Annotated in this window: 48 protein-coding genes (2 of these 48 running past the window's edge); 17 read left to right on the forward strand and 31 right to left on the reverse strand. The window is 42.9% G+C overall.

Annotated elements, in window-relative coordinates; all coding sequences use genetic code 11:
* The 7 genes from PRU_RS01670 to PRU_RS01700 form a co-directional block, all read right to left on the reverse strand.
* Nucleotides 1-600, reverse strand: the 5' portion of a protein-coding gene (locus PRU_RS01670; protein WP_041385524.1) for a hypothetical protein. 21 nt of this gene lie to the left of the window's left edge; only the first 600 of its 621 coding nucleotides appear in the window; the start codon lies at nt 598-600; its stop codon lies off the left edge, out of view.
* Between the two features lie 78 nt (nt 601-678).
* The gene (locus PRU_RS01675; protein ID WP_041385525.1) at nt 679-1,230 is read right to left on the reverse strand and encodes a hypothetical protein; all 552 of its coding nucleotides are present in this window, start codon (nt 1,228-1,230) and stop codon (nt 679-681) included.
* A 147-nt stretch (nt 1,231-1,377) separates the two neighbouring features.
* Complete coding sequence (locus tag PRU_RS15145; RefSeq protein WP_049769054.1) at nt 1,378-4,737, reverse strand: DUF2225 domain-containing protein; 3,360 nt, start codon at nt 4,735-4,737, stop codon at nt 1,378-1,380.
* Nucleotides 4,738-4,742: 5 nt separating this feature from the next.
* Nucleotides 4,743-7,241: a tetratricopeptide repeat protein gene (locus PRU_RS01685; RefSeq protein ID WP_041385526.1), complete on the reverse strand. Its 2,499-nt coding sequence runs from the start codon at nt 7,239-7,241 to the stop codon at nt 4,743-4,745.
* 21 nt (nt 7,242-7,262) lie between these two features.
* Nucleotides 7,263-8,588, reverse strand: a complete 1,326-nt coding sequence (locus PRU_RS01690; protein ID WP_013064646.1) for a hypothetical protein — start codon at nt 8,586-8,588, stop codon at nt 7,263-7,265.
* Nucleotides 8,589-8,599: 11 nt separating this feature from the next.
* Nucleotides 8,600-9,448, reverse strand: coding sequence for a hypothetical protein (locus PRU_RS01695; protein WP_041385527.1), 849 nt, complete (start codon nt 9,446-9,448; stop codon nt 8,600-8,602).
* Nucleotides 9,445-9,750, reverse strand: a complete 306-nt coding sequence (locus tag PRU_RS01700; protein WP_041385528.1) for a RyR domain-containing protein — start codon at nt 9,748-9,750, stop codon at nt 9,445-9,447. Before PRU_RS01700 ends, PRU_RS01695 begins: the two co-directional genes overlap by 4 nt.
* A gap of 234 nt (nt 9,751-9,984) precedes the next feature.
* Between PRU_RS01700 and PRU_RS01705 the strand changes: the two genes are divergently transcribed.
* Entirely contained in the window at nt 9,985-10,404 is a 420-nt protein-coding gene (locus PRU_RS01705; protein ID WP_013065575.1) for an NUDIX domain-containing protein, read from the forward strand.
* Here PRU_RS01705 and PRU_RS01710 read toward each other — a convergent pair whose 3' ends face one another.
* Nucleotides 10,405-10,875 carry an HAD family hydrolase gene (locus tag PRU_RS01710; protein ID WP_013065177.1) on the reverse strand — a complete coding sequence of 157 codons (471 nt, stop codon included), beginning with the start codon at nt 10,873-10,875 and terminating at the stop codon, nt 10,405-10,407. It lies immediately after the preceding gene.
* Complete coding sequence (locus tag PRU_RS01715; RefSeq protein ID WP_013063600.1) at nt 10,876-13,509, reverse strand: serine/threonine protein kinase; 2,634 nt, start codon at nt 13,507-13,509, stop codon at nt 10,876-10,878.
* A 167-nt stretch (nt 13,510-13,676) separates the two neighbouring features.
* On the opposite strand from PRU_RS01715, the gene PRU_RS01720 reads away from it, so the two are divergent.
* The 7 genes from PRU_RS01720 (at nt 13,677) to PRU_RS01750 (ending at nt 20,549) form a co-directional block, all read left to right on the forward strand.
* Nucleotides 13,677-14,225: a 2'-5' RNA ligase family protein gene (locus tag PRU_RS01720; RefSeq protein WP_080517157.1), complete on the forward strand. Its 549-nt coding sequence runs from the start codon at nt 13,677-13,679 to the stop codon at nt 14,223-14,225.
* Between the two features lie 89 nt (nt 14,226-14,314).
* Nucleotides 14,315-15,121, forward strand: coding sequence for a TIGR02452 family protein (locus PRU_RS01725; protein WP_049769055.1), 807 nt, complete (start codon nt 14,315-14,317; stop codon nt 15,119-15,121).
* Nucleotides 15,122-15,135: 14 nt separating this feature from the next.
* Complete coding sequence (locus PRU_RS01730; RefSeq protein WP_013065416.1) at nt 15,136-15,636, forward strand: NADAR family protein; 501 nt, start codon at nt 15,136-15,138, stop codon at nt 15,634-15,636.
* A gap of 7 nt (nt 15,637-15,643) precedes the next feature.
* Nucleotides 15,644-16,360 carry a sigma-70 family RNA polymerase sigma factor gene (locus PRU_RS15150; protein WP_013063081.1) on the forward strand — a complete coding sequence of 239 codons (717 nt, stop codon included), beginning with the start codon at nt 15,644-15,646 and terminating at the stop codon, nt 16,358-16,360.
* A 38-nt stretch (nt 16,361-16,398) separates the two neighbouring features.
* Nucleotides 16,399-17,628, forward strand: coding sequence for a hypothetical protein (locus PRU_RS01740; RefSeq protein ID WP_013063737.1), 1,230 nt, complete (start codon nt 16,399-16,401; stop codon nt 17,626-17,628).
* 248 nt (nt 17,629-17,876) lie between these two features.
* On the forward strand, nt 17,877-19,637 hold the full coding sequence (locus tag PRU_RS01745) for a GmrSD restriction endonuclease domain-containing protein (protein WP_013064688.1): 1,761 nt from the start codon (nt 17,877-17,879) through the stop codon (nt 19,635-19,637).
* A 171-nt stretch (nt 19,638-19,808) separates the two neighbouring features.
* A complete protein-coding gene (locus PRU_RS01750) occupies nt 19,809-20,549 on the forward strand; it encodes a hypothetical protein (protein WP_013063686.1) in 741 nt (246 codons plus the stop codon).
* Between the two features lie 66 nt (nt 20,550-20,615).
* Here the strand turns inward: PRU_RS01750 and PRU_RS15155 are convergent, their stop codons facing one another.
* Nucleotides 20,616-21,746, reverse strand: coding sequence for a TIR domain-containing protein (locus tag PRU_RS15155; RefSeq protein WP_049769056.1), 1,131 nt, complete (start codon nt 21,744-21,746; stop codon nt 20,616-20,618).
* A 103-nt stretch (nt 21,747-21,849) separates the two neighbouring features.
* On the opposite strand from PRU_RS15155, the gene PRU_RS01760 reads away from it, so the two are divergent.
* A complete protein-coding gene (locus tag PRU_RS01760; protein WP_013063448.1) occupies nt 21,850-22,806 on the forward strand; it encodes a hypothetical protein in 957 nt (318 codons plus the stop codon).
* A 78-nt stretch (nt 22,807-22,884) separates the two neighbouring features.
* On the opposite strand, the gene PRU_RS01765 is transcribed toward PRU_RS01760, so the two are convergent.
* Complete coding sequence (locus PRU_RS01765; protein WP_041385533.1) at nt 22,885-23,229, reverse strand: hypothetical protein; 345 nt, start codon at nt 23,227-23,229, stop codon at nt 22,885-22,887.
* Nucleotides 23,230-23,454: 225 nt separating this feature from the next.
* Between PRU_RS01765 and PRU_RS01770 the strand changes: the two genes are divergently transcribed.
* The 4 genes from PRU_RS01770 to PRU_RS01785 all read left to right on the forward strand — a co-directional run bounded on the left by PRU_RS01770 (nt 23,455) and on the right by PRU_RS01785 (nt 27,504).
* Nucleotides 23,455-23,727, forward strand: a complete 273-nt coding sequence (locus tag PRU_RS01770; RefSeq protein WP_049769057.1) for a DUF6794 domain-containing protein — start codon at nt 23,455-23,457, stop codon at nt 23,725-23,727.
* A gap of 90 nt (nt 23,728-23,817) precedes the next feature.
* Complete coding sequence (locus PRU_RS01775; RefSeq protein ID WP_013065050.1) at nt 23,818-25,830, forward strand: hypothetical protein; 2,013 nt, start codon at nt 23,818-23,820, stop codon at nt 25,828-25,830.
* Nucleotides 25,820-26,686 (forward strand): hypothetical protein, encoded by an 867-nt coding sequence (locus PRU_RS01780; RefSeq protein ID WP_041385534.1) that lies wholly within the window; start codon nt 25,820-25,822, stop codon nt 26,684-26,686. The genes PRU_RS01775 and PRU_RS01780 overlap by 11 nt, the downstream gene beginning before the upstream one ends.
* A gap of 11 nt (nt 26,687-26,697) precedes the next feature.
* Nucleotides 26,698-27,504, forward strand: a complete 807-nt coding sequence (locus PRU_RS01785) for a DUF6339 family protein (protein WP_041385535.1) — start codon at nt 26,698-26,700, stop codon at nt 27,502-27,504.
* A 217-nt stretch (nt 27,505-27,721) separates the two neighbouring features.
* On the opposite strand, the gene istB is transcribed toward PRU_RS01785, so the two are convergent.
* From istB to PRU_RS01850, 13 genes are all read right to left on the reverse strand, one after another.
* Nucleotides 27,722-28,453, reverse strand: coding sequence for an IS21-like element helper ATPase IstB (gene istB / locus PRU_RS01790; RefSeq protein ID WP_013065176.1), 732 nt, complete (start codon nt 28,451-28,453; stop codon nt 27,722-27,724).
* A gap of 16 nt (nt 28,454-28,469) precedes the next feature.
* On the reverse strand, nt 28,470-30,002 hold the full coding sequence (gene istA / locus PRU_RS01795) for an IS21 family transposase (RefSeq protein ID WP_177168189.1): 1,533 nt from the start codon (nt 30,000-30,002) through the stop codon (nt 28,470-28,472).
* Nucleotides 30,003-30,230: 228 nt separating this feature from the next.
* Nucleotides 30,231-30,767: a very short patch repair endonuclease gene (locus PRU_RS01800; protein ID WP_013063124.1), complete on the reverse strand. Its 537-nt coding sequence runs from the start codon at nt 30,765-30,767 to the stop codon at nt 30,231-30,233.
* Nucleotides 30,768-30,774: 7 nt separating this feature from the next.
* Nucleotides 30,775-33,093: an LlaJI family restriction endonuclease gene (locus PRU_RS01805; RefSeq protein WP_013065055.1), complete on the reverse strand. Its 2,319-nt coding sequence runs from the start codon at nt 33,091-33,093 to the stop codon at nt 30,775-30,777.
* Nucleotides 33,090-35,525 carry a restriction endonuclease gene (locus PRU_RS15950; protein ID WP_013064313.1) on the reverse strand — a complete coding sequence of 812 codons (2,436 nt, stop codon included), beginning with the start codon at nt 35,523-35,525 and terminating at the stop codon, nt 33,090-33,092. Before PRU_RS15950 ends, PRU_RS01805 begins: the two co-directional genes overlap by 4 nt.
* Before the next feature lie 6 nt (nt 35,526-35,531).
* Nucleotides 35,532-36,560, reverse strand: coding sequence for a DNA cytosine methyltransferase (locus tag PRU_RS01815; RefSeq protein ID WP_013064911.1), 1,029 nt, complete (start codon nt 36,558-36,560; stop codon nt 35,532-35,534).
* Nucleotides 36,560-37,744: a DNA cytosine methyltransferase gene (locus PRU_RS01820; protein ID WP_143040142.1), complete on the reverse strand. Its 1,185-nt coding sequence runs from the start codon at nt 37,742-37,744 to the stop codon at nt 36,560-36,562. The genes PRU_RS01815 and PRU_RS01820 overlap by 1 nt, the downstream gene beginning before the upstream one ends.
* A 95-nt stretch (nt 37,745-37,839) precedes the next feature.
* Complete coding sequence (locus tag PRU_RS01825; protein ID WP_041385536.1) at nt 37,840-38,118, reverse strand: hypothetical protein; 279 nt, start codon at nt 38,116-38,118, stop codon at nt 37,840-37,842.
* A gap of 215 nt (nt 38,119-38,333) precedes the next feature.
* A complete protein-coding gene (locus PRU_RS01830; RefSeq protein WP_013063715.1) occupies nt 38,334-38,729 on the reverse strand; it encodes a hypothetical protein in 396 nt (131 codons plus the stop codon).
* Nucleotides 38,730-38,864: 135 nt separating this feature from the next.
* Nucleotides 38,865-39,272 (reverse strand): hypothetical protein, encoded by a 408-nt coding sequence (locus PRU_RS01835; protein WP_041386526.1) that lies wholly within the window; start codon nt 39,270-39,272, stop codon nt 38,865-38,867.
* Between the two features lie 50 nt (nt 39,273-39,322).
* Complete coding sequence (locus PRU_RS01840; protein ID WP_074683996.1) at nt 39,323-41,770, reverse strand: BT4734/BF3469 family protein; 2,448 nt, start codon at nt 41,768-41,770, stop codon at nt 39,323-39,325.
* Complete coding sequence (locus tag PRU_RS01845) at nt 41,725-42,228, reverse strand: hypothetical protein (protein ID WP_041385537.1); 504 nt, start codon at nt 42,226-42,228, stop codon at nt 41,725-41,727. Before PRU_RS01845 ends, PRU_RS01840 begins: the two co-directional genes overlap by 46 nt.
* 232 nt (nt 42,229-42,460) lie before the next feature.
* The gene (locus PRU_RS01850) at nt 42,461-43,516 is read right to left on the reverse strand and encodes a hypothetical protein (protein WP_143040141.1); all 1,056 of its coding nucleotides are present in this window, start codon (nt 43,514-43,516) and stop codon (nt 42,461-42,463) included.
* A gap of 546 nt (nt 43,517-44,062) precedes the next feature.
* Here PRU_RS01850 and PRU_RS01855 point away from each other — a divergent pair.
* Together PRU_RS01855 and PRU_RS15955 are read left to right on the forward strand one after the other, a co-directional pair.
* Nucleotides 44,063-44,614 carry an HU family DNA-binding protein gene (locus PRU_RS01855; protein ID WP_013063071.1) on the forward strand — a complete coding sequence of 184 codons (552 nt, stop codon included), beginning with the start codon at nt 44,063-44,065 and terminating at the stop codon, nt 44,612-44,614.
* Between the two features lie 61 nt (nt 44,615-44,675).
* Nucleotides 44,676-44,777, forward strand: coding sequence for a smalltalk protein (locus tag PRU_RS15955; RefSeq protein WP_170857849.1), 102 nt, complete (start codon nt 44,676-44,678; stop codon nt 44,775-44,777).
* 72 nt (nt 44,778-44,849) lie between these two features.
* Here the strand turns inward: PRU_RS15955 and PRU_RS01860 are convergent, their stop codons facing one another.
* From PRU_RS01860 to PRU_RS01890, 7 genes are all read right to left on the reverse strand, one after another.
* Nucleotides 44,850-45,956 (reverse strand): VWA-like domain-containing protein, encoded by a 1,107-nt coding sequence (locus PRU_RS01860; RefSeq protein WP_013063821.1) that lies wholly within the window; start codon nt 45,954-45,956, stop codon nt 44,850-44,852.
* Complete coding sequence (locus PRU_RS01865; RefSeq protein ID WP_013063650.1) at nt 45,953-47,032, reverse strand: AAA family ATPase; 1,080 nt, start codon at nt 47,030-47,032, stop codon at nt 45,953-45,955. Before PRU_RS01865 ends, PRU_RS01860 begins: the two co-directional genes overlap by 4 nt.
* Nucleotides 47,033-47,076: 44 nt before the next feature.
* Nucleotides 47,077-47,805 (reverse strand): hypothetical protein, encoded by a 729-nt coding sequence (locus tag PRU_RS01870; protein ID WP_041385539.1) that lies wholly within the window; start codon nt 47,803-47,805, stop codon nt 47,077-47,079.
* A 7-nt stretch (nt 47,806-47,812) separates the two neighbouring features.
* Nucleotides 47,813-49,606 (reverse strand): ATP-binding protein, encoded by a 1,794-nt coding sequence (locus PRU_RS01875; RefSeq protein ID WP_080517158.1) that lies wholly within the window; start codon nt 49,604-49,606, stop codon nt 47,813-47,815.
* Between the two features lie 116 nt (nt 49,607-49,722).
* Nucleotides 49,723-50,319 carry an HAD family hydrolase gene (locus PRU_RS01880; protein ID WP_013065114.1) on the reverse strand — a complete coding sequence of 199 codons (597 nt, stop codon included), beginning with the start codon at nt 50,317-50,319 and terminating at the stop codon, nt 49,723-49,725.
* Nucleotides 50,320-50,454: 135 nt separating this feature from the next.
* Nucleotides 50,455-53,754 carry a UvrD-helicase domain-containing protein gene (locus PRU_RS01885; RefSeq protein WP_013063315.1) on the reverse strand — a complete coding sequence of 1,100 codons (3,300 nt, stop codon included), beginning with the start codon at nt 53,752-53,754 and terminating at the stop codon, nt 50,455-50,457.
* A complete protein-coding gene (locus PRU_RS01890; RefSeq protein WP_041385540.1) occupies nt 53,751-56,444 on the reverse strand; it encodes a PD-(D/E)XK nuclease family protein in 2,694 nt (897 codons plus the stop codon). Before PRU_RS01890 ends, PRU_RS01885 begins: the two co-directional genes overlap by 4 nt.
* Nucleotides 56,445-56,658: 214 nt before the next feature.
* Here PRU_RS01890 and PRU_RS01895 point away from each other — a divergent pair, with 214 nt between their 5' ends.
* A complete protein-coding gene (locus tag PRU_RS01895) occupies nt 56,659-57,390 on the forward strand; it encodes a DUF6577 family protein (protein WP_081353074.1) in 732 nt (243 codons plus the stop codon).
* A protein-coding gene (locus PRU_RS01900; protein WP_041385542.1) for a nucleotidyl transferase AbiEii/AbiGii toxin family protein crosses the window boundary here: on the forward strand, nt 57,368-57,671 show its 5' end (the start). 770 nt of this gene lie beyond the right edge of the window; only the first 304 of its 1,074 coding nucleotides appear in the window; it begins with the start codon at nt 57,368-57,370; its stop codon lies off the right edge, out of view. Before PRU_RS01895 ends, PRU_RS01900 begins: the two co-directional genes overlap by 23 nt.

A 57,671-nucleotide genomic window follows, 5' to 3' on the forward strand; every position in this document is an offset into this window, starting at 1 on the left:
TCCGATTTTGAAAAAGAGTTTGGTGAATGCCTCATTAGCCCTCTTCCTGTCTTGTGATATATTTGTGGAGTCAATGCTTAAATAAGGCATTTCATCTCCCCAGAATTTTCTTCTCATAATTTCTGCATATTTCTCATTGTCCATCATGTCAACAACCATTCTGATTCTTTCGTTGATATCATTTTTTATCAAATTTTGTTCAGGATTCAGTTCGGGTTTGTTGTCTGAAACTAGCGAGGGCACTTCTTTTTGAACTCCCCTTGCTATTATTTCATCATGACGTTTATTCTTTTTTCTTTCAGCACTCCTTTGTTCCTGATAATGGGCTATGGCCTTTCTTGCTAACCAGATTATGATGCTACCACCCTCAGTTTCGTATTCGCGCAGTTTACTTTTGTCTTTAAATAGAAAGTAGAGGTTATTAAAGACTTCTGCTTTTACACTATATGCTTCTCTGTTACGAAAGATACTTTCTTGGATGATTGTAACTACTTCGTCAAATTGACCTCCATAGAAAAGCTGGTTGATGACGTTTATGTCATCATTAAGCAGCCCTTCATAAATCTCACTATCAGATAAATATTCTTTTTTCTCCTCCATGGGGGCAAAGATACGAATTATATCTGGAATAAACAAGATTTTGGTAGAATTATTGTGTAACGTTGACATAAGTGTTGCTCAGTTGATGCTTTTTAGCTGGGAGTCGATGATGACTTCCAGCCCGTTGTATACAGCAGGTATGACGGTGCGGCCGCAATACTGGCGAGGGTTGCCGATGGTAAGTTCCTCGCAGCCTATCATTCTGGCAACGACCTTGCGTACAAATGCCACAGCCATACTCATCATGTGGTCGAAGTCCTTGGCTGTGTATGCTATCATGCGGTCAGGATTAGCCATGAATATAGCGCGATAGAGACGAGCGAGCTCAGGGAAATCCTTCTCTGGCTTGTTCAGACTGCGACGCTGATACCCCATGGGGTGGAGTAGGGTGTAGATATATATCAGTTTCGAGTAACGGTCCTCGAACTTGATGACCTCCTCCGTGTTGTCATCCTTCAGTACGATGACGTCGTAGATGTTAGTACCTGAGATGTCCTTGATGTCGCGATGGCGCACCTCAATAGCGACGGGTTGGGGTGCCCACTCCTTATCTGCTGCCATGTACTCTGCCAGACGCTGCTGCATTTCTTCTACACTCATTTGCTGGATTGCATCTTGAATTTTGCTCATAATCTTACTGTTTTTAAGTTCAACTTCTATATACTTAGTACAGCAAGAGTGAATTTTCTAACAAGTGATGGAGTGTTTTTTTGCAAGAAGTTAGAATCTGTGCGCAATTATGCCATCACTATCGTGGCATTATCAAGATTCAGGACCTTAACCATTCTTCATCAATTCTTTCAGTGTTGCAATCTTTTCTTCTGTTTGATGAATGCTGTCATCTGATTCGTTTTGCTCATGTTTGAGTTTCAAGCACAACTCAAACTCTTCAAGAGCCTCGTCATAACGACCAAGGTCTTGATAGACAGATGCTAAAGTGTCTATAATATAAGGCGTTTCAGGGAATGCCGCAACAGCTTTCTCTGCCCAAGGCAGGGCTTCTTCGTATCGTCCTGACAAATGGAGAGTCCATGCAATTCCATTATATGCTTTTTTATAGCCATTCTCAGCTGATTTCTTATACCATTCAATGGCCTTTTCATAATTTTGTTCTGTACCACACCCATTCGCATACATCCAGCCGAGATTATTTTGAGCGACAGAGTAACCTCCTTCTGCGGCTTTATAAATTAAATCAAAGGCTTTCTCGCCATTTTGTTCCACACCTTGCCCTAATCTGTATTTTACTCCTAATTGATTCTGAGCTAATACATGGCTTTGTTCAGCAGCCATACGATATAATTCAATCGCTTTATCAAGATTAGGTTCTATTCCTTTACCATATTCATAGATTAATCCCAAATTATATTGTGCTCTGGCGTCTCCTTGTTCAGCAGCTTTACTATACCATTCTGCTGCAACTACGTAATTTTTCTCAACTCCTTTACCTATTTCATACATATGACCAATATAAAACTGTGCATTTGTATCTCCAAGAGTAGCTGCTTTCTCAAGCCATTGGCTTGCCAAATTGTTATCGCCAATATTTAGATAGAGGTGTCCTAGCTTTCTATATGTTCTAACTGTGTCTGGATGTTCTGCCCCCAGTACTTTTTCTCTTATTTCTAATGCTATCATGTAATACTCCAGTGCATGGTCGTAATTGCCGATATCTTTGTATAAGACACCGATGTTGTAATATGAGCTTGCCGTGTCAGGATGATCCTTGCCATGGACTTTCTTTCGGATTTCCAAGGCCTGCTTGTAATACTCCAGTGCCTTGTCGTAATTTCCGAGATTATTGTATACGTTGCCAATGTTGTTATATGCCATAGCTGTATTAGGATGTTCCTTGCCAAGGACTTTCTCGCAGATGTCTAAAGCATGCTTATGACATTCCAGCGCTTTGTCATAATTTCCGAGATCATTATATGTGTTACCGATATTGTTATATGAACTTGCCGTGTCAGGATGTTCCTTGTCCCAGACTTTCTCTCGGATATCCAAAGCCTTCTTGTGAAACTCCAGTGCATGGTCGTAATTGCCGATATCTTTGTATACGTTGCCGATGTTGTTATATGATCCAGCTGTATCAGAATGCTCCTTGCCCAGAATTTTCTCTCGAATATATAATGCCTTCTTATGAAACTCCAATGCCTTGTCGTAATTGCCGATCTCAGAGTATACGTTGCCGATGTTGCTATATAAGCGTGCTGTACCAAGGTGTTCTTTGCCCAGAACTTTCTCAAGAATATTCAAAGCCTGCTTTTGATACTCCAATGCCTTGTTGTAATCGCCGAGTTCTAAGTATACGAGTCCAATGTTGGTATATGCCATAGCTGTATTAGGATGCTCCTTGCCAAGGACTTTCTCGCAGATTTCTAAAGCATGCTTATGATATTCCAGAGCCTTGTCATAATTGCCTAGATGGTAGTATCCGATGCCGATGTTGTTATACGAACCGGTTGTGTCAAGGTGGTCCTTGCCCAAGACTTTCTCTCGGATATCCAAAGCCTTCTTATGAAACTCCAGTGCCTTGTCATAATTTCCGAAATCAAAGTAAACAAGACCGATGTTGTTGTATGAGTCGGCTGTGTCAAGATGTTCCTTGCCTAGAACTTTCTCTCGGATATCCAAAGCATGCTTGTGATATTCCAAAGCCTTGTCGTAATTGCCGAAATCATAATATACGATACCAATATTGCTATATGTGCGTACCGTGTCAGGATGTTCCTTACCCAGGATTTTTTCTCGGATATTCAAAGCTTGTTCGAAATACTTCAGTGCTTTGTCGTAATTACCCAAACAATCGTTTACGATACCGATGTTGTTATATGAGCGGGCTGTGTCAGGATGCACCTTGCCATGGAAATCTTCACACATCTTTATTTGTCTGTTGTGTATTTCTATTGCATTGTCGAAAATGGCATGGTCACGAAGGAAACCTGAATATTCCCAAAAGAAATCGATATATTTATCTTGATCATAGTTTATCTCCTGTGCAATTGCATCGGCAAGTTTGTAGATTTCTTCTGCCTGTTTGATGCGTTCATCAATAAGAATACTAGCATCTGCCATAATAGAAGTTGCCTTGAGTGACAACTCTTTGATAGATATAATAAGATTCTGTCGTTTCTGTTCTGTTATCTCCTTGCTTTGTTTATACTCGTTCAATAGGCATTTAGCATCTTCTTCTGCTTCATTGAGAATTGTGTTGGCTTCACGTACTAGCCCTTCGTTAAGAGCATCCATTGCTCGACGTATACGATCATTAATCTCTTCTCCTTGTAATTTTGCAACACGTTTCGCTGTATTAAACAATAGTTCTTGATGTTGGGCAAAATCTTCCTTCAACTTATTGTATTTGTTAAGCTTGGGTTGGAGGTTATCAATCAGCTTTTCTACATCCTTTTTTATATAATTATAATCCTCCTGACAGTCTTCGTCATCAGGGGTTTCTTCTAACTTTGCCTTTTTGGTATCTAGTCTTCTTTGTTTCTTTTCAAGTTCAATTTGCATCTCCTCAATTTCTTTGCGAAGTTCATGAATGTCAGTCTGCATTCTGAGAAAATCTTCGTTAGCTGCAGCAAATTTGAGATTCTCCATTTTGGCAAATGGAAGGCCATTGATGGTTACAACGCCATCTTCTACCTTCACATTATCCATCTGGCTGCTTTCAACCAACTGCAACTGCATTACAAACTGGAACTGAAGGCTTTCGCGATTGTCATAGCGACACCAGTAGTGCCCCATCTCGTCAAAGAGTCTTTTTTTGAATTCCTTCAGTTCGGGTGTTTCTTCTTCTCCTGGTTTCAAATCTTTGCAATATGTATATACCTTTGGAGATGATTTTTCTTTGAATTCATCTGAAGCTATATTGAACTCCTCTACAGTAAACTCTCCTGCTTTCTTGTGGAATAAGGCTAAGAAGATATCACTCTGTCGTACATAATCGTTGTATTCGTCCTGTTTACGTTTATCATTATAGGCAGAATCATAGTCTTCCCATTCAAACAGTTTTATTCGAATGCCACGTTTCTCATACATATTATCCAAACGACGAACCAGATTACCGAACGCCATTCGATCGTAATCCATTTCCTCTGATGATGCCAGGAATATCTTGATAGTCTTCATTTCCTTTAGTGCAATTTGGTTTGTATTTCTTTCAGTCTATTTTGACTATCAACTGCTTCTGGATGATCTTCTGGTAGCAAATCGATAGCCTCTTTGAATTTATTGCGGGCCATTTCCAAATTTCCCATCAAAGCATAGACGCGTCCTAACCTATTGAGATAGCTGGCTTTTGCAGTCGTGTCTTCTATCTTTACTGCAATTTCGTAAGCTTTACTTATATACTCAATGGCTTTCTCGTATAACGTCAAGTCCCTATATTGTGCTCCAACATTGTTATATGCAATAGCGGTTTTAATTGAATTGTTACCCGAATTGCGAAGATGATAATCTATTTCTTTTTGGCGATATATTAAGGCATTATGATAATCTTCAATTTCACGATAAATGGTTCCTATAAGATTATAAGATTTGAGAACATCAGGATGATCCTTTCCTAAAACCTTCTCTTGTATATCCAGGGCCTTCTTATAATGCTCAAGTGCTTTATGATAATCACCTTGACTGTCATAAATGCCACCGATACAGTAATTTGTCTTGGCAGTTTCAAGGTGTTCCTTTCCCAATGTCCTTTCTTGGATTTCAAGAGCCTTAAGGTAATAATGTAAAGCTTTCTGATGGTCACCCATTAAGTCATATGGTACCCCAATATTGTGATAGGATTGAGCTGTATGGGGATGATCTTTTCCCAATACCTTTTCCCTGATTTTTAAAGCCAAAAGATGATTGTCAAGCCCCTTTTGGTATTCACCAATATCATCATATAGGCACCCAATGTTATTATAAACTTTTGCCGTTTCTGGATGATTGATTCCTAAGGCCTCTTTATCAACGTTTATCGCTTTGTTATAGTAATCTAGTGCCTTCTGATAATCACCCATGTCATGATATACAATACCGATATTGTTATACAACTTTGCCGTCTCAGGATGATTAATGCCTAAGATCTTTTCATCAACAACCAATGCCTTTAGATGGTATTCCAATGCTTTTGAGTACTCACCCATATCCTCTAAAAGACACCCAATATTATTGTATGCTGTTGAAGTATAATCATTTTCGGCACCAAGTATTCTTTCATAAATATCAAGCGCTTTCCTGAAATACTCCATAGCTTTGGGGTAGTCAACCATTTGGTTGTATATTAAACCAATATTGTTGTAGGATGTTGCTGTTTGAAGATCAGCCTTCCCCAGTACTTCTTCACGTATTTCTTGAGCCCTGAAATGATATTTTAATGCATCTGTGTATTTACCCATGTCATCATAAAGACAGCCAACATTATTGTAAGCTATTGCTGTGTCGGAGTGAATCTCTCCATATATTTCTTCTGACAACACAATCAGTCGTTTATAGATATCTTCGGCTTGTGAATATCGGGCATATTTCTTTAGAAAATCTCCATAATCGAGAAGGATCTGGGCGAATTTGTTTTTGTCGTACTCAGCAACTTTTGACATTTCATCAGCTTGAGCATATAGGTTCTCTGTGCTTTCGATACGTTCCTCAATAGGTATGCTTGCATCTGCCATTATGGTGGAGGTCTTCAATAATAACTCTTCGATGGAGTTGATAACTGCTTGGCGTTTCAAATCAGTAATCTCTTTACTCTGTTTATAATCCTCTAGATTCCTGCGAGCATCTGCTTCTGCTTCATCTAAAATGATATTTGCCTCTCGAACTTTTCCATCGTTGAAAGCATCCATAGCTCTTCGCATGCGCTCGGTTATACGTTCGCCCTGTAATTGGGCAATACGTTTGGCCGTATCGAATAGGATTTGTTGGTACTCATTAAAATCTTTTTTCAACTGGTTGTAACGGTTGAGTTTCGTTTGTAAGTCATCCTGAAGATCTTCATCATCAGGGAATTTCTCGAGACGCAGACGGGCTTTTTCTATTTTTGGGGGCAAAGATGCCAGTTCCTCATTCATCTTTATGAATTCCTCATTGCGTGATGCAAATTTTAGTTTACCCATTGATGCAATTGGAAGACCATTGATGGTTACATTCCCGTCTTCAACTTTCATATCCGTCATTTGGTTGCTTTCAACCAATTGCAGTTGCATGACGAACTGGAACTGGAGACTCTCGCGATTATCATAGCGGCACCAAAAGTGCCCCATCTCATCAAAGAGCTGTTTCTTAAAATCTTTTAGTTCTGGTGTTTCTTCTTCGCCTGTTTTCAAATCTTTGCAATAGGTATATACCTTTGGAGATGCTTTTTCTTTGAATTCTTCTGAAGCTATATTGAACTCCTCTACAGTAAACTCTCCTGCTTTCTTGTGGAATAAGGCTAAGAAGATATCACTCTGTCGTACATAATCGTTGTATTCGTCCTGTTTACGTTTATCATTATAGGCAGAATCATAGTCTTCCCATTCAAACAGTTTTATTCGAATACCACGTTTCTCATACATATTATCCAAACGACGAACCAGATTACCAAATGCCATTCGATCGTAATCCATTTCCTCTGATGATGCCAGAAATATCTTGATAGTCTTCATAAATGCGAATGTTTTAACGATTTATATTCCGAATTTGCCGTAGCGGCCACCTACATCTTTGTGGTGGTACCAGCTTTTGCGATTGAGCCAGGTGAATCCATTGTTCTTTGTGATTACGGCCAGGTCTATGGGGCCACCAACACTTTCTTGTGAGAAGGTCATGTGGCGCTCAAAGCTGGTCATGGCGATAAGATTCTCTGCCAAGTTTGCCATGTCCTGAACACTATAGTTGTTGAGTGCCTTCAGCCATTGACGACGTTCTTCTACTAGAATCCGTTTTCCATATTGCTTGAACTTGCGAGTCAGATCGTTTAATTTCACCTTGTTGAGTATAGCGTCAATCTCTTCGGATTCTTCCACCGACATACAATCAATGGATAGCTGTTTTTTTATCTCGTTAAACATATTCTCAGAAATACTACAAACATTTCTGAAGAAATGTGGTTCAACTCCTGTAAGCAGAGCATCCATAATATCTGTCTGAGCATACGGACAGATTGCAACGGGATTGGCATCGGATATGGCATGTATGTCTTCTGGATCAATATAGTAGCAGATGCGATTGTCAAATCCATGGCTGACCATTACCCTAATCATTACTGGATATTCCTCGTCACTGCCGTATCCAGAAAATATAAGGTTGGTTTTGCCATACTCATATCCATATGTCATATATGAGAAAAAGCCTTCTATAAATAATTCTTTGATTTCAGACAATATGTCTTTTGGATATTCGTTTGAAAACGTGTCGTCTTCCTCAAACAAAGGTGAGTCTAAAACGGCAGTCTTCCTTGCAAAAAGATTATCAACCATAGAGTCGAGATACTCTTTAAATTGGTTGATGGTGTAATCTTTATACATGGGTAGTGGCGTAAACTCATGGAAGAATTTGATTCCGGATTCAATGCGCTTGTGAAACGCATCAACAATCTGTTTTTTGTTTGTAACTACTCTCTCCTCGTTTATGTTTATATCTGGTACTTGACACACTGCATCATCCCAGAATGAATGAAGCATGTTTCTTAGATAATTCCGTTGTATTTCCTCTGGAAAGAATATCTTCTCTGTTAACATATACGAGAAGAAATCATCGATACAGGCTTGGACGGTCGGGAATTGTATGTTGCCACGTTTCTGCCGATAACGGCGTATAATAACATCCCATGGAGTACAAAGAAAGGATGCCGAGCCAACTATCATGACGCTAACGGGGCAGGCGTCAGACATTCTCAACATTTTGTTGGCTGAATTCTCAACCTTTTCGTTACCGTCTCGTGTCATCGTGACGGCACTATCTGCCGCAATTGCAATACCGCGCTTATTTAAAATGCCTACTACTGCTGTCATAATTGTCAAAATTATAATCCAAATAAACAATGCTTGATATAAACCACTCCCTCTGTACGGGTAATTACTGCCAGTTCTCTGGCGTGCGGAAGTTCCCCCTTGCCGCCGGCTTTTAGGTGGTCTAACTGCACTTTTGCATCAACAAAATCCTCAACAACTTTTACCAGGTCCTCAATATTAAATGAGTCTATCGCCGTGTTGATTCGGTCTAATTGTTTATATGTCTGCTTAAAAGTGTGTTTTTTAAATTCTTCTTCAGTATCGTATTCGCATAGCCTGTTCCGAACACTCTCTTCAAACTTGGTCTCTTTTACAGCTTCCAAAATTCTATTCTTAAAGACTTCGATAAGCTCAACTTGCTTATCTATTAGTTTAAGGTGTGCTGCATGAGAGATTCCGTACATGATTGGCTGAGTTTTCTCAAAATGACTTAGTGTGAAGAAATCAGTCTCATTATCATGATCTATACCTCGCTCTATGTTGAAGTCGCATACCAGTTTGTCTGTTTCCTCGTCAATGTGCACCATAATATCTACGGCCGAAGGGAATACGTCATCAGTGCCAAAACCTAAGAATATAATATTTCTGTCATCTTCTGTCATTTTCTTCCAGGCAGGATCGACCTCTACAGAACAAAGATAATTGCAGAAATCACGGGCATAATCGCCGAATACTTCATGCTTGGCTATTTCGCCCTTTTTTAGATAGGTGTTGATGATGGCATCCCAGGGGATGGGTGAATACGAATTCACGGCAAGAGCTACTGGTTCCTGCCGTGAAAGTGTATATAAGGTCATGTCGGTGTCCGAGGCACAGGCAATTCCTTCTTTGTTTAGAAATGCTACGAATGATGTGTTCATGTTAACTTTGATTTCTTGATTTCAAATCCTTGGGATACAATAAACTTCAGGGTGGCGAAGGCCGTATTTCGATCGTAGGCTTTCTCCTCCTCTGATAGTTCTTCATAGGGAACCAGACATGGAGTCTGTCGTTTCTCGTCGTCACGTACGGGGCCGTATGTCCAGCCTTCGTTCATGCGGTTCAGGGCCCATACCTCATGTACATTCTTTGAGATGGCCTCTGCAAGTACTGTTAGTTCTTCTGGCAGTTTCACGTTAGTAGTGTCAACTGGAGCAGGCTTGTAATCATAGTTTTTAGTCATAATACAATATCATTTGGCAAAATTAAACATTTGTGCTGAAATATACAAGCAAAATTGCATTTATTTGTTTTTCTTATATCTATAAGTTCGATAAAAAGCAATGGTTCCTTCCTGTACATGTGAATAATTGAATAGTTGAATATTTTTTATCAAATCCTTGGAAGTTTGATGAGAAACACCTATCTTTGCGGCACAAATGATAAATAGCATTTCAATAACTATAATGTAAAGCAAATGAGCTACACCTATAAATATCCACGTCCGGCAGTTACTGCCGACATGATTGTTCTGGCAGATAAGTCGGAACCTAAAATACTATTGATTCAACGTAGAGATGAACCCTTCAAAGGCTGTTGGGCATTTCCTGGCGGTTTTATGGATATGGATGAGACTACTGAACAATGCGCTATTCGCGAACTCAAGGAGGAAACAGGCCTTGAGGTAGGGGAGGTAAAACAAGTAGGCGCCTATTCATCAGTCGACCGCGATCCACGTGGTCGCACCATCACTGTGGCTTACGTTGCTCACATACCTCAGGCACTTCCTGTTATGGGGCTCGACGATGCTGCCGAAGCCAAGTGGTGGCCTATTGATGCACTTCCACCACTGGCCTTCGATCATGCACAGATACTGCAAGATGCTTTAAAGGGATAATCATTTTTTTATCTTTATGTGCTCTTTGCTGATAACGCCATCGCGTACCAGTTCGATGATGTCATTTTCGGTCAGGCATCCATGGCAGAACAAGTGGAGGGCAGCTACCCCCCAGTCTATAAATGGAGATGCATCGCTGTCATCTGTTTTTAGAGGTGCGCCGAGCGCTGCGTCATCAATGTATATGTTACCATATACTTTTGGTGATGAAGTCCAATCCTTCTGGCTGGGATTCTCATTCACACCATATAGTGGAATGTCACGTTCCTTAAACCAATCGAGTGCGGGCTGGAGTGTGTCTACGCCTTCAGAATCATGACTTCTCATGGTGCTCAACAGTAGTTTATGCCCATTGTTTACCAATTTCCTTAATACTGGTACTGATCCTATATCTTCTCCGACGGCAGGGTAGCGATGCTTCACTACCGTACCGTCGAAGTCGAGTACTATGTAATAACTGTATTGAATCATTTAGTCAAGTTTAATGTTCTCACATCCGGGGAAGAGGTTGAGGAAAGCCTGAGCATTAACAGGCCTTTCGTTTACGAATTGATAAAGGCCTTCAGCTATCGCCTCCTTCATTAGATCAGTACACTCAAGCATATCAAACATTATGTATTTATCAGCATCCACGGTAATAGGTTTTGGAAGTTTTCCAGATAACATAGTGAATAATGTCGCAGCCACACTGTAGATGTCTGACTGGGGGCAGAAGTGCTTCATCGTACCTCTGGTGTTTTCTGGAGCCGAGAATCTGTCGTAGGAGTGTATATCTCCTCTTATTTCTGTGATATCCCCATTATCGTCATATTGCTGTGATACTCCAAAGTCGATGAGCACAGCCTCGCCATTCTCGTCTATAACAATATTGTCTGGTTTGATGTCTAGATGTAGAATCCTGTGACTGTGCATAGCATGGAGAGCTTTACACAATGGGATGACGATCTTGTCTATAATCAGTTTCTCAGATGATGGAACTTGATCGTTGATTATCATGTCTTTGAGCGACTCTCCTGCATAGAATTTCATTACGTAATATGTAGTGCCAGTAGCTTCATATTCAAATAATGACTTAACTTCTGTTACATGATTGTCAGCTATGTCGGCCATGCTAAGAAGGAATACAGGTTCACTACGGAACATTTTTCGCAGCGATTCAAACTCTGCCTCAAGTGTTTCATCGTACATTACTCTGCATGTCTTCTCGTTTTCTCGATAACATGTGAGATCCCCAATTCCTCTTGGATAGAACTCCTTAATAGCAACGATTTCCTTCGAACCATTACTGCAATTAAGCATCTCTGCGCGATAGGTATAGCCAAATGCACCGCAAGAGATATAGTTTAAGATGGTGTATCTCTTGTTGTCATCTGTTAATTCGAATCCAGGAGGCAGGGCATCAGCTCCTTCTTCTTGTATTTGTGCAGGTGCTTCAGCATTCTCTACGTCTGGCAGATCAAAATCTTCTACCTCTATATATAATATAAGGTTTAGGTAATCTTCTTCTGTCAATGGTTCTGGCACCATTTCATTTTGGCCATAGGGATGAAGTTGACGCCTTACATACGATTGGCTTAACTCGTCTGCAAGCCATTGTGGGTTTTCAAATCCATTAAGTGCAAATGCATAACCATCTTCAAAGAATGCTGATCCTATATCCGCATTGAAAAGTCTGGGCTCAGCAGGTCCTGAAGCATTAACTATTAAGCAGTCTTCGTCTAGGTAATAAGCCGGATTGAATAAGTTCTTGATAGGTCTTCTTTCAATATTCTCATCCCATCGATTACCATAATAGGTCTCGTTCCGGTTTATATAGGCCAGAATATGCTCATCTTCATCTATATTGTCAAGGTTATAAACCGCACGTGGTATCTTTGAGACAATATCACCTAACCTAACTTTTCCAAATCCTTTGCGATCAGGCAGTTCTGATACGATAAGAGATTTGAGATACCCCTTTTTCTTGGCATTGCTAACCTTGATATATTCTGAGAACATATCATCCTCGATGAGTTCCTGCATAGATGTATGCTGGGCCAGTGGGTTCGTGCCATCTATAAACCGAATGAGTCCTTTAAAAACAGTGGTTTTCTGGGCATTTATCAATACGGCTACTTCTCCGAAGGGAAGCAAGGCGATGGTTTCAATCCAGTCGCGCTTCAGGGCTTCCTTAAAGTTTGCCGTCTCTTTCTCGAAGATCTCCTTCGGTAATACCATACCTGCATAGCGACCTTTGAAGTCTGGATCATTCAAACATTTGCCTAGGCAAAAATCGAAGGCTGACTCGCCATTGATGAATCCGGTATATGTGGTGATAACATAGTCAATCTGCTTGCCGTTGAGCCATTGAGTAGAATCGCGCTGCAGGAAGTGCTCGTTTGATACCCCCATGCCGTAGTTCAGCAATAGTCCACCTGCATAAATCTTGTCATTGGTATCACCATCACCAAAGTAATTGGTTTTTGATTGCAACATCGCACCTGCGATAGGACAACCGGCAAACGGGTTGTACACCAGTCCTTTGCCATCATATTGTAATAGCGCTTTCAGGGCATGGGCCACTCTCAAACGTGGACGCTTAGGTTGTATACCGGATTTATTCCAAATATGATTGAAGATGTTCAGATACCTATCTTTTATATACGAAACTGGTGTGTTAAGCAGGGCTTCGGCTAGAACGAATGTTGCATACTGGCGCTGTGCTTTCTCGCTGGCTTCGTTGCTCGAATGATGCACCAGACGTCCTATCCTGTGATGATATTCGCGAACCACGTCTCGTTCATCGTTGTTCTTCAGAGTCGTATAAATCTGAAGCAGGCTGCGGCCAATCTCCATTTCCACTGCAATAGATGTTATTCCATCCTTAATCCATTTATTGACTCTTCGCTTCAGAGTCGCATCAAGATCCACCCACTCATAGTCGATAATTTCTTTGGGGTTGAGCACACATGCTGCAGTCTCAGGTTTGCTGTTTCCTGTAGCAATTCTTAGTTTTCCATTTGCAGCCAATGCCACCATCATCAGCGGCATAAGCGTGTCTGGATTGTAGTGGTAGTAGTTTTCCACTGCATCAAAAAGTCTACTGGAGAATTCCTTTTTTGCCATAGGTCTTAGATATTAATGTAGAGTATAATACTTATTTTCCTGCAAATATATGCAATTCCTGTCTTTTTCCAAAGGAAAATCAAAAAAAGTTGCTATAATGTGTTAGATATTTCCTTTTTCGTGTACTATTATTATATACGAATTATTTATCTAAACCCGTTTTATATATGGCAAATCTATTAGCAATCAGCATTCCTGTTAAGCGCGATCCTTCCTGGTCCGACTGGGCCAAGCGCACTCGTGCTAGTATCAAGGCTGCAGGTGTTCCTGTCAGCAGGTGGCAATTGTTGTTTTACCACATGACTATCCTATTCATCGACGAAGACGCCTGTGTCGCCGACCTCACACCCGGCTTCGCTCAGGTCTTGAAATCATGTCCTGCCATACCGTTTATTGTCAATAAACTCGATGCCTTCACCACCACTAATGGTGCCGAACACATCATCTGTCTGTTGTCTACTCAGGTGCCACAGCAGATCCACAACCTTGCCAGCGACTCAAGGACGATGGCCGACGGCCTCAATGCCAAATACGATCATCGTCCATTCATCCCCCATATCACCTTTGGACATGTGCCAGCCGACAAAATCTCGCTCCAGGAGTTGCGCACCATTCTTGAGGCTCTGCCACAGCCCTCATTCCATTGCCTTCTCAACGAGGCCGAACATCGCTATCGCCGCGGCAACGGCACCATCAAGAAATGGCGCCTCCGCTGATAGTGCACTTTTTCCTCTCAAATACTTGCAAGTTTGAGAGAAAATGTTTATCTTTGCAATATCAATAATAACTAAAAACAATTGTAATTATGAATAAGTCGGATTATAGAAAGATTAACCGTGAAGTGATGACCGACACTAAACTCCAGTATGAAACAATACCAGAGTTGAAGGAGGCCGTGGAGAACTCGATTGAGCGACAGTATATGGTATCCCAAGAGGATAACATTGACCAACCAGTAGTCGACAGCAGCCATACCAAGTATCTCTGCTCTGGCAAGAGAAGCTTTGAGGCAGCTAAGGATTACAAGGGCAAGAAGGTTGCTGTGCTGAATTTCGCTAACAACCACACGATTGGAGGTGCACCATTCTCTGCAGGTGCCCAAGAGGAGTCGCTCTGCAGATGCTCTACATTGCTACCTTGCCTTGAAGCCATGAGCGAACCCTTCTACCAGAAGCATATTCGCCAATTCGAGTCAGGAGAGATTAACTATATGGGTAATGATGACTTGATCTACACCCCTGATGTGGTGGTCTTTAAAACAGATGAGCGCACTGACCCTATCTATCCTAAGATGATGGATCGAAGCGAATGGTATAAGGTGGATGTAATTACAAGTGCAGCTCCGCAGTTGAGGAGAGTTCGCACACTCCCCGTCAACTACAATGACGTAATCTTTGGCCGCATTAAGAAGATATTGGATGTGGCTGCCAAAGAGCATGTCGAAGTGCTGATTCTGGGAGCATGGGGCTGTGGAGCCTTCAAGAATGATGCAAAAGTAGTATCGGATACATTCTATACATTACTGAAGAATTACAACTTCGAGGTAGTAGAATTTGCACTGTCTGACCCTGCCTACGTCACCAATTCCCCATTTAATAAGTGTAATAGTTAATCCAAATTTCTAGTATGAGAGTTACAGATAAACATATTTGTTTCTGGAATGAATGGCCCAGCAATTGGCATCCAGCCGAGTTTGATGTTGAAGTTAATGGTGTGAAATGTCATTTCTACAACACCGAACAGTACTTTATGTATATGAAGGCCATCGTGTTTGGCGATGAAGAAATTGCCAAACAGATATTGGAGGTAAGCGACCCCAAGAAGGTAAAAGCACTTGGACGTAAGGTACAGAATTATGATGAGGCTGTATGGAACGAAAAGCGCTACCAGGTCATGCTTAAAGCCAACGTAGCAAAGTTCAGCCAGAACGAAGATCTAAAGCAATTGCTTCTCTCTCCAGAGTACGAAGGACATGGATTCGTAGAGGCCTCGCCTTATGATAAAGTCTGGGGTGTGCGAATGTTTGAGAGTAATCCCGACATTGATGACGAAACCAAATGGAAGGGACTCAACCTCCTGGGTAAAGTCCTCGACGAAACCCGCCGAATTGTAAGCCTATTAAAATAGTATTAAGATGTTTAAATCTGTTTCAAAGAATTATACCCCTGATTTCCTAGAGAGTTTCATGGCTAGGATTAGGGGAGTTAAAGCCCTTGACGAAGAACAAGAGGTTTATTTGGCTCAAAGGATCAAAGCTGGCGATACTAAGGCCGAAGAGCAAATGATTAAATCAAATCTGAAATTGGTTGTTTCAATTGCCAACTCCTACCGCCCGATGATGTCTATGGAAGACTTGATTCAGAACGGCAATATCGGATTAATCAAGGCTGTTCGCGAATTTAATCCGGAACTCGGCTATCGTTTTGTCTTCTATGCCTCCATGATGATACGCAAATATATCATCATGGGCATTAGAAATGACTCCGGAATTGTCCATAGCTCTGATTATGAACAGGCTTTTATTTCGTCGGAATCTTTGGACGTGCCGGGTTCTGGCGGCTATAAAGATACATCCAAGGCCGATATGTTAGTAGGAGATATGGATGTGGAGTCTGATCTCGATAGTCTGTCCGCCGATTTGAAAAGAGCAATGTGCTCAGTTTTATCCCCCTGTGCGGTTGATATCGTGTGTAAGGTGATGGGCCTAGGTTGTACTCCGATGTATACAGAAAGTATTGGAAAGGAACTGAACATGCCAAAGTCGCGTGTTCGTAAGATTTATCAAGAATCAATTGGAATTCTTCAGAACAATGAAAGAGTGAAAAAATTGCTTTCCTGCTATCAGCGTTAAGCTACTAACAAAGTGTAACAATCTAATAAGAGTATATTATGAGAAAACTGTGTTTTGATGAAGATAAGTTGAATGAGTATTATTCTAACCATTTTGTTAGTGATCTGGAAGACTATTTTAGTATTCCCAATGATACGAATGAGATCAAGTATGTGGGTAAACCCCATTGGCCTTCCAGGATATTCTATCATTCCTCTGCCGAAGACCAGATGATGTTCATCGCCCTGACATCATATATGTTGGCAGCTGAGGAAGTCCTCATGCGCATAATCCCCAGTTCCCCGAACTATGAATTCTATGAGTGCCTGAATTTGTTTGGATATCCGATTGCGCCTATCGCAAAAGCCCGATACGGCCTTGAGAGTATGCTCGAACATTGTGAAATCAGTCAGAAATTCTGGTGCTTCGATGAGGTTGCTGCTTTGAGAGATGCTATGAAGGTTGTAGAACCCTTTATGAACGAAAGGTTCCAGCACCATATGAAGACATGGAACAACGGCTACTTCGCTGAGTATATAACCGATGACATCCCGGCCAAGATTCATCGTGTTATTACCGAAGGTCTTCAAATGCTCTATAGCAAACATTATACTTATCAGGGACTGACAGGAACAGTTCTGACTCACCGCGACTTTGCTGACTACTTCCCAAACCGCTTTTTTGAGCAGTTTAGGAAGTACTTTAGCTGTGCCACTGATAATGGCAACCATCTCGAGGTGCTGTATGTGTATGATCATGGTAATGAGCGGTGGGCTGATGAGATGCCTGGGCAGACAGCGAAGGAAAACCTGCTCTTCGCCAGCATCATGCTCTATCAGGTGATTGCTGAGCAGAGTATTCTCGACGTCGCCCCTAAGGCTAGTAACGATTTCCACAAAGCATTCGGATGGCCTATGATCAGTTCCGGTCCAGGTGGTGGTCCTTATCTCCACCCATTGAAGATGCTGGAGTATGCCGGTCTGTCGCCCATGAAATATGAGGCACCTTTGCTCCTTGAGTATGTCAAGAAGGTGTTCTACTATCTTCGTCAGGAGATGAATACCATCCTCAATCGCAGAGATTCTGTCATCAAGGACAAGGAAGCTGCCAGTCGTTTCTTTGAACAGTGTGATGGTCATGCGAGGTCCAGAATCCGTAAATACTTAGACCGCCAGGAGAAGAGTATTCAGGAGTTACTTGTCAAATGGACCACTTCGCCCGAAGACTGCTGGTACAAGATGCTTGAGAGCGAAGGCATACCCCTTATGATGCCTATAAAGGATTCATAATCAGATTTCTACAGCATGAGGTGTAATACCCCCTTCCTGTACATGTGAATTAATGAATGTAGAATAATTCCCCTCAAATCCATGGTGGTTTGAGGGGAAATTTCTGTTTTGTACATGCTCTCCAATAAAAAACTCAAAAAAAGTTGCTCATATATGTTAGATATTCCATTTCTCGTGTGCTATATATATGAACGCCGGTTCAAACAGCGATTTTAAATTCACATTATTAATATATAAATTTAGATTATATGGAAGCAAGAACCATTTCAATTAACGGAGTCATTCAGCGAAACACTTTGTTGCGTATCCCTTATTTCCAGCGTCGTTACGTTTGGGGTGAGGAAGACTGGAAACGCTTTGCTATCGACATGGAGTCGACTCTCGACAGCGACCGCTGCTATTTCCTTGGTGCCATCATCCTCAAGGAGGAGCCTGTAACCATGGCTGACCGTCGTAATGGCATCGCCAAGCGCCAGTTAGTCATCGATGGACAGCAGCGTCTTACTACTCTGAGCATCTTCATGAAGGTTCTTCACATGATGATTGGTAAGAACGATGATTTCGCAAATCAGTTCCTTCAGGCCGACGCCGTGAAGTCGCCTGTCATCATCCACAGCTGCGATGATATGCCTCAGTTCAGCAACATCATGCATCTCGATGTCCCCAATGAATTGCAGGCCGACAGCAATATCGTAAATGCGTACAACTACTTCCGTACATATCTCGAAGGTCGTCGTGCCGCTGGTGTTAACCTCAACGACTTGCTGAACACTATCAATGCCTGTGTTACTTTCGTTTCTATCTCTCTGACTCGTGACGACGACGAGCAGCAGATATTCGACACCATCAACTCTCTTGGCGTGCCCCTTACTACGGGCGACCTCATGAAGAACTTCCTCTACGAAGCTGCCGACGAGGCTGCCTATCGAGATAGCTGGCGCCCGATGTTCGATGTCGACGAGGCCCGTAAGTTCTGGGATGCTGATGCCTCTGCTGCTCATCATAGCAAGTCAAAGGATAATGCTACTATCGAGCGCTTCTTCCACGCATTCGTTCGCCTGAAGATGTGGGATTTCAAGGACCGTCTTACCGAGGCACAGCGCAAAAGCTTCGTCAAAGCCGAGAATATCTTCTCTACCTGCAAGGCATTTGTCGGTGAGTTCGGCATGGATAAGCAGCAGTTAGCCAAGGAGATACTCGAATACGCTAAGCTGTTTAAGGACAATCTCAATGAGGATATCCTCGATACCCGCATTCCTCAGCATGCTGGCATCAAGCGCATCTCGTGCATCATCAATACCACCAAGAACTACGTTGTTCTGCCTTATGTACTCTATGTACTCCACGAGGTGGCCGATGAGGCTGAGCGCAACAAGATATTCGATTATCTCGAAACCTACCTTGTTCGCCGAATCATTACCAAGAATCCTAACAAGGACTATTTTGGCCTCTTCTCTGAGTACCTTATCTGCCAGAAGACTGTAACTTACGATGCGCTCAAGGCATACATCGAGGATAAGGATGATAGCAAGAACCTGGCCATGCCTTCAGATGCTCGTATCCGACTCGCTCTTAACAACAATAAGTTCGATGAGCAGTACGCACGCCTGATACTCTATCTGTTTGAGACGAAGCTTACCAAGACTTCTGACAACATGATGACTGGCGGTATTTCGGCCTACTATGCCGAGTCGTTCATGCCTCGCCCTTGCCTGACAGCCAATCCCAACTGGGCTACGCATACCGACCCTGCCGATGAGGAAAATCGTCGTCAGCTGATAGGTACTATTGGCAACTACTTCCTGCTTAATATCTGTACCGAGAAGGGTTTGAAGAAGTATCATAATGAAGGTTTTGCTGCTAAGCTTACTGTGTTGAAGAAGTTCAGTCGCAATATCCGTAGCGGACACATTCTCGACTCTCTGCGTAATTGGGACGAGCTGGCCATCACTAATCGCAACAACACCTTTGCCACAGGTTTCTGCAAAACCATCTGGTCTCTTGATTAACATTGTTTCCATAATAAAGTTTAGGCGATTTTGTGCAGCCAGCTGTGAAGCCCGCTGCACATTTTTCCAAGAAAATGAAAAAAGTAGCTATGGAGTGTTAGATATTCCATTTCTCGTGTACTATATTATTGAGAGTTAGTTTTTAACAAGTTATTCTTTTAATTTTAAGTTATGAACATAGAAAAGAAATTACCCAGACCCAGTGTAGAGAAACTGAATGAATTTGATGAACTATGCAAGCAAACGCATGCCACCGACCTTAGCAGCGAGCAGTATCAGAGTCTGATTGACCAGGTGAACGACATCATTGTTTCGTACGATTTGAGCAACTATGTGTTCGAAAATCCTGCCACAGGCAAGAAGGGCGTGAAAAACCCTGCGGGTGTGGTGCTTGTTCCTGCCGATTACGATGAGTTCAATTTCGTAGGCGACCACAATATTTTCACTGTGTCTCATATTGCTGCCAAGAGGGGTGGTAAGTATGGTGTTGTGACTACCGACGGCACAGGCAAGGCGCTTTGTGACTTCCGCTTTGACTATCTGCAGTGGTATCCCTACGCAGGACTTTATCTGGCACGTTGGGACGGTGTCGAAGGAAAATTTGGAATGGTCAACAAGGATGGTAAGGTGTTTATTCCTAACGTGTTGACCAAGCTCTATGATCCATGGAACGACTTCATGCTCCTTGAGAGCGATGGAAAATTTGGTGGTCTTGATATCAGTACATTCTTCTTTGTAATGCCCGAGTACGACAATATTGATGCAGAACCTGACGAACTCGTTGTTTTCCACAAAGGCGGCGTCGAAGGCTACATTGTTGAGGAGACTGGCGAATTTATTACCAAGGAACAGTATGAAGACGATGAGCAATATGTCGATGCTTACGTTTACAATACGTATGTTAACCTCTAAAATGACGGACAGATTGTTAGATAATAGATTTTCCCCTCAAATCACCAAGGATTTGAGGGGAAATGCTTACTGTGTTCGTAGGATATAGTCTAGACTTGTTTTCAGTTCTTTTTCAAATTCCGGTTGAATTGAATAATCAATCTGATTAACATTTACCAAATCCATGCGTAGTCCATCACCGAATGGTGAATGGTCTAACATAATAGGAATGATATTTTTCTTGCATGTTATTGCATATTTTACTTCATTCTTAACATAAACGGATTTATTGGCTTGCTCAGAAGACATAAAGATAACCACTCTGGTGTTTTCGATGGCTTTTTCTATTACTTCTTTAAAATCATAACTACTGAATATTCCATTTTTGTCAATCCATGTTTTAATACCCCATTTTTCAATAAGGTCTTTTACCGCAAAGGCTTTTTCAGATTCTTCACGCTTATAGCTGATAAAAACTTCGTGATCAGGGTTCTTATAATAGGCTAGGTCTTCTTGTGACAGTTCGATAGGTTTCCTATCATACTCAACAGAATTGTTTTCTTGTTCCTTTATGAAATTGGCAATTGCAGATTTAAAAGCAAATATTTCAAAGATGTCAAATGCACTCATATCAAGTATGCTATAGATATAAACTTCCACTTCAATAGGTCGGTTTGTTTTTTGCAGTTGATTGAATAACTCATCAGCCATTATTTCAACTACTGTTTTATACGGCATATGTGCAGAACCTGAACCAATAATGGGGAAAGCTATGGAACTAATCTGTAGGGCATGTACTAACTGGAAACATCTGTCAATACAACTTCTCACAATGTTATTAACTTTATCAGCATTTGGAACGTTTAATCCAGCCCAAGTTTCACTCAGATATTTGTCATCAATAGTAAGACAATGGAAAATGTGTTTCTGACTAAGCTCGCCAGCACATGAAACAACAACATTCCCGATTGTCGCAGGTAGTTGTTTCTGGGCATCTTCTTGAATATTTTTGCCACCAGCGTGACTTATGGCCATTGAAACACCCCCACTCATAGTTAAAAGGGTATCATCGCTACTGACAATAACTTCAGATGTAGATTTTGTGATATCGCCAAACTTAATTGTTACAGAAGATGCATTGTATTTGTATGTACGACTTTCCTTTTCCATCTTTCTATTATCTTGATATTTTTTCCCGCAAATATACACCTTTTCCATCTTTTTTCCAAGAAAAATCGGAAAAAGTTGCAATAATGTGTTAGATTATCCCCTTTTCGTGTACCAATATAGTATAGAGTGTTAATTAAATAACGTAATGCGTATGATAGTAGATACAATGACCGACCTCGAATTGCTGTATGAGGTAAGAAAAGATTATGAAGAGTTCAGCGCTTATTGGTTTACTTTGTGTCATAACCCTGTATATAAGAAACGAATGAAGTGGGGTAGACCAAAAGATGGCAAATTTGTCATTCGAATCAACGAATGGAAGTCTGCTAGAGGAAACCTGTACAATTTTGTTATTACGATGTCAGGTTGGAATGATTTTAAGAAAGGTAAATTCGAAACGTCTACTACAACATTCTTTAAGCGTAATAAGGCTCTGAATGCTATCAGGTTGATGTTTTATCAGAATGACGTGCCTGGTATTGAGATTTTTACCTCTCATTTTATCGATAGGTATAATCTGCGTTTCCTTCATCAGCCATACCTTTCTCGTAAAGCAGCCTTGCAGCTATATCTGGATAATAACCATAAAACTGTCATCACGAGCTTCCGCTCCCCCAAATACGATTGTAATGTGATGGCAGCCGCTACCGAAGGTTATTCATTGGGTAAATTCGAAAATGACATCTTGTTGCATAAGACGTTTGTTTCTCGCGATATGCTCTATGGCAACCAGTTCGCTGATGCTGATCTTCTTGACGAAGTTTTTGCCGACTCTCATGATGGCCCAAAATCTAACATATTCACTCTTGTTGATGACTTCTCAGCCTTGTTAAACAAAGAAAAGACCGTCCCTACGATTGCTGAATTTGATCAATTTTTTGAGTTGGCTTCAAAGTACAAAGCCAAATTGGAGGATTTGGAGTATGAAGGCAAGGAGTTCGACTTGGAATCACAGGAACTGCAGAATCAGTTTTTGTTGATGTGTGCAGGTATCGATTGGTCTAAGGGCCAGGCAAAAGATGAGGATGGCAATCTGATTAATTTCCCTATGATGAAGCAATTGTCTATGATTCTGGGAGCCAATAACAACCTTTGGGGCAACCAGTAATGCATCCGCTGCAGATTAATGTGCTCAAATGTACATGGGGCTTGATGGAGCGTACATAATCGCCAGACGCAAAAAATATCAGATTAACTCCAGAGACTCAATGGTGTCATCAATAATCTCATAACGACTTATCCCTTCTTTGAGCTTTTCAAGGGCCCCTTCCAAGATTCCACGATGAATTCCATCTAAATCAAGCTCCTCATCTTCTTCATGCTCTTGTTCTACCACCTGATCCACAGTGAGTTTTCCATCCAGTAAGGCTTCAATGCGAGCCCACTTGATGCTATTTCTGATTCTTGCCCTTGCTACTATCGCTGCGTCATACTCCCCCGGATTCATATCAAGCGTAGCTGATGGATGCAACTTGTTGAGCTCCTGCTCAAATTTCTCACGAGTGCACAATGCTAATTCTTCTAATTTCATGATTCTTTTTGTTTTGGGGTTCTACTATTTCTAAAATCCATGCTTAAAGATACATTATTAAGTTATATGATTGTTGTTTTTTATATCTATAACACCAGGCAGAATGTTATAGATATGTAAATTAAGAGTCTGGTCAGCATAATTATACCTTTAATTTTTTTTGATGTTTGTGAGAATTTGCCTATATTTGCAGCACGATATGTAACTTAAAACCCTTTGAAAGTTATGGCACGATGTCCTAAAACTGCAGCCGAGGCCTTTAAACGTTTAGACCGCAGGCTTACAAAACAAGAGAAACAGCAGATAGCTGAAGCCGAAGATGTGGTTGAGTTCCACTTTGGCCTTGGTATGTGGATTCGAAACTATTGGATCTATACTGGCGAGAGCGAGAATCTCGAGTCGCTTCTTAAAGATTTGGGCGAACCAGAGTTTCTGATTGGCGATATGGCTTCATCTGCCATTCTCGACGCATATCAGAAACATCTGAGAGGAAAGTGATACCTTTCCTGTACATATGAATAAATGAATAGTTGAATAGTTTTCAAGAAAAATAGCTTATTCAAGAAGAACTTAATAAAAGAGAAATGTATGCCAATATTAGAAAAAAACTGTAAATGGATATTTGGGCACCAAGACGACGTGAATGTTAAGGGACCTAATAATTCCACAATGATGTCTTTCAAGGATGATAATTTCCATTCCTTAGTAAGAGAATCCATCCAGAACTCTTTGGATGCTGTTGACGACAAAAACCAACCAGTTAATGTTTCATTTACTTTGAGACAATTTGATGGAATGGAGTATCCTTCGTTCTTTGATTTATACAAGCATATACAAGGATGTTTAGACAAGTTCCCTGTACAGGGAGAACCTCTTTACAGGCCTATGCTACGTTATTTTGCCTCATCACGATTGAATCAGAGTATTAATTATTTGAAAATTACTGATTCCAATACTAAAGGTATGGAATACGATAAAAAAAATGATAATTCTGGATTCAATAGATTTATAGCTGAAGGTGTCGCTCAAGATGCGGAAGGGGCAGGTGGAGCATTTGGATTTGGCAAGAATGCATTTTGGTCTTTATCACCAATTAGTACGGTCTTCGTCTCTTCTCAAGCAAAGAATGGGGAGGCTTGTTTCGCTGGAATATCAAAATTGTGTACGCATGTTGTTGATGGAGAACTGTTACTTCCTTATGGAAAATATACATCAAATGGAGAAGTCGTTCTGACAAAGAAAGAAGATATTCCAGAAACCTTCACACCAAAGGCTACTGGAACGTCTGTATTTGTATTAGGAATTGATTCGGTAGATGAAGATGCTTTAATTAAGGCGGTTCTTCGAAATTTCTGGATGGCCATCTATAAAAAACAACTCACCGTAAAGGTTGAACAGAAAGTAATAGATAGTGACCATCTGGAAGATCTTATGTGTCATTATTTTGATGAAGAAAATCCGAATCTCGATAAGAATTACGAATACAATCCCAGAGTATTCTATGAGATTGTTAGAAATGCAGAAAAAAGTGTTGATGGTTATAAAATCATCGAAGAACCTGTTCTGATGGATGGCAAGAACTGCGTGTCTAAGCTATATATTCATCTGAAGAATGATGCACAAGGTCAGGTCGTCTTCATGCGAAGTCAGATGATGACTATTTTTACAGAGCGAAGAAAGTGCAAAGGAGCTGAAGGTGTGTTCGTTTGTGATTCGGAAGATGGCAACAGGTTCTTAAGAGAACTAGAAGATTATACTCATAGTTCATGGTCAAGAAAAAACTATGGTGCAAGAAACCATACTAACCTAATCGTGGCATCTCGTGCACTTAAGGCAATTGACACTTTCATCCTAGATTCTGTTGCGAAGGAATTACAGCAGGGAGCGCAGGAGACTGAGCAGGTGGCAGGTCTTGATAAGATTCTGACTATCCTGACTCCAAAGGGTGTTGATGACGAATCCAAGAAAGACGATATTGTTGATTTGGAGAATTATAAGGACAAACCCAATCCCCCCAAAAAAGATAAGAAAGAAAAGCCGAAAACGATTCGTCAGCCCCGTCAGACTAAAGCAAAATTCGATCCACAAGGACGTCTGCGTTCGAATAGTGGAGGCAGAAGGAAGGTACGCCCTATAAAACCTGGTCCTGTGAAACCTGGATCACTAAAAGGTAAATCAATCGAATCTACAGATGGCAAAATGGGTATTTATGCAGTACCTATAGATGTAAGCTATCGCACTTGGAGTGAAGAAGACGGCAATGGTACTGTTTGGCATGTAGTCCGTTTGTTCTCTGATAAGGATATTGATAACGCGTTGGTTCAGCTTTATGCCGTCGACGAAGAAGGAAAGAAGATGGGTTTGAATATTATTGATGCCGGAGAGTATGATGTGCGCCCGGGTGAAGAATTCGTCGATTCTACTGATTTTGATGATTCTGAAACTGATTCCGAATCTACTACAAAGCAGGTAAACAACGCAATCTCCGGTGTTTCAATTCAAGCTAATATACCAAAAACGATTAAGGTGCGTTTTAATTCTAGTTTAAAATACTCACTAAGTATTGATACCGATAAAATAGAAGATAGCGATGAAGATTAATAGTTCTTTTCCCCATCCAGTATTAGGGGTTAATAAAGGTGTTATGCCAGATCTTGAGGACGATGCGTTGCAGCTTGTCTCGATAGATGAAACTTCCGATACATATGTATATAATTTTGCATTAAAGCAAAATAATGACCAGATTACGCAGTATATAACAGAGAAGCGTGCTAAGTATGTATGCGAGGTTGATTGTGTTAGGACTTTTTATAAGGACACGTTTTCTTATGAAACTTCTGATATCAAAGTCGAAATTAAGAAAGCAAATGTTACAGGTCATGTTGATTTCTATTTTTATATAGTAACCAAGTTTGGACTTCCTGCTTATACAAATAGGTTTAATGACGACTATCGTGATCCTGACACAGGCGCGATGCCTTCGTTTAAGTTGGATACCGGAGCTGTTCTCGCTGCGTTTGGGAAATATAGCGACGACGTAAATACTCGTTTTAATAACAAGCCCGACCTGAAATCATTCATACAGGTAGTTAAACGTCAAGATACTGAGAAGAATGTTGATATCACGTTGACTAACGATACCATCAACATAGAGCTACCTGTGGATATGTTTACCGACTTCGTTGCATTTAACCAGGATCAGTATAGAGGCATTTTCTACACATCTTTGATTTTTAATGCTCTTGTAAAAGGCATTTTGAATCTTGAAAAGAAAGAAGACTCTACATGGGCTGATAGTATTAAGGCTATGGTCGAGGCGAGTCCTGATAAATACAAAGGCTTGTCATTAGATGAACCAACTGATGCTGTTGATATTGCAACTATTATGCTATCAAATATAGCATATGGGTCACCTTACGATTTGTTATTTAAGTGTATTAATGAACTCCAAGTATAACAGGAATAGATATGGAATTACAAAGAATTTTTACACCAGAATATGTCAATCAGTTGGTAAACGACATAAATCCCGATAACTATAAAGGCGATATTGCTATTTATAATGCCAATGAAGTTAGGCGCTTAAAGGGAGTAGAGAAGCCAGATGGGTTATTGGAGAAAATGCTGAATGCTGCTGATGAATATGAAGCAGCTATACATCTGTACGAGGCATATAAAAGCATCAGTCCAGTTGTTGCTGCCAGCCGCTCGTTCTGGATATATCTTACGCATGTTGATTTGTTTAAGTATGTTAAGCGCGAATGGCCCTATTTGGAGATTTACGAGGTAGATCATAAATTCAGAAAACAGAAAAGGGGTGATAAACGTTCAGAAACAGATATGAAAAAATATATTCTCGATCATTGGATGATTTCCCCTAATGGTTTAATGAGAACTTCATTGATGAATCTGTGGTGGTCTGTATATCTTACTGTCGATGAGTCATTGGGTGATGACCATAAATACGATCTTACGAAGGTATTCTTCAGTAATAACGGTATGCGTACTCGAAGATTGGGAACAGGTCATCTTGGCCGCAATAAAGAAGCTCTTAAGGGTATACTTACTTTTATGAAAGACAATCCTGATGTTTTCGAAAGTGGTTTGGAGAATCGTATGATTTGGATAACTCGCCATTTTAATCTAATTGGCGGTACAAAGCCTTTGGCAAATCTACCTTACACTTTCTTTAAGCGCGAACTTGAAAAGAATCGTGATCTTTTGAAGGGTATTAGCAAACGAGAAGATGTGATGGGACCAAATGCTATTATCTAGTAAATAAGCGTCGGGATATTGTCCTGACGCTTATTACTTATTTGTCATTTCTTCGGCTGCTTTTAGCATCGGGAAATCCTCTTCATGCTGATATCGCTGTATCGGTACCAAGTGTAACACTGTAATCGGTACCATGCTAGCGCTGCAATCGGTACCGTCCGTATCGCTGCAAACGGTACCATGATCATCGGCTCTGCCTAACTGGGTGCAAAGATAATTATTTTTTCTTTTTCTGACGCATAGAATCACCTTTTAATTCAATTTTATTCGCATTTGACACCAATCTGTCCATGATGGCATCGGCCAGAGTGGGATCTCCTATGTAGTCATACCATTTATTAATAGGCAGCTGAGAGACGATGATAACGGACTTCCTCTCATACCTTTCTTCTAGTATCTGCAGCATGGCCAGACGTGTGTTGGTGTCCATTGGTTGCAGTCCAAAGTCATCGAGTATAAGCAGGTCGTTCCGCTCAAGTGAAGTGATCATTTTCAGGAAGGTACCATCGAGCTTGCTGAGTGCCACCTTCTCTACGAAGCTGTTCATATTGAGGTAAGCCGTCCTGTATCCTAACATACAAGCCTGGCGCCCTAAGGCGCAGGCAATAAAAGATTTTCCACATCCGCACTTGCCCTGTATGAGCAAGTTCTCATGGCGACGTATAAAGGAGCAGTCTGCAAATGCTGCAAGATCGTCCTTCGTAAAGTTACGGTCCGTGCCGCAGATAACGTCCTCTATCAGTGCGGTATATCTTAATCGACTAGTCTTGAGATACATCTCTGTCTTGCGGTTCCTTCTGTCCTGAGCTTCTGCCTCTGCCAGCCTGGCTATAGTTGCTTCCATTGCTGGGCGGTTCTGTACTGGCAGACTGAGGATTGACTCAAAAGCATCTGCCATGCCCTTGAGTTTGAGTTCTCTGAGTTGTATAACGGTTTCTTGTGAGTTCATAATTATAATTTTGATGTTAGATATTAAATGCTTCTGCTCCCCTTACGTAGTCGTTCTGGGGCATCTGTGATACAGGTTCCTGATCGCCTGCCATGTCGAGGTTCTTCTCCAGGATATTCTTTATCATCGTATAGTTGACAGACCTATATCCAGCAAGCCTTTTGCAAGCATTCTCAAGTCTTATACTGCCATATCTGCGATTCAGACTGAGTACGCCATGACATGAGCCATAATTCTGCTCTACATGTCTGCTACGCTTAAGAATCGCCTCCATAGCCTGTCTTGTATAAGGCCCGATTTCTTCCGACTTTTCCAGGAAGTAGGCTGCATTGCACGCCTTTGTACGCATGTATTCCAGATGCTCGGGAGGCATATCTTCATCATGGGTAAAGGGATCCTTGATGCCATAACGGTCGTGCGTACTGATACGTGTATTGCCAGCGTAGACCTCCACAGTGTCGATATCCCATACGACGGTAAGATGTTGTCCTACATACTGATATGGCACGCTATATTTACGGCCTGCCACTTGTACATGATAGTTACCTGACAGCTTGACCTCTTTGCGATAACGGAAGCGGAAAGGAGTATCAGGCAGTTCTCCAAGAGATGGTTTCTCTTCTGCCTCAAAAATGTCAAAACGACTTCTGCCTGTAACTTTCGATGGTTTTGAGTTAAAATCATCCAGCAGTTCTGAAATACGGCTGTTCATGCTGTTCAGGTCACTGATAACCTCATCATGAAGAGGCGCATAGATAGCGTTGTAGATTTTCCTGACTGCACCTTCTACAGAGCCTTTATCGCGAGGTTTCCTTACGCGACACGCTTCAAGCGTTGTGTCGTAGTATGCAGCCCATTCTAGCGCAGCGTCAGTGAAAACAGGTTCGTAACGGTCGTTCTTCTTTACCCATTGCTTCATGTTGTCACTCTTGGCTCTGCGCACTGTCCCTCCAAAATAGCTGAAGGCATCAGATAAACCTCCAAAGAAATACTCCATAGAGGCGTCAGGAAGTGCCTTTGCATAAGCCATTCCACTGAAAGGAAGCGTGCAGACTAACACCACTACGCTGGTGATTTCGCCTGTCAGAGGGTCTGTTAGCCACAAGGCATCACCAGCAAAGTCAATCTGCATCTCTTCACCAGGCATATAGGTGTTATGAAAACTCAAGTTGTGGGCATACTGATAGTCACGGATAGCTTTCTTAAACTGAGTGTAACCATAGCCGTCGGGATGTTCACGCTTATAGTTCTCATGGAGATGCTGTATGGTCAGATAGCGGTTATGGGCCAGATCTGACACATAATCAGGAATCAGACCATCGAGGACAATTCTGGCATCAGATGGTGCTGATTCGGGTCTTGTTGACTTGAGGAACGACTCAAGGTCGACCTCGTTCATGCGGCCTCCATCTGCATACGACAGATGTCTTTCATCAGCCGCCTTCTTGTACTTGGCAAGTACGCCACGTCCCATGTGCAGTTGTCCACAGATTTCGCGGTGTGGGATGCTTGCCGCCAGCATTTGAAATGCTCTTTTTAACTTGCTCATTGTTACATTTTGGTTTGCCATATCTCGCTAAAGGTTTTGTATTTCCTTCGGCAAAGATAGTAATTAAACTTCAATGGCAGAACCGAAATGAACTTTTGGTACCGATTCGAGCGCTACAGCGGTACCGATTGGTGCGCTACGCTGGTACCGTTTGGAGTGCTATGATGGTACCGATTCAAGCGCTGCGGTGGTACCGATACAAGCGCTGCGGTGGTACCGATACAAGCGCTATGATGGTACCGTTTCGCCGATATTATCATCTTCATCTATTTTTGGGTAGGGGCGTGTAGTTATTCTATGATCCTGAAGCCAAATGTGGTTAAGTGTGAATGCAATGGATTCTATGGTCTTCTCTCGCTTCTTTGGGGATAACTCACATTCCCATACTGTGATGCAATGCCATCCCATTTTTGCCAGTTCGCGTTGTTCCTCCTTGTCTCGTTCTTTGTTCCTTCTGATTTTCGCCACCCAAAACTCTCTATTCGTGTTTGGGATCCTACAACATGCACTATCTGTTATTAACTCATCTCTATTGGTTTGTAGCAATGCCACATGGTGCCCATGCCAGAAGCAGCCGTTTACAAAGATGCAAGTACGATACTTTCTTAGTACAAGGTCGGGATGACCAGGCAACCGCTTATGGTTCAGCCTGTATCTGAATCCTCGTTTCCATAGCCCACGTCGCACAACCATCTCTGGCTTCGTATCCTTCGAGCGGATTGCTGCCATATTCTGATGGCGTTGTTGAAGTGAGAGGTGATCCATACAGATTCTATGCTTCTATCAGTTCTTTACCCTTTTTGAAGATAGGGGTTCCATACCATTTCTCTTCCCAACCTTCTTCCAGTGTGCCTTCTTTACGTCTTTTCTCCATTTCTTCTATTCTGGCTGCCTCAATGATCTTCCTTAAATTAATTGGCTTGAAGTTACGTGGCATCTTCTTTATATTGTATACCACATAGTTTCCATCAGGATTGTTGTAACTAATCTTTCTCATATACTCTTCGCCACGTAGGTTATGGCCGTCAATACGATAAACCTCATACGAAGAATAATCTGTTCCAATCTCATATAATAATAGGTATTTTGCTGAAACAACATCTGGATCAACTTTCTTCACCATACCGCTACGCTGAGACTTGTTACTATTTCTGCGGATGTTATACATCATATTTTGATGAATCCAATCCTGCTGGTTCTTATCTTTACGCCAACCTCCAATCAGGAACACTTCATTTGCAACATTCTCAAATTCTATAAATTCATTAGTGGATGAGGTGGCACTATCCAGTTCAACCTCCAACTGGTATAATTTGTTTAATTCGTCTGTAGGATTGGTATTCAGAGTATAGTGGCGTATGATAAAGTCCTGACTCAATTCTGCTAATAGCCTATGATTGTCCTCATAGAATTTCGCATTGTCTTCTATCCCAACATACATGAATTTCTCGTCGCTGTAAGGACGGAACACCTTGCCTATACTACTACGAAAATGCTTCTCAATAGCCCTATGCATTCCGTCAAGTGTCCGCTCGTCATTCTTGCCTTCGTCAGTATCGACCTTTGGCTTTAGCTGAAGTGAAAAGAAAGCATAATCATTCTTCAAGAATGATAATACATTCTCTCTGAATTTCTCCTTTGTTCTTTCCTTAAATTCTTTTTTCAGACCTTCGTTACTTTGTGCGTAAAGTGACAAGACAAAGAGGAAATTGATGTCGTAGTGTTGCAAAAGAAGAGTGTCTCTATCAAATAGGCGATTCTCAAAATGTCTTATGCTCTTTATCTCATCCCTTGCCTGAAGCTTATCCTCATAATACTCGCGATCCTCTTCTTTCTCGCTAATACGTGCCGAGATAAAGAAATTGGGCGTTATGCTGTATCCGTCAGTATCTTCATCCCTATAAATAAGATACGTCTTACCTATATTCTTACGTCGACCTTGTGCATCTTTCTCGTCCTCAAGGAATAAAGATAAATTATGTTGTATTACATTTCTTGCATACGTATATTGCTTGTATTCAGAATATTCTGCTACAGGCGCACCAATACCGTAATATTTTGAGTCACCAATATAGTATATTTTGTTCTTGTTAATCAAACCTTGGTATGCATATATATGGTCAACTCTCTTGCCGTCTTCCTGTGCTTTCAAGTCTCCAATGTCAAGTCCCTTATCTGATAGCAACTCATCAACCATAGACTCGAACACAATATGATAGTCTGTCACAATAAGGAAATCTTTATATTGTTTGTCGCTATGAATGCTTGTCGCCCTTTCAAAGAAATTATTACAAAGATTCCATAACTGGAGATCTTTGTCTGAGAAGTACTTGTATCGTATCTGTTTTAAACGAACTTCTCCATAATAATCTATCCAGTTTTCAAACTCCACATCAGTTAACAGTTCATAGTTGTAATTCACTGTCACCTCAAATCCGAACACTCTCTTCATGTAGTTCAAGATGGAGTAGAATATTACCAACAGTTCTTCATCAAAGTTTACTTGTCTTTTCTTGTTTACAAGGTCAAGATATATTGGAGTACCGTCTTGTATTATAGCATTTTCACGGCTTACGGTCTTTGTCCAATTTATCTTGTTCATTCCACTATGCATGTTCTTCACTATAAAGGTGAAGTAATCAGGATTTTCTTCTTGGAACTTCTGCAAAGAAAGCATAATGTCCAAATAGGTGTTCGACACCTTGTCGCCTTGCATGCCAACGGCACTGATGTCCTTCATCTTTACGATACCTGAGTCGGGATTCAACCTCACAAACTCTTTTAATCCCCGATATAACCAGACAGTAAACTTGTATAGGAACTGATAGTCGCTTGTACCATACTCTGTGTTTTCCTGCAACTTCTCTACATCCACCACATCATTAGGGTTGTACCTGCCAAATAGCAATCCATTCTCGCTGAGTACGACTTTAGGTAGGAAGAATACACAATCACCAAGTTGTGCGCTATAGTAATAGCCCACATAGTTCTTGCTTTTCGTGCCATCCCTCCACGTCAAGTCGCCCATTAGTCGTCCAAGCGAGTCAATTGCTTTGGGACTGTAGTGATAACCCTCTATCAGTAGTTTCATGCCTGAGTCTCGTTGTTGCTGTTTTGTTCTTCGTTTACATCTTTGTTTTCGTTATCGGCTTTAGTCTTTGGGGCCTTCGCCATAACGTTCTTAACAAAAACACTCATAGTATCCACATTCACTGATCCGTCATCATTGTAAAAACTTTTAAACGTAATCTTTTCAGTTTTTCCATCTTTGTCTTTCTTGTCGAATATCTCAGACTTGAACCCGTAGACTTTAAACACATCATTCCACAAATAGAATACCACCTTGTTGACAAACGTTTCTTTCTTTACCACACCATCTTGAGCCTTACAGAAGAAGAATCCCAATTTCTTGTCCTCGCTGTGTGTTGTAATATCAACGACCTCATTAATACCTTGTATGAAGGCCCACCAAGAGTTGTCTCCAAGTCCTTCTATCTGCCAATTCATTAGGTCGCCATTTTTGTCCTTGCCCTGAGCTATTGGCGTATACACCCAATCCCAACGGCGCTTGAATGCTGAATCAATGGGGAACAAACTTTGGTCGCTGGTGTTCATTGTTGCCCATATATAGAAGTTTGGTGGAAATAGTAGTACACGACCTTCTTGTACATCTTCAGAAAGCGTCTTACCATAGTTACTTGTATACTCAATTACACCATCAATATCAATATCTTTAGATAACATGAATTCTCCTTCCTCGTTGAATGCTGTTTTAATGGCATCACGCAAATCAGAATCTGCCTCAATGGGATAAACGGAGAATCCGTTGTCAGCACGATCTAGGAGTTGGAAGATGTCGCCGAAAATCTGAGCGCAGTTCCCACGATTTATTTCCTCAATAACCAAGAACTGAGGATCAATTTGTTCATTCGCATCATCATTAATTACAGGAGTACCCCCTTCTTCTATTATTTGTTTAAGTTTTTCCCATGCTTCATCAAAATCTTTACTGTATCCCTTTAGAATACCTATGAGTGTACTTTCTAATTTTGAAACCTTTGTTTCATCTGACTCATAAAACTTACGTTGCAGAGTTGCTCTCTTTTTGCCTCGTGCTTCAACATTAATAGTTAACGTCTCATTATCATCAGTAACACCTTTGATAATATATGTCTGCGTCTTTTGAACTACGACACGTCTTTTTTCATTAACAGCTGAGACAAGTATTTCCCAACCATGCTCAAAACTATTCTCAGAGCAATCTGCAATTTTATTTACTATCCAATTAGCTATAGCATGTTGGACAGATTTTCCTGTTTGAGGCCCTGTTGGCAAGCCAAATATACCGTTGTTCCATAGATTGGGCCATTCTTTCAATACTAAAGACTTGGGAAACTGGAATTCTCTTGATAATATTAACTCATAATCACCTACAGAGTTAATAACATAACGACCATTGTCTGTGTTAAATTCACGAATTGTAGAAGTACTTACTATCGAACAACCATCCGAATATTTTTTCCATGCACCAAGATATGCTTTAAGGAATGCTTGTTTAACAAACTGATATGTAATTATGGGCTCCTCAATAGGCTTCCCGTTTTCAGTCAATGGGCCTTGCGCACCATAAACTCTACCTTTCCCAATAGATGGCTTATATGCTCCTACAAATGTTGAATAGTCACTGTCGGGATGAAATGTAGTTCGGACAACCGCCTTACCTTCAGTCTGTTTGCTTATTTCATGGGACTTTCCGGTTCCAGGGGCACCATAGAAAATTTGTTGTAAGGGCACTTCTTTTGTGAGCAAAAATTGGGGAGTAACAATGTGAGGTGCATTCTTTACAACGTTCATTGCTTTTTCAATATCACCAATATGCAATTCGTCTCTATTTCTCATATACCACAAAAAATATTCAGGTTTAAACAATAATAAATTAAATGAATTACTAGCAGTAAATTTTTTTTCATGAAGATAAATCCCCTTGATATAAGCTTCCCTTGCATTTTCTCCATATGTTTGGAAAACCGAAGTCGGGCTGATCTTCTCGGTTTCTGATTTACATAACACTTCTGCAGGCATTCCTGCAAAAAGAACATTTTTGCAATTCTTGTCTTGCTTATATATTCCAATACAATAACATTCTAAATTCTTTAATTCACCATTTGCATCTCGAAAATTTGTGGCAGCTTTGTATCTTGCAAGATCAGTACTCCAAGAGGTTCCTGGAGTAAGCTGTGTGCGTAGTTCGTCATCATGAGATCTGCCAGCACCGCCCTCATAAAGAATAAAGGTATACACAAAGAAGGTGTTTTTACTAAACTCGTCGCTAGCAAATCTTCCTTTTAAAAGTGCATCTGTTCTTGATCCTTTGCCTTTCTTAGACAAGACTTCAAATTTGAAAAGGCGCGGGAAGTGTTTCTCCATTTGAAAAAGGAACTCTTCGTCTGCATTGTAGTCAGTAAAAGGTTTACCTTCTATCAATGGATAATCTGAACTATATGTGTTAACTATCTTGGGCATTATGCATTACTTAAAATATTCATTTTTAATCTGTTTTGCAACAACCTCAACTAAAACTGGAGGAACAGCATTGCCAATCAACCTCCATTGATCAGAGAATTTGCCTAAGAATACATAATCGTCAGGAAAAGATTGAATCCTTTGGATTTCTTGTATTCTTAGGAAACGATTTTTCCAATGAAACGGTCCCATATTATTTGAAAAACTTGCCTGAATAGTCCATGAAGGCTTTTCTGGTGATAATTTTAAAAGGAAAGACCAATATCTTGACCTCCATTTGAAAATGGGTTCAGGATAACCACGTTCTTTTGTAAAAAAGAGATAATTGTCACCGGGAGGGACAAGTTTCAACAATTCTTTGTGTTTTGAACCTGCCTGTTTATCTTTATCTTCAGGAAGATCAAAATCAATGTTTCCAATAACATCACCGCAAGTTACCCATTTCTTGTGAGTTTCATCACCTAACTCAGAATGGGTTTCCTCTGGGAAGATGAAATCTGGCATATCTTTACGTACGCCAACACATATAAAACGTTGCCTTATTTGGGGTACGCCGTAATTTGCTGCGTTGACCACACGATATACAATCTTATAGCCAAGCCTTTGGGATTCACTTTGTACCATCTCTAAAGCCGCCTGATGTGGTTTGTAAACAAACCCTGCAACATTCTCAAAGAAGAAGAATTTTGGTTTTAATTCTTCCAAAGCTCTAAAATAATTGCTTACAGTTAAGAATCCGCTTTCATCTTCAAGACCGCGTTTCTTGTCTGTTCTATAGAATCTGGACTTCGAAAATGGAGGACATGGAGGGCCTCCAACTAATCCGTCAATATCTCCGTACTTCTTCTTAATCTCTTTAAAATCGACATCGGCTATACTTGCACATACGACCTCTGCATCAGGATAATTCGCTTTAAAACTATCGCACGCATTCTGCCAATTGTCATTGGCAAATACAGTTTGAAATCCTGCGTGACTGAAGCCTGTGTCAATACCACCAACGCCAGAGAATATGCTAACTATTTTGGGTTTCATTATATAAACTTAATTAGATGTTCAACAAACTTTTCGCCTAAGAGGGAAGGTACAGCATTACCAATCTGTTTCTGAATAATTCTCCTTGATCCCACGAACTTGTAGTCCATTGGGAAGGTTTGAATAGCAGCAACTTCTTGTGCCCTTAATCTTCTATTATTCCAGTGGAAAGGGCCGACCCACGGTCCTGGTTGTGCAGCTATTGTCCATGAGGGCTGCAAAGGATGTAGTTTTAACAAGAAATTCCAGAAACGCTTATTCGCAACAAATTTTGGATTAGGATAGTTGTCCCTAGCAGACAACGCAATATAATTGTGTCCTGGTGGTATCTCAGAAAGTTCATAGTCGTATGTCTTACCTTCTGTTGACTCTTCATTTTCTGATAACTCTGGCTTATCAAATCTGCCTATCCAATCCAAAACACTAACTTTCTCAACCTCCTCCGGTGCCAATTTAGTTGGTTGCCCGCTAATAGGTTTTTTACTTGCAAGGAATAATACCCTTTTCCTTTTTTGTGGTATTCCGTATTCTAAAGCATTAGCGAGTATCCGAACAAAATGATATCCCATACGAGTAATCTTTTCCTCGATATAATCAACTGCTGCCTTATTCGTCGGATGAAGAATGCTTTCAACATTCTCCAACAAGAAACCATCAGGCCGTATTTCCTCTATTATACGTAAATACTCACCAACCATATTTCTTTCATCATCAACGGCTTTTCTCTTTTCATTTGTAATCCAATAGCCTGCTTTAGAAAATGGCTGGCAAGGCGGCCCACCTACTATTATTAACTTATCTGGATTTGAACTGCGAAGCAAAGCGGAGTAATCTTTTCCAGATACGTTACGTATATCAGCACAATTATGTTCTGCAAATTTAAAGAATTCATTTGCCTTAACTGTTTCGACTGTAGCTGGCTCGAAATCAAGTGTTGATATAATTCTTGCTCCAGCCATTTGGGTACCAATATCCAACCCACCACAACCGGAAAAGAAAGAAATAGCCTGTACTTTTGATTCGGCCAATTTTTCTATCATAGGTTTACACAGATAATTTCGATCCGTGTAATTCAGAGTGAACCCCACATTATCTTGTTGACAATTGCCTAAAGAGTTCACAAAAACATCATACTGATGTGGACAAATATTAGAGAGATATTTCTTTTCAAGTATATATTTCATTTTTTCTTATGCGGAAAGTTTATTGGCTTTATTCATACAATTTGGACATTCCTATTACATGTATTGTCCATTTATGTATTGCCATATTCATTGATTTAATCTAAGAATAGCCAACTATTTGCAATGTCGCTTATTTTGTCGCAGTCGGACTCTGTTTTGCCATCATTTCCTGTGCGCACTAAATCCTTAAGTGGGTACAACTCAGTGGTCTTCCCAACCTTAATCTTCTCTTTAGAATCAGCCTTAATTGTGATTTTTCCACAACGGCGCCCAATAGCGAGGACATCATCATCGTTATACGGCTGCTTGACGTAATCGTCAACAATATCAGTTATGCGCAACTCAAGTGCGCGTATGTCCAATATGCTACTCATATTTTTAGTTCTCTTGATTAATCAGCCACAAAGGTACGAAAAAAAAAAGAGAATATTGCGGGTTATGCGAGATTTTATACATAATTTAATAAAAGTTTCTCCGGTGGCTAACATCAAGTGTTCTGCAGAAACCTCTCTACATACTCCGTGGCATGATTCTTCATATTATTGCCTTCCTGTATTTTTGTGTGCTCGGTCAGACCGATGAAAATGCATTATTTCGGCAGCCATTCCTTGGGAATCTTGCATTTGCAGTCGCTAAAAGGATCTATTTCAATGGAATCACCGTACATGTCGAATACTTTATCGAAGTCGGCTTCGCGGTAGTCTTCGATATCGTCTTCGTCGAGCTTGATATCGTTGCCATAATTATTCATGCCGTCGATGAGCAGTTCAAGGAATAATGGGTGGAAGATGGCATCCCAAAATTTGTCATACAGTTCTGGGGTTTCATCGGATAGGAGTGGCAATAGGCTTTCGTCAGCTCTTTCTGCGTTGTTGGCTATTACCTCCTTTATTTGGGTTGCTTCTTCGTCGGTGAAATCTGCCTCGACCTCAATGTTTTTGTCGCTGTAGGTCAGTGGTATTACTACTTGAAATTTGTACTTCATTATAGTAAGATATTTATGTTACTAGTAATCTGCCCACAAAGATAGGGAAATATTTCAAAATAACGAAACAATCCCTTGAAATTTTGATAAAAAAAACAGGCTGATATCCGGGTTAGGGATATCAGCCTGATTGAGTTATAGCATCCGCCAGGCGCGGAGGAGGGGGATGGGGTCGCGACAGTTGGGACCGTTTTCCTGGATGGCCATGGCGGCGGCGAGCAGTAGCCAGTTGGCGGGGTGCTGCTGCGGATCGCCCAGGTCGTCGTCGGGGCCTATGCCGGTGGTGGCGGATACATTGCTGATATAGGCCTCGGTGTTGTTCTCGGTGGGCGGCGCCCATTTCTCTACTATCTTGCGGATAGTGTAAAGGCGGTACTTGTGGTAGTAAGTGCGCGTTAGCAGCACAAGGGCGGCACGCCAGCCATACTCCATTTGTTTAAACTGACAGAATGCCACATCTGTCTGTTGGGCGCTGAGGCCCTTCCACTGGTCAGCTGAGCGACGGATGTTGAGTGGATTACAATTTCTAATTCCTCGAGACATGTACATTAAAGATTAAAGATTAAACATTTTTTTGCAAAGCGAGCGAAACATTAGGGTAATTCCGCTAATACCTTGCGGTAGGTGTGGGTGTCGACGTGCTCGATGATGCCATCGGCCAGCAGGCGATTGATGTTACGCGAGGCGGTGGGCTGCGAACAGCCGAATACCTCGATGACATGTTTGGCCTTGAACTGCTCGGGCAACTGGCGATAGCACTCGTCGTAACGGGTGGTGCGGCGACGAACCACAAACTCCTTGTCCTGGTCGGCAAAATAGTGGAATGCCATCTCGCCGAAAAAGAACTGCTGACTGCGGTACTGTATCTCCATCACCATGCGGCAGAATCGGCGGTCCATGTCGTCCATCGTCAGTGTGCGGTTCTGTTCCCATTCCTCCCAATGGCGCATCACGATAAAAGGCAGGGTGATGCCGATGCCGTAATAGGGTATGCGCTTTAGCAGCATGCGGTCGGCCTTGTCGTGGTTAAACTCGGCTATCTCCATGTGCTCGGTCTGCCACTCGTAGGTTTCGTCGTTCAGCGGTTCGATGGGTATCTCGCCTGCCACCTTGTCCAGTCGGTAGGCCCACATCTTCAGCGTTTCGTCGGAGCCCTCGATCACTTCCTGATGGCGCTTGGCTTTGCCGCGGTCGGGCAGGGGAATAACTGCCAGTCGACTACTCATGCCGGTACCAAAGTTGCGCTGGTTTACCTTGCGATGCAGGGCATAGGGTGTGCCGGTGTAGATGAAGTTCCAGTACACATTAAACATGCCGCTGATGCTCTCCTGGTTGGCATACATCTGTCCGTCCTCCTCGTTGTGAAAGGCCTTCAGCTCCATAATCTCGCGATCCTTCCAATCGCCACCTTTGTTGTTCTTGTTCACGTTGTCGAGCTCGGAATCGAACGACAGCATGTGCAGGTTTATCGGCTGGCCTTGGATGATTTCCTTGGCGGCCAGCATGTGGCGGATAAACTCGCCAGTGGCGGTTCGGGCGGGGTGCACACGTATGCCTACTTCGGGCTTTTTGAGTGCCTCGGCCTTCTGCGCCTTGGTGCTGGTGGTGCGCTCGGTTCGGCTCTCCTTATAACGGTTCAGAGCGTCGGTCATGCACTGGTCGGCCTGTATGATAGGGTCGGCTATCAGCTTGTAGAACTCCTCGATCATGTGCTTACCCGCACCTGGATCGCCAATGATGAAGATGCAGTAGTTGAGTCGGCGCATAATCTTGGGGTCGAACCAGAAGTGGTACCACGCGCGGGTCATCAGCGTGCCGAAGAGAGCGCCCGACGAGAAGAGTACTGCGGGCAGTTTATGTGGATGCAGGTTAACAAACAGCTCCTTCATACAGGGGTAGTACTGGGCCATCTCGCGCAACTCGTCGGCCCATTTGTCCAGCGGCAACTGATCATAGATGTCGGCATCTGAATTTAGAATTGAGATTTTAGAATTTAGAGGTTCTACTATCGCCTGCATCTCTTTTGAGATTTTGGGTAGCCAGGGCTGACCTTTCTTGGCGGCCTGACTCTCCTGGGCTTTCAGATAGGTGGCGGCATCGGATACGGTGCGCTCTACGTCCTCGCCACGTTCGCGGATGATGGCCTGCACCCAGGGCTGTGCCTTTAATACCGACAGCACCAGACTTTGGTCGCGGTCTAACATAATGAGTAGGTCGCGTGCCAGCAGGATGCTGGATTCGTGGCGCGATACGCCCTCGCTGGCAAAATGCTGCTGGCTCCACTTGTCGACAATCTCCATTACCTGCATGCCGTTGTAATTATCTTGCAACGGACCACAGGACTCTATGATTTTTTTCTCCGAGCCTAAATTATCCTTTTTCGTAGCCTGCGACTGACCGTCTCGATATAGAGCATCAAATCGCGCAGAAAATGTTTCATCTTCATAGGTAAACAGTTTTTCTTCGTTAATATAAATAATGTCATCGGCGGTGGTCATGAAGGCCCCTCGGCTACCGTCCTTGCACGATTCATCGAGGGGAAGGCCCAGCTTGCGCGAAAAGTCGAGCTGGTTGTCGATGAGGTTGCCGATGGCTGGATCGGCGGTGAACACCGGTTTCAAGCCATGGCCAGATGGCGTGATGTAAACCAGCACGATGCGGGCCTTATCTTCGGGCGAGAGGCGCTCGTAGGCTTCGGCCCAAATCTTTCGAACGTCGCCCTGCAGATGGTCGTAGTCGGCCACCACCAGTCCGTTCAGGTGTACATGACTCTGACTGCGCCACATCGCCGTTTCCTTTCGCTTCTCGCCCGTGCGTTTGTTCTCCAGTTCCTTCTCCCATTCCTCAAAGGTGCCCACAAATATCATCAGCGCCAGCTGCTTTTTCTTGTCGGCATAGGTCTTCTCGTCGCCGTTCTGGAGTGCCTGTCGGGCTTCGGTTACCAGTTGTATTGTTTGTGGTGCGCGGCAGTAAGCCCAGAACACCTCGGGTGTAATCAGTCGCGTTCGCGAGTCAGTAAGTTGTTGTTGATAACTAAACATTTATAAATTTCGCTGGTTAAATTAAACAAATCTCTTCTTGCCTCAAGCATGTTCTGGGTGTTGAATGCCATCCATGCCGTCAGCTTTCTCTCTTTTTCCTCGAAACATACCTTCAGGTTGTCCTGATTTAACAGAAACTCGCTGTTGGGCAGCTCGGGGGTGGCGATAGTAATGTCCTTGGTGAGTTTGGCCAGTTCCTTCTGGAAATAGGCAGCCTTGTCGGGCACGTTGTCGGGACATTTTAGTTCGATGCATGTAAGTGGGTTCTTGCCCGTGGTGTCGTATCGTTTGGACCGGCCCACCTTCTTAACGTTGGTTTGTGCAGGCTGGCCACGTTCCTGGGGCGTAACCTCGATCGAGTCGTCGTCGAAAACGCGGGTGTTCGACTTGAAACTACGAATGCACTTTCTGCGTGGAGCTGTGGATGGCTGCTCCTCGGCCTTCTTGATTTCTTCCATAATTTCTAAATACTCTAAAGTCATTTTAAATTTGATGTTTGTTGCGAAATCCGGATTGCGAGTGCAAAAGTAGAGTCCAACTATCCAACTGCCAAAACTTTTTTGGCGGCAGCCGGTTGGTTGGCGTGTAGAATTGCTGTGGTTTGCGTGTGTTTATCGCCGTATCAGAAAAAACAAAAAAAAATAGCTTCCCCCAATCGGGAGAAGCCAGTTGGACAGAATTGGGATGCGGTTAATTGGATTCTACGTGGGCTAACACCCATTCCAGGTAGGGCTGCTCGCGCTTCATGCCCATGTAGGTGGCGTAGCACTCGGTCTTTACCTTGAAGTCGTGACGTATACGGATGGTTCGTGCCAGCTTGGGCTTGCTGCATTTAAATACACCTGCGCTGATGAGGCAGCCTGCCACCAGGGCCGGTATCTTGATGCGTTTCTTGCTGTTGGCCCAGTCTTCGGCAATCTTCCTGCCATGCTCTGAGGCCATCAGATTGTCAACAAACTGCTCTATCCACTGGGCGTTGTACTTTTGCTTGTTGCTTACCAATGCCAATACTTCTGTCTGGGTGAGGATGCTCTTGATAATCTTGGCGGGCGCAAAAGCGTTGAACGGCTCAGGCTGCAGACGGTACTTGTTGATAATCGTCTGCAGCCTGGGGTTCTGCGCCACCAGGTCGGCATTCACCATGTCGAGTGTCGCATCGAGTTCGAACATAGCCCTGGCGTCCTCGTACGAGAAAGCTTTTATGTGCTTCATTGCATACTTACCGAACTTTTGGCGATCTATCATGATGATGTCGCCCTCTTTAATCAAGTAGCGCTTAAGTTTTGCCAACTCTTTCTTAAGGTTATCGTCGAGCTTTTCTTCGCACGATATCCATTGGGTAATCTCGTCGTCGTTGATTTCATTAACCTCATAGTTGAATGCATCCTCGTCGTACTTCATAATGTCGCGCTTAAGCACATCAAATATCACCTGCAAACGCTTATGCTTTAGCATTTGGGGTGTCATGCAGCACAGGTCGCTTTTCCACTTGTTGTAGCTGTTAATGACTTCGGGGTCGGTTAGTAGCGGCTTTAATAGCTGATACAACTGCTGGTAGTCGATCTGTCCGCCCGAATTGTGAACCATCTCGGAGGTCTTAAGGATGGATAGCGATATGAGCATACTCTTTTGAAATAACTCCTGCATGTCGGATGGTACGAGGTCCATGACATGATTCACTGGGTTGATTGTTGCAGATAATGTATCGATTATCTGCCTGAATGATAAGCTGTTTCTGTTGTCCATAATTTTTATGAATATTATTTATTTTAGGTTTATTCGTCAATGTAGTGCAAAGATAATGGAAAAATTGCAATTACGCAAATTTTTCGGGAAATAAAAAATATTCAGTTATTCATTTATTCACATAGACGGGAATGCTTTTGCGTGAAAACGACTTGCCATTGCCTTAGTAGTATGTTAATACTATATTATATAATTATATTATAATATAATTATATAATATAAATATATATTTGAGAAAACTGAAAACCTTCCTGTACATGTGAATAAATGAATAGTGAATAAAACCAGCTCTCCGTCACGATCGACGAAACGTAACTTCTGACAGCCGAAAACGTAACTTCGGGGAGCCAGAAGTTACGTTTCTGTATTTTCGAGTATATATACTATAAGAACTTACAAAATCGCGTATAAAAACTTGCTAAAATGTTTGGCGGTTTCAGAATTTTTTTGTATCTTTGCAGAGTAAATCAGATATGAAACGCACACACGGGAAGCGGCTGCCCGATGTAGTCAGTCGCACTTAAGTCTAATTAATACACACACATTATGGCAAAAGTATTTTATCTGTTGAAGCAGAACAAGGTGAAGAACTCGAAGGTGAATGGCAAGTGGTTCGCCCATCAGAAGACTATCGAGACCTTGAACACCCGCAAGTTGGCGAACCACATTAGTGAGCACGGCTCTATCTACACCCCAGACGTGGTGTTTGGCGTGCTGGAGAAGTTCCGCAGCTGTCTGCTGGAGATGCTGCTTAATTCGAAGCGTGTGAAGATCGACGGTCTGGGTATCTTCTTCACCACCCTGGAGAATACCGAGGGCGGTGCCGAGAGCAAGGACAAGTTCCTGCCTCAGAAGAACCTGAAGGGATTGCACATCCGATTCCTGCCCGATTCGAGCACCGAGACCGACATCTCGAGTCGTGAGTTCATCAAGAAGGCTGAGTTTGTAAATGCCGAGACGTTTGCCGGCACTATGGACGACGAGAATCCTTCGTCGGGCTCAGGTAGCGGCAGCCAGAGTGGTAGCGGCAATACCGGTGGAAACACTGGTGGCGGCAATACCGGCGGCGGAGGAAGTCACGAGCCTATCGGAGACTAAGGGCTTGGGGCTTAGGCCCCAGCCCAACCTTAGAATGTAAAAATTGAAAAATGTAAGAATTATGAGTAAGAAGGAAACCTTAAAGTTTATCGTGCAGATCATAGCATCTGTGGCTACGGCCATTGTTACCGCACTGGGAGCGACCAGCTGCATGGGAGCATAACCACCGCCTGGCCAATTAAGTAAGCACCCTGCTTCATTTTACTGAGGCAGGGTGCTTTGGCTATAATTGGATTTATGTGTTTTCGACTACGCAGACGCGGCCGGATTGGCGCATCCAGGATTCGTGCTCTTTCAACTCCCTCTCGGAGCGGAGTACCCAGCAAAGGGGCGTGCGTATGGTGGCGGGTACCTTTGGCGGGGGCGCATAGCCATCGGTGTAGATAAGCGCACCATCGTATTCGGGATGCTTGGCCACAAAGTCGATAAAGGGCTGGAAAAGGGTGCCGCCGCGGCCGGTAACCTTGACGTTCTCGGAGGCTTTGACCAGGGTTTGCACTTCGCCCAGTTTCACGTCGAACTGCACCACATCAATCTGCTTGATGCCGTATTTGAAAAAACGGTTGATGGTGGAGTAGAAATTGCGCAGATCGGTCTTGGTGATGCTGCCACTGCAATCCACACCGATAAGCATGTGCGTGCAGAAATCGTAGCGACTGCCCATGGCATCGAATCCAAAGCGGCGGTTGGGGCGCATGCGTGTAAGCTTGCGCTTCTCGCTCAGGATGGAGGCGCGGAACCCAGCCAGTATCTTACGATAGTCGACACGTGCCTTGGTAGAGGCAATGATCTGGTCGACCAGATGGCCAGGCATCGATCCCCATGACTTGACATTGTTGATGACCTGGTCGACCTGGGCCGCCATCAGCTCGTCCTGCTGCCAGTTGGCTGCGAGATCGGAATCTGCGTCGGACTCTCCGGCCTGGCCTTGCTCACCCTTAGGCAGGAGCTGTTGTATGCTACGGGCATAAAACTCGTAGTGCTTCTGGGAGGGCAGCTCGAAGTCGACAGGCTTTACCATCTCGAAAAAATGGAGACGGTAGTTGTCGGTTATGACACAGTTGCTGCCTAATGCCCTGGCCGTGGTGCTGCAGCCGTCGGGCTGGCGGTCGTAGGGGTGCTTGAGCAGGATACGGATCACCTCTACACGGAGGCGCTCCTCGAGTTCCTTGTCGCTGGTGTGGAAACACAGCAAGGGGTTGAACTCGATAACGCCTCTGCCCACACGGGCGATGCACTTCATCTCGCGGTTCTCGACCACACGATGGGTGCAGAATGCTAAGAACAGCGGCTCGTCGCTGAGAAACCAGCGCTGGGCGATTCTGGCTATTCGTTCTTTCATAGTGCTTCTACATAATCGTTTAACGTGTTGTACACCTTGGGGGCATTGATTACCATAAATGAGGCGGCCCTGATGTAGGTGTCCTTCTCAAAGATGGTGGTAAAGTTGGCAAGTGCCTCGCTGTTATTGCTGAGAAAATCGATGTACTTACCGAGGTTCTCGGCCACGGTTTTCTTCTCGTTCTTCTTGAGTTCGGCATTTTCGAGGAAACGGAACACCGACTCGTTGAGGATGGCAAACTCGTGCAGCTGGTACTTCTCGACGGTCTTGATGGTCTTGTCGTACTTAAGCAGGAGGTCCTTGCCCGTGATGGCATTATGCTGCAGGGCACTCTGAATGAAGGCTGCTGCTGCGCCTACACCCACGATGCCGGCGATGATGCGCTTGTGGATGTCGGTGATGGTGTCTACCTTGTGAATCACGTCGGATACATGCTTCCAGGCGCGGCGATCGGCGGTCTTGTCGAGTCCCTTGTATTCTCGGTTGTTGCCGTCGAGCCAGGTGGGGTTGTCCTGAATGAAATCTACTACACGGTCGTCGAGATGCTCGCTCACAGCCCAGTTGAGCCATTCCTCGACGGTGGGCTTGAACTCGTAGATGTTGAAACGGCTTACGAGTGCTGGATCGAGGTCGGTGAGCAGGTATTCGTCGCCATCGTTAACGGCCGATATCACGTAGCTGCCTTTGGGCAGGGCCTTGCCTGCCAGCTTGCGATTCAGGGTGAGGTCCATCACCGTCTGGAGTATCTCTGGACGGGCGCGGTTCAACTCGTCGAGGAAGAGCACAATGGGCTTCCCGTCCTGTGGGAACCAGTAGGGTGGGGTGAAGTCGGTGCGCGAGGTAGCCTTGCCGTTGGCATCGATCTGCTCTACCTTCGAGGGTATGCCGATGATGTCGCCCGGGTCGGCCATCTGTCCGAGAAACAGGGTTACTACTTTCATGCCCTTGCTATTGAAATAGCTGGTGAGGATTTCGGACTTACCGATGCCGTGCTTGCCCACGAGCATGATGTTCTGGGTTGAGGGGGTGAGCTCTAAGGTTTGCTTGAGCTCGGAGATATTAATCATTACTGACATAGTACTACATTAAACATTAAACATTAAAGATTAAACATTAAAGATTATTTCTTGTGGTGGATGAAGAAGTTCTTGATGCTGCTTTTGCGATGAACGTCGAGGAGCAGTTTCAGACTCTCAATCTGCTGGGGGAGCTGCTTTTTGTACGATCCCCACCAGGCATAGATGTACACACCGAGGGTGGTGTTGGGAATATGCACCATGATTTTGGCACGGCGCTTCTGCTCTACGACAACATACTTGAGCTTAGGGTAGTCCTTCATGGCATCGGCGAATATGGCACGGATGCCGAGGAATGCCATATGATCGATCTTGAGCTTCTTGTAGGCTGTCTGCAATTCTACATCCCAATCGTTCATGTAATCGGCCAACCTCTGCTTCTGGCGTATCATCCACAGGGCGATATCCTCGGCGCGGTATGACTTGAGGAACATCACGGTGTGGTTCTTGTCGTTGATGGTAAGCTGCATGGACGAGTGTACCTTCTCGGCGTAGAGGGTGCAGGCAGGCGAGAGCTTGACTATCAGTCGCGGACTGGGGTACTTGCTACTTGCCAGCTCCAGCTTGATGTCGGAATCGCTGATGGTACCGTTGCCCATCAGGTGTATACGCACTTCGGCGGGCAAGGGTACTTTGGTGATGAACGGTTGCTCGGGGCCCAGGTCGTTCATCATGCGCATCTTGAGGTAGAGGTCAAGAGCATAGTCGTTGCTCCTGCCTTCCTCCACTAATTTGGCGATGCTGTTACTAATCTGTACTTTGGTGTATTGCATAACTTTATCAATAGTTTGTCGACCCTGGCAGGGAGAAGCCGGCGATGCGGTGGCGCGATTTGTTGTTGGCGAGTTGCTCGGCGCGGCAGTAGTCTTCCAGCTGCTCGAGTGTGGCGTACTGGCCCGAGAGGATGTAGTCGACCGTGCGCTTGCGGGCGATGTTCTCAATCTGTCCGCCTGAGAAGTCGAAGTGCGAGGCCAGCTGCTGGGCGTCGTGGTCGCTCAGGTCCTTCAGCATCGAGCGCCATATCTTGCTCTTCACGGTGGTGTCGGGCTTGTGGAACTCAACCTTGTAGAGGAATCGGCGCTCGAAGGCGCTGTCGAGGTTGCTGGTGAGGTTGGTGGTGGCGATGAGTATGCCGTCCAGGTCCTCAATCTCCTGAAGGATGATGTTCTGCATGGCGTTGTCCATCTTGTCGACAGAGTGCTCGATGTTCTCGGTGCGCTTGTTGATGAGCGCATCGGCCTCGTTGAAGAACAGGATGGGCTGTACCTCGCTGTTCTGGCATATCTCGCGGTAGCGGGCAAACACGGCCTTGATGTTCTTCTCGCTCTCGCCTACGAACTTATCGCGCATGCCGGCGATGTCTACCTGCATGAGGTTGCGACCCGTCTGACGGGCTATCTGCAGCACGGTCTCGGTCTTGCCGGTACCAGGGCCTCCGTAGAACAGACAGGCAAAGCCCTTGCGCATGCCCTGCTCCTCCAGACGCTGCTGGATGCTGGGGAAGTTGTCGATGCTGAGCAGACTGGTGAGTCGCTCAATCTGCTGCTGCTCGCTGTCGTTGAAGAACAGCTCCTTGGCCTTGATGCTATCGTGGCTCTTAAGCATGCGGTTGTAGCTGTTTTGATAGCGGCGGCACTTGCTGTGACTGGGCTTGTAGGCCGACAGCAGCTCCTGCTTGGCCTTGAGGGTTAGCTTGTACTGCTCGTTGTCGGCCATGCCGTCGCGGCACTTGTACTCGATGTAGCCGGCTTGTATGAGGGGGTGGATGCCCTCGCGCAGGTTCTGGCGCAGGAAGTTGCAATCAAAATCCTCGGGGTACAGGTCGCTAATGGTTTCCATGGTGAGGCCCTCGCCGTCGCTGCCCTCCCACTGGGCATAGTCGAACACAATCATGAGCAGCAGCGACTGCACGTGGATATCGTCGAAGCGCAGCACCTCGTGGCAGAGGGGCAGGTGAGGATTGGCCTTGCACAGCTCAACCATCCACTCCTCGTCGTCGCGGAACTCAGTGTGGCGGTCGTTCAGGCCCTTGGAGATATGGCTCTCGAGTTTGTCGACGAACTGCTGCTCGGTAAGTCCGTCGATCTTCTCGGGAACGAACACCTGATTATGGCGCAGGGCGGTGATAAGGCCGCGAGCCAGTGCGAAGCCTTCGAAGAAACCACCTATCTCGTGGGTGCCACGGCGTACGAACCAGCGCTTGCGCACCATCTCCTCGATTTCGTCGGTGTAGGTCATCATCTGCAGGCGCGAGCAGTTCAGGTAGTTGCCCATCTTCTTCCACGACAGGGGTTCGCCAGCCTCGATGAGCATGGCCAGTACTACTATCTGGATATCGTTGATGCCCAGCTCGCCGCGCAGGAAAGCCAGGGGATTCTTAATCGACTCCCAGAACTCATCGGTGAGTTCGGAGCCGCGTGCCTGGTCGAGCACACGGTTCATGGCGGTGATGATGGTCCAGGTGTCGGGCTCCTTGTACTCCTTCTCCTCATTATCAAACAAGGAGCGCTCGGGGCGCATGTCAAAATCAAGGTTTGTACTTCGCTTCTGAATTTTCAATCTTCTTGGTGGCATAATAGTAGTGTTTTAATGGGTTATTTCTGGTGGCAAATTTACCGTTTGGGCAGAAAGTAAGGGTTAAAGTTATATGTATAAATGAAAAAGAGCAACCGGTGAGGGTTGCTCTTGGGTTAGCGAAGCAGGTCGATGATCTGGAGCGGGGAGGTGATGCACTCATGGTCAGGGTCGGCGAGCATCAGCTCTTTTTCCTCATCTCTGGCGCCCCACAGACAGTGATAGGCCTTGATGCCGACCATGGATGCCAATTTAGCATCAATCATCTGATTACCGAAAGCTATGGTGTATTCAGGAGCAACGTTGAGCTGTTTCAGTGCATGGAGGAAGAGCGAAGGATCGCCCTCGGACTTTATGGTGCCGCCAATACGATTGACCTTGGGCTTGGGAAAAACATCTTTCAGAACAGGATACTTTTCTGCTTTGGCTTTGATTGCCACATTTTGCACCTGAACGTTGTTGCCCGACACGATGGCAGCTTGGATGTTGTTTGCTTTGAAGAACTCGAGTGCCTGCTCCCAACCATCGTAGAGCGGGCTCTGCCTGATTTTCTCAAGGTATAGGCTGCGGGCCTTGCTCCACTCTGGCGAGAACCTGCGCAGCCCCTTCCCCCGGACAGAGAAACGATCTGCAACAGTGGTGTCGAACAGAGTGCCATCAAAATCGATGAGCACCGTGGTAAACGAAGGAATAATAGTAGTTTGCTTTGTCATATGGTAATAGTATTATACGTGATTACGATTGCAAAGATTATGCCAAGACTCCAAAATAACCGCCATATTCATATGTATGAATAAAAACAGAGCAACCGGTTAGGGTTACTCTGTTTGGGTGTTAATGGACTTCTACTACAGGTTGAGGCGGACGACACAACCCATAACAGAGTAGTAGATAAGTGCATCTCTTACTGTGATTCCAGATGCGTGAAGTACATCGCGATAAGCCTTTAGCTGTGAGGCATACTTACCTGCATAATGCTCGTTCTTAGGGTCTGGATTCGTGATGGTTGCCCTGTCACCAGGGAAATTCTTGAAGTCAATCAGCACACACTCATTCTCGTTAAGATACCATAAGAGGTCAATCTCTCCATGCACTATCTGACCAGGTAGAGGTTGAATGAACGGAACCTCATGCTTGACAGACGAGGCTTTGCCATAAGTCTGCTCCAACCATGCGTAAAGATGCTCAATGGAATTGATAACTTCTTCGGGCTCAGATATGATTCCGTACATGTTGTTGCCATTGCGAATGTCAGTGGCCTTATCCACATTCTCTTCATGAGAAAGGGTAGGGTCGTAGACTGCAAAGATGTTATGGATGCAAGTACCAGCAGCCGCCTGATTGGTATCATCGGTATCGTAATTCTCGATGCGACATTTGAGATTATCAAGAATCTCAATATTTTCTTTTGCGAACTCAATCTGAGGCAGCTTGCTAGGAGAGATATATTTGGGCTCTCGTTCAGAAATGATCAACTCTGGGTAATCAAAATATTTATATTCTGTTGCCTTTGATTTGTCAGCTTCAGGAATATTGGTAATATCTTCTGGATTTCCATCTAGATTCTTCTCGCCCCACAAAACTCCCAAAGACTGATTCATGACACCCTCGGAGATGCCGGCATTTTTTATCCAGTAAGCAGTAGGAATAGACCTGTTGTTCCGGGCATTGCTACATCTTCCCAATGTTGTCAGATAATCGCGCGCACGTGTCATACCAACATAGAGAAGATGACGTAATTGGTTGGTTTCACGCTCTTTAATCGCCTTGTACGAAGAGAGTTGAATGACATTGTCCAAATAAAGCTGCGGTAATGTTGATTTGTATGTTATAGAACTCATAATCCTGGGAAGGTGTTGAATCACGTAATGATCGTTATCCTCCGAACGCATTTCTCGTACTCCCCAATAATTCCATAGTGCGAAATGGTCATCTTTCAATTTGTTATCAAAGAGAGAGTCCATAATCACATAATTCCATTCTAAGCCTTTGGATTTATGGTAGGTTAATACCTTAACTGCATTGATAGAATTATCTATTTTGTTTTCAACTTTAGCATAAGAGAGATAGCTGATAAAACCACCAACAGATGCTCCAATGCCCATCTGTTGACAATGGCTATCATATTGTCTTGCTAATGCTCTGACAGTACTGAGATTCTGTTGACGTATCTCTTTTTCGCCCCACTTGGCGACTAATTCTGGAAGTGAAAGACCATAGATGACGTTCTCAACCAAATCGGACACAGAGAAATCACGTCCGGCTTTTATAAAGGCTACCAGCTTCTCTATCAGTGGATTATCGTTCATCCATTCATCAGGTAATTGCTGGTCCTCAGGATTCTCTTTCTTTTCTCTTTCTATACTCTGATTATACAGATAATCCAATCGAGAATTCAGAATTTTAGTCGTTGAATCATCATTCAACAATCGAACCAATTCTGCCCTGACGTGCTTGTTAGAGGGTTCTATCATTAGCTGTAAGAGTGAAATAACTAAATGTATCTCAATCTGCTGAGAAATATCATCGTTGACGAATGATACGGGTATACCACGAGCGGCTAATGCCTTTGCATAGCTTTTACATTCGCTATTCTTTAAGCACAGTATGGCAATGTCGCCAGGTTCAATGTCTCTAATAGACTGAGCACCCTTTGGCTTTACCTTCAGATTACTATCCAAAAGTTGTTTTACACGATCAGCCGTTTTTTCGATGAATGTCTTGTTCTGATTCATGTTGCCAGAACAATTCCAATGAGCTAACGGCTCGGAAAGGCCTTCTTCATCTTGACGAGCAGGTTCCAACTCTACATTATTAATAATTCCATTGAAAGCCCTTGTGAAGCAGCCATTAACAAGGTTAACTAGTTTTCTGCGAGAACGATAAGATTTAGGGAGAGAATATAAGTTTAAACCATTCTTCTTTTTTTCTTTCTCGTCATCAAAAAGCTTAATTAAATCATTCACCAATGACACATCGGCTCCTCTAAAACCATAAATGCTCTGTTTGGGATCGCCCACCCAGTAACTATGTTCTATCAAATCGGAAAGTTTTTTGAAAATGCTCAACTGAATTGGACTGGAATCCTGGAACTCGTCGACCATCATCAACTTATAATCAGCCTTTATTTCTTCGCAGACATTCTTAGTATCTAACAACTTTAAGAACTTCTCCTCCATATCGTTGTAGTCGATGATGTGATGACGATCCTTAAAAGCCTTAAAACCATCATTCCAATTAGATGCGATGCGGAAAATGGTTTGAACCATAGTTGTCATCATTTTTTGAGGCGATTTCCAACTATCTGTAGACTTTGATGACAGAAGAACCGATTTGATATTTTTAACAAATTCCTGAAAATCGCCTTTCATTTTTTCGACAAAAGGTGTCAAGCGAGATTGAGCCCCTAGAAACGTTTTTCCGCTTATCTCCTTATATATGTTTAATAAAACATGATAGTTCGGTTTTTCTGAAAGGAACTCCTTGGCTTTTTTCTTTATATCTTCATTATATGATTCTATTTGCTCCGTTAGGATGTTTTGAAACTCTTTCAACAGTTTCTCATTGAGGTTCCCATTCTCATTAAAAATAGCATTAATCGTTTTTTTACTCATATCAATACAACCATTAAGATCAATATCGTAATGGTTGATTTTCTCAATAACGCTTAAGAGTTCGTCTTGCCAAAACAGAGGATAGTCAATGTCAAAATAGTTACAATATTCTGTAAAGAAAGCCAAATCAGTATCAGTAACATAATTACCTAATGACTGGCTGATATAAATCTGCATGTCATCTTCAGACATCACCTTCGCATCAGGAGAGATTCCAGCCAAATACCAATATTTCTGAATAAAACTCAAAGAGACGGAATGGACGTCGCCAATAGTTGCAGCGTCCATCTGATTGGCGATATCGGATAGTTGCTTCTTGGTATCATTGTCAGGTTCATTCTTTATTTTCTCATACAAGACTTCACGTGCCTTCTGACGAAATTCAGAAGCAGCAAGCTTGGTGAACGTGGTCAGAATAACTTCTGATGGCTTTATTCTTCCATCTTTCTTGCACAGTTCCTTAGCCAGGATTTTAGTCAGTTCGGTCGTTTTTCCAGAACCTGCTCCTGCGTTGATATATGTTACATTTTTCATAATAGTCTGCCTTTTAGAATTGAATGAGTTGTCTTGATTTCGCGATCATCGGCTTTGCTATCTCCCCAGTTGGGAACTTTCTTAGCAAATGCCGGTTTATCAGTTTTGACGTATGGACATTTTTTGTCATTTTCTCTTTTATATTGTCCCTCGAGTGGGTAGAGCGGAAGTTTTCCTTTTGTGCCCTTGTTATAAGGAAGTTCTGCAATTGCACACAATTCACTGTCTTCCACTTTACCATTATTGAGCTCATTTCTGCGATAAATATATGAATTCTTAATCTCTTCAAACAATTTGCGATTTTCCGCATCATAATCAACCTCAACATTGACAACATGCTCTGACTCTGGGAAAACAGTCGTAAAGAGTTTGCACAATGGGAAAAGATAGTAAGCGGTACCAACAATCTTTGCATTCTTATCTTGCTTCTGATAATGAATGGTTGCTGCCTGACTATAGAATTCCAACTGCATAGCACGCTTCTCTTTGAGTTTCTTTTCGAATGAGCTGCTTTCTGACCACTTGAAATCGAAAATCACGTAATGTGACGGATTATTAGTCTCCTGAAGTACCATATCAGGTTTAGCTTCGAAGGAACCTATATCTTCAAATTGAACATTCATTTTTACCTCGCATTCAACGGGTTGCAAACCTAGTTGAGTAATGATGTCAACCAGAATCAATGCGCTCTCTTTCAACTTGTCGACAAACTGCTGTTGTTCCATTTTGTACTCTGGGAGTAATAAGATGGCACCTTTCTGACTGATGGCAATATTAATTCTGCTGTTTTTTTCCTCATCTGTCAGTTCCTTATACTTATTAGGCATCTCGGTTCCAAACTCTTTCACCAGGTTCTCTATGAAGAGATGAGCTACGTTACCCTTAGTTGTGTCGAGGTCATCCAACTGCCCCACAGATGGTTCTCTAAGTTTTAAGAGGTAGTCTGCAGTATAATCGAAAGGATGCTGTATCAAGGTGCTGATGCTGGAATAACTCTCAGTTTCGCGTTTGAGCGCCCTTAACTGTGTGCCATCAAGTTGATAGTTTGGGAGAATGTCGAGTTTTACAACTTCTCCTTTCTTTTCTTCTAAATGAGGCTTCTCATTCTGCACCACGATTCTTGCCCATTGCTCGTCAGTATATCTGGACTTAAACTCTGTCAGAAGTGGATGTTCTTCCTGCAACTCATTACCATCATATTCCCAACATACTAGAATAAGATTCTGACGTATGTTCTGGAGTGCATTAAGTTGTAATTGACGATAATGTGAATAAAACTCTGTCTTAGATGGTATGGACACCCCCTGCTCATTTAGTTTCTCAATCTCTTCATTATTCAGAAAATCGTAAGGATAAGTAGATAAGGAACTGCCTACACATCCAAGCCAGCAAACATTGTCGACAGAATCCGCTAATTGGGTTACAGACGAAATGAAATCAGGAGAGTCTTTTTCTGCCTTGAAGTGTGTAAACGATTGAGGCTGGTAGATGCCATCAATAGTCACCATCAGTTCCTCTGAAGTAACGGTCTTCTTGTCTTTTAGCGTTTGAACAAGTGACCGGCAGAAAGAGGACAGAACAATAAGTTGTGCCTTTCGTTCGTCACTAACATGTTTTGAGAAGATTTGTTTATCACACCAATGAGCTAAATCATTTGCATAGCTTTTGATTGCTTCTACAGGAATATGATCTGACTGAAATTCTTCCTTAACCATGCTGATGAACGAGAGACATTCTTCTCGTTCATCTTCATCTTTGTCGTTTGTGAAATCGTGGTTTTGTATAACTTCATCCCATTTTTCATTCACACCACCTTCATCTGCAAGTACTTTGGCCAACTGAAAGGCCACACCCTTTGCAGGATGTCCTGGAACTTGGAGATAGGACAAAAGGTTATAAACATTCAATGGACGTGCAAAGAGGGATAAACCTAATTTGAATAGTTGAAGTATCTGAGGGTTGCTATCTGATGATTTTGAATTCACTACAGGCTTGTTAAACGAGATAGCCATGTCATTAAGCATGCAATTATCATTGCTTACAGTAACATCAATGTCTTTAATGGCATCCGGTTGAGACAGATACCACTGATAGGCGATTGTTCGTGTCTTAAACTTATAAACCTTCAGATTGTATGCAGAATTAGTTGTGGTGGGTTGAACATATTCTACAAAACCTTGATTGTTTAGGTCATCAAGTGTATTACGAATAACCAAAGGTAACAATTCTGAAGACGCATGAACTTCTATCTTGTCGTTCTCGCTAAAAAGCCGATGATTCTTAACATATTCATGTACTTTTTTCCAACGATCAGCTTGAGACCTTGGTGTCGTTTCCTCTTCTAATGCTGCAAGGTTTTCCAGCTTTTTGGTAAATCGGTGTTCTTGAGGATTCCATCCTGCCATCAACAAATTGTCGCGCCAATTGAGTAGCTGACGGGTTACTCCAATCTCATCCATCGCAAAAGAATTAGCAAAGATCGTTTTCTTTATGCTCTCCTTTATGGCATCACGATGTGCTACCAAACGCTCTGGTTCAGATAGCTCCTGAACAGCAATGCCGGCTCGCAGTTCGAGTTCGGAAAGCAGTTCGGTGGAACCACATACTTTCAGCCCAAGGAGTTGGCCCTGGCGTTGTTGGAGGTTGATGTAGCTTGTAGAGTTAAACTCTGGTGAATAGATTATTTTCATATCTTAGGTTTTATTAGTTTCCTGCTGCAAATATAAGCATTTTATCTGTAAGATGCAATATTTTATATGTATGAATTATGTTTTTTATCATATTATATGTTAAGCTAATGTGTTTTTATCTGCTAATAAATATTAAATATTAGGTCACAAAACGGCAAAAATTTGGAAATTTGCCGATTTGTGACTATCTTTGCGTTGTCTTAAAGTTATTGTAATGATGGGAGTATACGACAGAATAATGAACCTTGCGTCGGGTATGCAACAGTTCTCTGTAGACAGTATGCCAACGGACTTGTTTCCTGATATCGAGAGAGCAAAACTCAGTTGGTATCTTGGCAAGCTATGCCGAATGGGTAAGTTGCGCAGAGTAGGCCGTGGTATCTACACAATACAATCTGCCAATACTTTTCTGGTAAAGGCTAATGCAAAGGTTCGTTCATTATACCGATCATTGTTACGCCAATATCCTTTTGCTGACTTTTGTATATATAGTGCCAATGTCATTACTCCGTTGTTGCACAACATGATGCCTAATAATACCATCTATGTTGAGACAAATCGAGATACAACTCAAAGCGTATTCGACATGCTGCAACCAAAGTACAAGGGACGTTTATTCCTGGCACCAACTAAGGAGATAGCAACAACATACATCGACTTTAGCAAAGAGAACATCATTGTGAAACCACTGGTGACAGAGGCTCCATTGACATGTGATGGTAAGGTGCCTGTTCCTACACTTGAGAAACTACTTGTTGATACAAGGGTAGATGCAGACTACTATTATCTGCATGGCATCGAGAATCAGGAGATGATGAGGACAGCCATAAGCCATTACGATGTTAACATAAACCGGCTTCTCAGGTATGCCGACCGCAGAAATGCAAAAGACTCCATACTGAAAGATTTAGAAACCATAAATAATGATACAGAAAGAATGCTTTAATAAGGAATGGATCGACAAGGTCTGTTCTTCACATAAGTTTAAACATCCCGAATTAGTAGAGAAGGTGATACGTGCCTTCTCATTATTAGAAATGCTTGTAAAAGAGGGCTGTCCGTTAACATTTAAAGGTGGAACCAGCCTTCTTCTTATTTTAGGTGGTGAAGCCCGCAGGCTTTCAATCGATATTGATGTGCTTTGCCCTCCAGGCACTGACATCGAGCAATATCTGCAAAACTGCGATAAATATGGATTTACGGATTGTAAAGTTATCCGTCGCGAGA

The organism is Xylanibacter ruminicola 23, assembly GCF_000025925.1.
Lineage (GTDB): Bacteria > Bacteroidota > Bacteroidia > Bacteroidales > Bacteroidaceae > Prevotella > Prevotella ruminicola.

What these genes read in the sequence shown, in the direction of transcription:
- PRU_RS01675 (WP_041385525.1), bottom strand. Translation starts at nt 1,230, where the DNA reads ATGAGCAAAATTCAAGATGCAATCCAGCAAATGAGTGTAGAAGAAATG.
- PRU_RS15145 (WP_049769054.1), bottom strand. Translation starts at nt 4,737, where the DNA reads ATGAAGACTATCAAGATATTCCTGGCATCATCAGAGGAAATGGATTAC.
- PRU_RS01685 (WP_041385526.1), bottom strand. Translation starts at nt 7,241, where the DNA reads ATGAAGACTATCAAGATATTTCTGGCATCATCAGAGGAAATGGATTAC.
- PRU_RS01690 (WP_013064646.1), bottom strand. Translation starts at nt 8,588, where the DNA reads ATGACAGCAGTAGTAGGCATTTTAAATAAGCGCGGTATTGCAATTGCG.
- PRU_RS01695 (WP_041385527.1), bottom strand. Translation starts at nt 9,448, where the DNA reads ATGAACACATCATTCGTAGCATTTCTAAACAAAGAAGGAATTGCCTGT.
- PRU_RS01700 (WP_041385528.1), bottom strand. Translation starts at nt 9,750, where the DNA reads ATGACTAAAAACTATGATTACAAGCCTGCTCCAGTTGACACTACTAAC.
- PRU_RS01705 (WP_013065575.1), top strand. Translation starts at nt 9,985, where the DNA reads ATGAGCTACACCTATAAATATCCACGTCCGGCAGTTACTGCCGACATG.
- PRU_RS01710 (WP_013065177.1), bottom strand. Translation starts at nt 10,875, where the DNA reads ATGATTCAATACAGTTATTACATAGTACTCGACTTCGACGGTACGGTA.
- PRU_RS01715 (WP_013063600.1), bottom strand. Translation starts at nt 13,509, where the DNA reads ATGGCAAAAAAGGAATTCTCCAGTAGACTTTTTGATGCAGTGGAAAAC.
- PRU_RS01720 (WP_080517157.1), top strand. Translation starts at nt 13,677, where the DNA reads ATGGCAAATCTATTAGCAATCAGCATTCCTGTTAAGCGCGATCCTTCC.
- PRU_RS01725 (WP_049769055.1), top strand. Translation starts at nt 14,315, where the DNA reads ATGAATAAGTCGGATTATAGAAAGATTAACCGTGAAGTGATGACCGAC.
- PRU_RS01730 (WP_013065416.1), top strand. Translation starts at nt 15,136, where the DNA reads ATGAGAGTTACAGATAAACATATTTGTTTCTGGAATGAATGGCCCAGC.
- PRU_RS15150 (WP_013063081.1), top strand. Translation starts at nt 15,644, where the DNA reads ATGTTTAAATCTGTTTCAAAGAATTATACCCCTGATTTCCTAGAGAGT.
- PRU_RS01740 (WP_013063737.1), top strand. Translation starts at nt 16,399, where the DNA reads ATGAGAAAACTGTGTTTTGATGAAGATAAGTTGAATGAGTATTATTCT.
- PRU_RS01745 (WP_013064688.1), top strand. Translation starts at nt 17,877, where the DNA reads ATGGAAGCAAGAACCATTTCAATTAACGGAGTCATTCAGCGAAACACT.
- PRU_RS01750 (WP_013063686.1), top strand. Translation starts at nt 19,809, where the DNA reads ATGAACATAGAAAAGAAATTACCCAGACCCAGTGTAGAGAAACTGAAT.
- PRU_RS15155 (WP_049769056.1), bottom strand. Translation starts at nt 21,746, where the DNA reads ATGGAAAAGGTGTATATTTGCGGGAAAAAATATCAAGATAATAGAAAG.
- PRU_RS01760 (WP_013063448.1), top strand. Translation starts at nt 21,850, where the DNA reads ATGATAGTAGATACAATGACCGACCTCGAATTGCTGTATGAGGTAAGA.
- PRU_RS01765 (WP_041385533.1), bottom strand. Translation starts at nt 23,229, where the DNA reads ATGAAATTAGAAGAATTAGCATTGTGCACTCGTGAGAAATTTGAGCAG.
- PRU_RS01770 (WP_049769057.1), top strand. Translation starts at nt 23,455, where the DNA reads ATGGCACGATGTCCTAAAACTGCAGCCGAGGCCTTTAAACGTTTAGAC.
- PRU_RS01775 (WP_013065050.1), top strand. Translation starts at nt 23,818, where the DNA reads ATGCCAATATTAGAAAAAAACTGTAAATGGATATTTGGGCACCAAGAC.
- PRU_RS01780 (WP_041385534.1), top strand. Translation starts at nt 25,820, where the DNA reads ATGAAGATTAATAGTTCTTTTCCCCATCCAGTATTAGGGGTTAATAAA.
- PRU_RS01785 (WP_041385535.1), top strand. Translation starts at nt 26,698, where the DNA reads ATGGAATTACAAAGAATTTTTACACCAGAATATGTCAATCAGTTGGTA.
- istB (WP_013065176.1), bottom strand. Translation starts at nt 28,453, where the DNA reads ATGAACTCACAAGAAACCGTTATACAACTCAGAGAACTCAAACTCAAG.
- istA (WP_177168189.1), bottom strand. Translation starts at nt 30,002, where the DNA reads ATGAGCAAGTTAAAAAGAGCATTTCAAATGCTGGCGGCAAGCATCCCA.
- PRU_RS01800 (WP_013063124.1), bottom strand. Translation starts at nt 30,767, where the DNA reads ATGGATCACCTCTCACTTCAACAACGCCATCAGAATATGGCAGCAATC.
- PRU_RS01805 (WP_013065055.1), bottom strand. Translation starts at nt 33,093, where the DNA reads ATGAAACTACTGATAGAGGGTTATCACTACAGTCCCAAAGCAATTGAC.
- PRU_RS15950 (WP_013064313.1), bottom strand. Translation starts at nt 35,525, where the DNA reads ATGCCCAAGATAGTTAACACATATAGTTCAGATTATCCATTGATAGAA.
- PRU_RS01815 (WP_013064911.1), bottom strand. Translation starts at nt 36,560, where the DNA reads ATGAAACCCAAAATAGTTAGCATATTCTCTGGCGTTGGTGGTATTGAC.
- PRU_RS01820 (WP_143040142.1), bottom strand. Translation starts at nt 37,744, where the DNA reads ATGAAATATATACTTGAAAAGAAATATCTCTCTAATATTTGTCCACAT.
- PRU_RS01825 (WP_041385536.1), bottom strand. Translation starts at nt 38,118, where the DNA reads ATGAGTAGCATATTGGACATACGCGCACTTGAGTTGCGCATAACTGAT.
- PRU_RS01830 (WP_013063715.1), bottom strand. Translation starts at nt 38,729, where the DNA reads ATGAAGTACAAATTTCAAGTAGTAATACCACTGACCTACAGCGACAAA.
- PRU_RS01835 (WP_041386526.1), bottom strand. Translation starts at nt 39,272, where the DNA reads ATGTCTCGAGGAATTAGAAATTGTAATCCACTCAACATCCGTCGCTCA.
- PRU_RS01840 (WP_074683996.1), bottom strand. Translation starts at nt 41,770, where the DNA reads ATGTTTAGTTATCAACAACAACTTACTGACTCGCGAACGCGACTGATT.
- PRU_RS01845 (WP_041385537.1), bottom strand. Translation starts at nt 42,228, where the DNA reads ATGGAAGAAATCAAGAAGGCCGAGGAGCAGCCATCCACAGCTCCACGC.
- PRU_RS01850 (WP_143040141.1), bottom strand. Translation starts at nt 43,516, where the DNA reads ATGGACAACAGAAACAGCTTATCATTCAGGCAGATAATCGATACATTA.
- PRU_RS01855 (WP_013063071.1), top strand. Translation starts at nt 44,063, where the DNA reads ATGGCAAAAGTATTTTATCTGTTGAAGCAGAACAAGGTGAAGAACTCG.
- PRU_RS15955 (WP_170857849.1), top strand. Translation starts at nt 44,676, where the DNA reads ATGAGTAAGAAGGAAACCTTAAAGTTTATCGTGCAGATCATAGCATCT.
- PRU_RS01860 (WP_013063821.1), bottom strand. Translation starts at nt 45,956, where the DNA reads ATGAAAGAACGAATAGCCAGAATCGCCCAGCGCTGGTTTCTCAGCGAC.
- PRU_RS01865 (WP_013063650.1), bottom strand. Translation starts at nt 47,032, where the DNA reads ATGTCAGTAATGATTAATATCTCCGAGCTCAAGCAAACCTTAGAGCTC.
- PRU_RS01870 (WP_041385539.1), bottom strand. Translation starts at nt 47,805, where the DNA reads ATGCAATACACCAAAGTACAGATTAGTAACAGCATCGCCAAATTAGTG.
- PRU_RS01875 (WP_080517158.1), bottom strand. Translation starts at nt 49,606, where the DNA reads ATGCCACCAAGAAGATTGAAAATTCAGAAGCGAAGTACAAACCTTGAT.
- PRU_RS01880 (WP_013065114.1), bottom strand. Translation starts at nt 50,319, where the DNA reads ATGACAAAGCAAACTACTATTATTCCTTCGTTTACCACGGTGCTCATC.
- PRU_RS01885 (WP_013063315.1), bottom strand. Translation starts at nt 53,754, where the DNA reads ATGAAAAATGTAACATATATCAACGCAGGAGCAGGTTCTGGAAAAACG.
- PRU_RS01890 (WP_041385540.1), bottom strand. Translation starts at nt 56,444, where the DNA reads ATGAAAATAATCTATTCACCAGAGTTTAACTCTACAAGCTACATCAAC.
- PRU_RS01895 (WP_081353074.1), top strand. Translation starts at nt 56,659, where the DNA reads ATGATGGGAGTATACGACAGAATAATGAACCTTGCGTCGGGTATGCAA.